At 74.2% G+C, this 49,390-nt stretch carries 44 protein-coding genes (1 of these 44 running past the window's edge); 10 read left to right on the top strand and 34 right to left on the bottom strand.

The annotated features are described in order from the left end of the window. The 27 genes from flhA to flgB form a co-directional block, all read right to left on the bottom strand. Positions 1-855, bottom strand: partial view of a flagellar biosynthesis protein FlhA gene (gene flhA / locus AB2L27_RS14825; protein WP_370442254.1) — the 5' end (the start) only. 1,200 nt of this gene lie to the left of the window's left edge; only the first 855 of its 2,055 coding nucleotides appear in the window; it begins with the start codon at positions 853-855; the stop codon falls past the left edge of the window. A gap of 278 nt (positions 856-1,133) precedes the next feature. Beyond that, positions 1,134-1,523, bottom strand: a complete 390-nt coding sequence (locus tag AB2L27_RS14830) for a response regulator (protein WP_370442255.1) — start codon at positions 1,521-1,523, stop codon at positions 1,134-1,136. Positions 1,524-1,621: 98 nt separating this feature from the next. Further along, on the bottom strand, positions 1,622-3,985 hold the full coding sequence (locus AB2L27_RS14835; RefSeq protein WP_370442256.1) for an ATP-binding protein: 2,364 nt from the start codon (positions 3,983-3,985) through the stop codon (positions 1,622-1,624). 63 nt (positions 3,986-4,048) lie between these two features. Then, the gene (locus AB2L27_RS14840) at positions 4,049-5,131 is read right to left on the bottom strand and encodes an EscU/YscU/HrcU family type III secretion system export apparatus switch protein (protein WP_370442257.1); all 1,083 of its coding nucleotides are present in this window, start codon (positions 5,129-5,131) and stop codon (positions 4,049-4,051) included. Beyond that, entirely contained in the window at positions 5,128-5,925 is a 798-nt protein-coding gene (locus AB2L27_RS14845) for a flagellar biosynthetic protein FliR (protein ID WP_370442258.1), read from the bottom strand. The genes AB2L27_RS14840 and AB2L27_RS14845 overlap by 4 nt, the downstream gene beginning before the upstream one ends. Positions 5,926-5,928: 3 nt before the next feature. Continuing rightward, complete coding sequence (gene fliQ, locus AB2L27_RS14850; RefSeq protein WP_366174412.1) at positions 5,929-6,207, bottom strand: flagellar biosynthesis protein FliQ; 279 nt, start codon at positions 6,205-6,207, stop codon at positions 5,929-5,931. A 205-nt stretch (positions 6,208-6,412) separates the two neighbouring features. Beyond that, positions 6,413-7,363 carry a flagellar type III secretion system pore protein FliP gene (fliP, locus tag AB2L27_RS14855; protein WP_370442259.1) on the bottom strand — a complete coding sequence of 317 codons (951 nt, stop codon included), beginning with the start codon at positions 7,361-7,363 and terminating at the stop codon, positions 6,413-6,415. Next, positions 7,360-7,938: a FliO/MopB family protein gene (locus AB2L27_RS14860; RefSeq protein ID WP_370442260.1), complete on the bottom strand. Its 579-nt coding sequence runs from the start codon at positions 7,936-7,938 to the stop codon at positions 7,360-7,362. Before AB2L27_RS14860 ends, fliP begins: the two co-directional genes overlap by 4 nt. Further along, the gene (fliN, locus tag AB2L27_RS14865) at positions 7,938-8,681 is read right to left on the bottom strand and encodes a flagellar motor switch protein FliN (RefSeq protein ID WP_370442261.1); all 744 of its coding nucleotides are present in this window, start codon (positions 8,679-8,681) and stop codon (positions 7,938-7,940) included. Before fliN ends, AB2L27_RS14860 begins: the two co-directional genes overlap by 1 nt. Beyond that, the gene (locus AB2L27_RS14870) at positions 8,678-9,652 is read right to left on the bottom strand and encodes a flagellar motor switch protein FliM (protein WP_370442262.1); all 975 of its coding nucleotides are present in this window, start codon (positions 9,650-9,652) and stop codon (positions 8,678-8,680) included. The genes fliN and AB2L27_RS14870 overlap by 4 nt, the downstream gene beginning before the upstream one ends. A gap of 224 nt (positions 9,653-9,876) precedes the next feature. Further along, positions 9,877-12,543 carry a bifunctional lysylphosphatidylglycerol flippase/synthetase MprF gene (mprF, locus tag AB2L27_RS14875; protein ID WP_370442263.1) on the bottom strand — a complete coding sequence of 889 codons (2,667 nt, stop codon included), beginning with the start codon at positions 12,541-12,543 and terminating at the stop codon, positions 9,877-9,879. A gap of 174 nt (positions 12,544-12,717) precedes the next feature. Beyond that, complete coding sequence (locus AB2L27_RS14880; RefSeq protein WP_370442264.1) at positions 12,718-13,230, bottom strand: flagellar basal body-associated FliL family protein; 513 nt, start codon at positions 13,228-13,230, stop codon at positions 12,718-12,720. 92 nt (positions 13,231-13,322) lie between these two features. After that, a complete protein-coding gene (locus tag AB2L27_RS14885) occupies positions 13,323-14,342 on the bottom strand; it encodes an OmpA/MotB family protein (RefSeq protein WP_370442265.1) in 1,020 nt (339 codons plus the stop codon). Further along, complete coding sequence (locus tag AB2L27_RS14890) at positions 14,342-15,115, bottom strand: motility protein A (protein WP_370442266.1); 774 nt, start codon at positions 15,113-15,115, stop codon at positions 14,342-14,344. Before AB2L27_RS14890 ends, AB2L27_RS14885 begins: the two co-directional genes overlap by 1 nt. Positions 15,116-15,118: 3 nt before the next feature. Further along, positions 15,119-15,436: a flagellar FlbD family protein gene (locus AB2L27_RS14895; protein ID WP_370442267.1), complete on the bottom strand. Its 318-nt coding sequence runs from the start codon at positions 15,434-15,436 to the stop codon at positions 15,119-15,121. A gap of 263 nt (positions 15,437-15,699) precedes the next feature. After that, entirely contained in the window at positions 15,700-16,959 is a 1,260-nt protein-coding gene (locus AB2L27_RS14900) for a flagellar hook protein FlgE (protein ID WP_370442268.1), read from the bottom strand. Between the two features lie 50 nt (positions 16,960-17,009). Next, entirely contained in the window at positions 17,010-17,786 is a 777-nt protein-coding gene (locus tag AB2L27_RS14905) for a flagellar hook capping FlgD N-terminal domain-containing protein (RefSeq protein WP_370442269.1), read from the bottom strand. Positions 17,787-17,876: 90 nt separating this feature from the next. After that, positions 17,877-19,835, bottom strand: a complete 1,959-nt coding sequence (locus AB2L27_RS14910; protein WP_370442270.1) for a flagellar hook-length control protein FliK — start codon at positions 19,833-19,835, stop codon at positions 17,877-17,879. Next, a complete protein-coding gene (locus tag AB2L27_RS14915) occupies positions 19,832-20,968 on the bottom strand; it encodes a transglycosylase SLT domain-containing protein (protein ID WP_370442271.1) in 1,137 nt (378 codons plus the stop codon). The genes AB2L27_RS14910 and AB2L27_RS14915 overlap by 4 nt, the downstream gene beginning before the upstream one ends. Then, positions 20,965-21,417, bottom strand: a complete 453-nt coding sequence (locus AB2L27_RS14920) for a hypothetical protein (RefSeq protein ID WP_370442272.1) — start codon at positions 21,415-21,417, stop codon at positions 20,965-20,967. Before AB2L27_RS14920 ends, AB2L27_RS14915 begins: the two co-directional genes overlap by 4 nt. Then, a complete protein-coding gene (locus AB2L27_RS14925; protein WP_370442299.1) occupies positions 21,414-22,742 on the bottom strand; it encodes a FliI/YscN family ATPase in 1,329 nt (442 codons plus the stop codon). Before AB2L27_RS14925 ends, AB2L27_RS14920 begins: the two co-directional genes overlap by 4 nt. Before the next feature lie 44 nt (positions 22,743-22,786). After that, positions 22,787-23,551 (bottom strand): FliH/SctL family protein, encoded by a 765-nt coding sequence (locus AB2L27_RS14930; RefSeq protein WP_370442273.1) that lies wholly within the window; start codon positions 23,549-23,551, stop codon positions 22,787-22,789. Beyond that, positions 23,535-24,560 (bottom strand): flagellar motor switch protein FliG, encoded by a 1,026-nt coding sequence (gene fliG / locus AB2L27_RS14935; RefSeq protein ID WP_370442274.1) that lies wholly within the window; start codon positions 24,558-24,560, stop codon positions 23,535-23,537. Before fliG ends, AB2L27_RS14930 begins: the two co-directional genes overlap by 17 nt. A gap of 3 nt (positions 24,561-24,563) precedes the next feature. Further along, the gene (gene fliF / locus AB2L27_RS14940) at positions 24,564-26,183 is read right to left on the bottom strand and encodes a flagellar basal-body MS-ring/collar protein FliF (protein WP_370442275.1); all 1,620 of its coding nucleotides are present in this window, start codon (positions 26,181-26,183) and stop codon (positions 24,564-24,566) included. Next, positions 26,183-26,632 (bottom strand): flagellar hook-basal body complex protein FliE, encoded by a 450-nt coding sequence (fliE, locus tag AB2L27_RS14945; protein ID WP_370442276.1) that lies wholly within the window; start codon positions 26,630-26,632, stop codon positions 26,183-26,185. Before fliE ends, fliF begins: the two co-directional genes overlap by 1 nt. 5 nt (positions 26,633-26,637) lie before the next feature. Continuing rightward, positions 26,638-27,033, bottom strand: coding sequence for a flagellar basal body rod protein FlgC (gene flgC, locus AB2L27_RS14950; protein WP_370442277.1), 396 nt, complete (start codon positions 27,031-27,033; stop codon positions 26,638-26,640). A gap of 63 nt (positions 27,034-27,096) precedes the next feature. Further along, positions 27,097-27,447 (bottom strand): flagellar basal body rod protein FlgB, encoded by a 351-nt coding sequence (gene flgB, locus AB2L27_RS14955; protein ID WP_370442278.1) that lies wholly within the window; start codon positions 27,445-27,447, stop codon positions 27,097-27,099. 542 nt (positions 27,448-27,989) lie between these two features. On the opposite strand from flgB, the gene AB2L27_RS14960 reads away from it, so the two are divergent. Further along, positions 27,990-30,065: a hypothetical protein gene (locus AB2L27_RS14960; protein ID WP_370442279.1), complete on the top strand. Its 2,076-nt coding sequence runs from the start codon at positions 27,990-27,992 to the stop codon at positions 30,063-30,065. Beyond that, positions 30,062-30,640 (top strand): hypothetical protein, encoded by a 579-nt coding sequence (locus AB2L27_RS14965; protein WP_370442280.1) that lies wholly within the window; start codon positions 30,062-30,064, stop codon positions 30,638-30,640. The genes AB2L27_RS14960 and AB2L27_RS14965 overlap by 4 nt, the downstream gene beginning before the upstream one ends. Before the next feature lie 11 nt (positions 30,641-30,651). Here the strand turns inward: AB2L27_RS14965 and AB2L27_RS14970 are convergent, their stop codons facing one another. The 4 genes from AB2L27_RS14970 to AB2L27_RS14985 all read right to left on the bottom strand — a co-directional run bounded on the left by AB2L27_RS14970 (position 30,652) and on the right by AB2L27_RS14985 (position 33,757). After that, on the bottom strand, positions 30,652-31,212 hold the full coding sequence (locus tag AB2L27_RS14970) for a hypothetical protein (RefSeq protein WP_370442281.1): 561 nt from the start codon (positions 31,210-31,212) through the stop codon (positions 30,652-30,654). After that, positions 31,209-32,264, bottom strand: a complete 1,056-nt coding sequence (locus tag AB2L27_RS14975) for an AAA family ATPase (protein WP_370442282.1) — start codon at positions 32,262-32,264, stop codon at positions 31,209-31,211. The genes AB2L27_RS14970 and AB2L27_RS14975 overlap by 4 nt, the downstream gene beginning before the upstream one ends. A gap of 131 nt (positions 32,265-32,395) precedes the next feature. Continuing rightward, on the bottom strand, positions 32,396-33,325 hold the full coding sequence (locus tag AB2L27_RS14980) for a M56 family metallopeptidase (protein WP_370442283.1): 930 nt from the start codon (positions 33,323-33,325) through the stop codon (positions 32,396-32,398). A gap of 42 nt (positions 33,326-33,367) precedes the next feature. Next, positions 33,368-33,757 carry a BlaI/MecI/CopY family transcriptional regulator gene (locus AB2L27_RS14985; RefSeq protein ID WP_370442284.1) on the bottom strand — a complete coding sequence of 130 codons (390 nt, stop codon included), beginning with the start codon at positions 33,755-33,757 and terminating at the stop codon, positions 33,368-33,370. A 119-nt stretch (positions 33,758-33,876) separates the two neighbouring features. Between AB2L27_RS14985 and AB2L27_RS14990 the strand changes: the two genes are divergently transcribed. The 5 genes from AB2L27_RS14990 (at position 33,877) to AB2L27_RS15010 (ending at position 41,386) form a co-directional block, all read left to right on the top strand. After that, positions 33,877-35,319: a cytochrome ubiquinol oxidase subunit I gene (locus AB2L27_RS14990; RefSeq protein WP_370442285.1), complete on the top strand. Its 1,443-nt coding sequence runs from the start codon at positions 33,877-33,879 to the stop codon at positions 35,317-35,319. 29 nt (positions 35,320-35,348) lie between these two features. Continuing rightward, positions 35,349-36,404, top strand: a complete 1,056-nt coding sequence (gene cydB / locus AB2L27_RS14995; protein ID WP_370442286.1) for a cytochrome d ubiquinol oxidase subunit II — start codon at positions 35,349-35,351, stop codon at positions 36,402-36,404. Continuing rightward, a complete protein-coding gene (cydD, locus tag AB2L27_RS15000; RefSeq protein ID WP_370442287.1) occupies positions 36,401-39,883 on the top strand; it encodes a thiol reductant ABC exporter subunit CydD in 3,483 nt (1,160 codons plus the stop codon). The genes cydB and cydD overlap by 4 nt, the downstream gene beginning before the upstream one ends. 103 nt (positions 39,884-39,986) lie before the next feature. Further along, positions 39,987-40,676 carry a hypothetical protein gene (locus tag AB2L27_RS15005; protein ID WP_370442288.1) on the top strand — a complete coding sequence of 230 codons (690 nt, stop codon included), beginning with the start codon at positions 39,987-39,989 and terminating at the stop codon, positions 40,674-40,676. Between the two features lie 17 nt (positions 40,677-40,693). After that, complete coding sequence (locus AB2L27_RS15010; RefSeq protein WP_370442289.1) at positions 40,694-41,386, top strand: M15 family metallopeptidase; 693 nt, start codon at positions 40,694-40,696, stop codon at positions 41,384-41,386. A gap of 4 nt (positions 41,387-41,390) precedes the next feature. Here the strand turns inward: AB2L27_RS15010 and AB2L27_RS15015 are convergent, their stop codons facing one another. From AB2L27_RS15015 to AB2L27_RS15025, 3 genes are all read right to left on the bottom strand, one after another. Then, positions 41,391-41,945 (bottom strand): Uma2 family endonuclease, encoded by a 555-nt coding sequence (locus AB2L27_RS15015; RefSeq protein WP_370442290.1) that lies wholly within the window; start codon positions 41,943-41,945, stop codon positions 41,391-41,393. Between the two features lie 58 nt (positions 41,946-42,003). Next, positions 42,004-43,182: a Fic family protein gene (locus AB2L27_RS15020; protein ID WP_370442291.1), complete on the bottom strand. Its 1,179-nt coding sequence runs from the start codon at positions 43,180-43,182 to the stop codon at positions 42,004-42,006. 147 nt (positions 43,183-43,329) lie between these two features. Further along, the gene (locus tag AB2L27_RS15025) at positions 43,330-43,890 is read right to left on the bottom strand and encodes a glycosyltransferase family protein (protein ID WP_370442292.1); all 561 of its coding nucleotides are present in this window, start codon (positions 43,888-43,890) and stop codon (positions 43,330-43,332) included. A 195-nt stretch (positions 43,891-44,085) separates the two neighbouring features. Between AB2L27_RS15025 and AB2L27_RS15030 the strand changes: the two genes are divergently transcribed. From AB2L27_RS15030 to AB2L27_RS15040, 3 genes are all read left to right on the top strand, one after another. Further along, a complete protein-coding gene (locus AB2L27_RS15030) occupies positions 44,086-46,233 on the top strand; it encodes an EAL domain-containing protein (protein WP_370442293.1) in 2,148 nt (715 codons plus the stop codon). A gap of 411 nt (positions 46,234-46,644) precedes the next feature. Further along, a complete protein-coding gene (locus AB2L27_RS15035; protein ID WP_370442294.1) occupies positions 46,645-47,940 on the top strand; it encodes a Fic family protein in 1,296 nt (431 codons plus the stop codon). A gap of 92 nt (positions 47,941-48,032) precedes the next feature. Further along, positions 48,033-49,229, top strand: coding sequence for a DUF6880 family protein (locus tag AB2L27_RS15040; RefSeq protein ID WP_370442295.1), 1,197 nt, complete (start codon positions 48,033-48,035; stop codon positions 49,227-49,229). Positions 49,230-49,390: the final 161 nt, after the last annotated feature.

A 49,390-nucleotide genomic window follows, 5' to 3' on the forward strand; every position in this document is an offset into this window, starting at 1 on the left:
GGCCAGGACGAGCATGGCGCCCCCGGCGATCTGGAAGGCCATCTTCTGCTGCCCGAGCTGCTTGATGGCCTCCCCGCCCATGTCCCCGGTCCCGGTGGAGCGGGTGACGATGAGGCCGGTGGCGACCGACAGCAGCAGGGCGGGCACCTGGGAGACCAGGCCGTCACCGATGCTCAGCAGCGCGTACTTGTTGATCGACTCCGCGGGGCCCAGGCCGTGCTGGAGCATCCCGATGGCGAACCCGCCGATGAGGTTGATCAGCACGATGACGATGCCGGCGATGGCGTCGCCCTTGACGAACTTCGAGCCACCGTCCATGGCGCCGTAGAAGTCGGCCTCGGCGGTGACGTCGGCCCGTCGGCGGCGGGCCTCGTCCTCGTCGATGAGGCCGGCGTTCAGGTCGGCGTCGATCGCCATCTGCTTGCCCGGCATCGCGTCCAGGGTGAAGCGGGCCCCGACCTCGGCCACGCGCTCGGCGCCCTTGGTGATGACGACGAACTGGATGACGACGAGGATGAGGAAGATCACCATCCCGATGACCAGCGAACCGGCGATGACGAAGTGCCCGAAGGCCTCGATGACCTTGCCCGCGTAGCCGTTGGACAGCACCAGACGGGTCGAGGCGACGTTCAGGCCGAGCCGGAACAGGGTCAGCACGAGGATCAGCGCCGGGAAGACCGAGAAGTCCAGCGGACGCTTGACGAACATCGTCACCAGCAGCGCGACGAGCGAGAGGGTGATGTTCAGCGCGATGAGGAAGTCCAGCAGCGCCGCCGGCATCGGCACGACGAGCAGCAGGACGATCCCGACGACGCCCACGGGCACCGCCAGCTGGGGAAGGTTGCGAAGTCGCACTGCACCGCCTGTCTCGCGCGGGGCACCCGTCCGGGTGTCCCTCGTCCAGCGGCCCGTCCGTGGCCTGCTGCGGCCGTCCTGGCCACTGCCTCCTTCGGCAGACCGGGCGCCGGCCTTGAGTCACCCGCTCGGGCGCACCCGCCCGCCTCCGGGACCCGGACCCGCCGGCCCGGACCCGCTGACCCGCTGGCCGCACGCGCAGAGCCCCGGGCGCCGGGAGGCGCACGGGGCTCTGGTGGTGCGGGGCGGGGGTGCGGGGACGGGGGTGCGGGCGGGGGTCACCAGCCGCCGGCGGTCTGGGCGGTGGGCTGCAGGGCCTTGTCGATGGCCCCGGCCAGGGCGCTGACCACGAAGGGCTTGGTCAGGTACACGGCCCCCAGCGCCTCTCCGGCGGCGATGTCCTCCGGCCGCACGCGGGCGGACAGGAAGATCGCCGGCAGGTCGGCGTGCTCGGGCTGGGCGCGCAGGGTGCGCAGGACCTCCAGGCCCGTCATGCCGGGCATGGCCACGTCCAGGACGATCACCTCCGGGGCGCCCCGGTCGGCGATGACGGCGAGCGCCTCGGCGCCGGAGGGGGCGGACACGACGCGGTGTCCCAGGCCGCGCAGGCGCAGCTCGACGAGCTGGCGGATGTCCGGGTCGTCCTCGACGACGAGCACTCGGGCCACGGGGGTCCTCCTGGGCTTGGCAGGGGCGGGGTTGTCCGGGCCCCATCGGTCGGGGCGGGGCCCTCCTGAGGGTGGCGGGGTGGTCCCACCCGGCCGGCTCAGTCGGTGGCGGGGGCGGCGCCGACCAGCGGTACGGCAGCCGCGGCGGCCGGGGCGGCTGCGGTGATCGGGGTGGCCGGGGCGGGGGGTGGGGCCAGCGGCAGCCGCACGGTGGCGGTGGTGCCCTGCCCCTCGACGGAGTCCAGGTGGACCGAGCCGCCGTGCAGGCGCAGGAGGTCGCGGGCGATGGTCAGGCCCAGGCCGGTGCCGGGGACCTGCTGCAGCGCGGCGTTGGAGGCGCGGGCGAAGCGGGCGAAGACCCCCTCGACCTCGGCGGCGGGGATGCCCATGCCGTTGTCCTGGACCACGACGTGCACGTCGTGGCGGTGGCGTTCGACGCGCACGTGCACGGCGGAGCCGGCGGGGGAGAACTTCACGGCGTTGTCCAGGACGGCCAGCAGCGCGCGGTGCAGGTGCTCGGTCTCCCCCGGCACGCGCAGCCCGGCCAGTTCCTCGGGGGTGCTGGTGCAGCGCGGGGTGCCGCCGCGGGTGGGGCCGGCGGCGGTGGCGGCCAGGACGCCGGTGAGCAGGTCGGTGACGGGGGTGGCGCCGCGGGCCTCGGTGGTGGGGGCGGACTCCACGCGGGACAGCAGCAGGAGGTCCTCGATGAGGGAGCGCAGCCGTTCGGTGTTGCGTTCCACGATGCCCAGGACGGCGGCCACGTCCTCGTCGACCTCGCCGACGGCCCCGTCGCGCAGCAGGTCCAGGTAGCCGGAGATGCTGGTCAGCGGGGTGCGCAGCTCGTGCGAGACGGTGGCCAGCAGGTCGGACTTGACCGCCTCGACGTCGCGCAGCTCCCCCAGCAGCCGTTCCTGGGCGCGGTACAGGCCGGCCAGGACCAGGGCGCGGGACAGGTCCACGGCCACCGAGCGGGCCAGGTCGACCTCCTGGGGGGTCCAGTCGCGCGGGCCGGTGCCGCACACGATGGTCAGCAGGCCCTGCGGGGCCTCCCCGACGCCGATGGGCACCAGCAGCAGGGCCCGGGCGTCGGTGCCGCGCAGGAACCCGTCCAGCAGCGGGGAGCGTCCGCGCAGGGTGCGGGTGTCGGGGACGGCGTGGACCTCGGCGGCGGCGTGCAGCTCGTGCAGCCAGCTGCGGGAGTCGTCCAGGCCGCGCAGCGCACCGGCCGGGTCCTGGGGGTCTCCGGGGTCCTGGGGGGTCCCCGCGCGGTGCAGGGGGGCCAGCCCGGGCGCGGCCCACTCCCCGGCGACCGGTCCCAGACCGGCGGCGGGTCCGGGGTCGGTGGCGGGTCCGGGGTCGGTGGCGGGTCCGGGGTCGGTGGGGGGGTCGGTGGGGGGGTCGGTGGGGGCACCGGAGGGGTCGGCGTCGGTGAGCATCCGCACCCACACCCGCGCCACCCGCAGCTCCTCCCCCAGCCGCGTCACGGCGACCTGCAGGGCGTCCTCGGCGAGGAGCTGGTCGCGGACCTGGCGGCCGATGTCCCCGGCGAGGCGGTGCAGCCGGGCGGAGCGCTCGGCGGCCTGGAGCAGGCGGGCGTTCTCACGGGCGAGGTCGTTGACGGCCAGGGCCAGGCTGCGCACCTCGGCCGGTCCGGCCGTGGGGTCGGCGTGGGCGCGCCGGTCCCCGCGGCCCAGGGCGTCCAGGACGTCGACGAGGGCGCGCAGGGGGTCCACGAGGGCGCGGCGGGTGCGGGTGCCGGTGCCGGTGACGACGGCGAGCGCCGCGGCCAGGGTGAGGGCGGTGACGGTCAGGGCGCCGTAGCGGACCCACGTCTCGGTGCCGGTGGCCTCGCGGCGTTGGGCCCGCACGAGGGTGTCCAGCCGGGTGTTGGCCTCGCGGGCCTCGGCGAAGGCCTGGGCCTGGGCGGTGGCGCCGGTCACGTCGGCGGCGCCGCGGTCGGGGTCGGTGCGGGCCAGCCAGGTGTCGATGAGCCGGGTCTGCTCGGTGAACAGGCTGCGTTGCAGGGGGTCGGTGAGCTGGGCCTGGACGTGGGCGCGCAGGGCGGGCAGGGCCTGCAGGGAGCGTTCGTAGCGGCGGCGGGACTGCGGCAGGTGGGTGTCGTGGTGTTCGCGGACGGCGGCGTCGGCGTCGGCGAGGGTGAGCTGCAGGGCGGCGTTGGCCGCTTCCAGGCCGCGCAGCTCGTTCTCGTGGGCGCGGGAGGAGCCGGTGACGAGGAGGCCGCCGGCGCCGCTGGCCCCCACGAGCAGGAGCAGGGCGAGGACCAGGCCGAGGGCGCGGGTCAGGCGCACGCCGACGGAGGTGCCGCCGGCGGCCGCGGCGCGCTCGTCGGCGCGGCGGCGGCGGGGGTCCGGGCCTGGAGGGGTGCTGGGGGTGTCGGGGGTGCTGGGGGTGCTGGGGGTGCTGGGCCCGGCGGTCTGCGCTGCCTCACCGTCTCGGCCCACGTCCTGGGCATCGGCCCGCGCGGTGCCGCACTTGACCCCCGGGGGGGTCTTCCCCGGGTGGGGTCAGGCGGGCACGGTGTGGGCCTCGCCGAAGGCCGTCAGGGAGCCGCGGGTGCGCAGGCTCATGACGAAGGCCAGGACTTTGGCGACGGTGGCGAAGAACTCCGGGGGGATCTCCTGGCCGACCTTGACGCTCTTGTACATGGCGCGGGCCAGGTCGATGTCCTTGACGAGGGGGACGTCGTTCTCCTTGGCCTTCTCGCGGATCTTGGTGGCGATGGCGCCGGCGCCCTTGGCGACGACCTTGGGGGCGCCGGTGCCCGGTTCGTAGCGCAGGGCCACGGCGATGTGGGTGGGGTTGACCAGGACGACGTCGGCCTTGGCGACGTCGGCCATCATGCGGTTGCGGGACATGGCCATCTGCTTGGAGCGGATGGCGCCCTTGAGCAGCGGGTCGCCCTCGGAGTTCTTGTGCTCCATCTTGATGTCCTGCTTGCTCATGCGCAGCTTCTTCATGATGCGCCGCCGGCTCATGGCGTAGTCGGCGACGGCGATGATCAGCCCGACGACGATGGTGACCAGGAGCATGCGCACGACGGCCGAGCCGGTCAGGGACAGCACCGCGGCGGTGGGCATGGCGCCCTGGGCGACCAGGCGGGGGGCCAGGTCCTTGGCCACGAGCCAGACGGCGCCGCCGATGACGATGGTCTTCAGCAGGGACTTGGTGCCCTCCCACACCGCCTGCGGGCCCCAGTGCTGCTTGAACCCGTTGACGGGGTTGAGGTTGGTGAACTTCGGTTTGAGCTTCTTGGGGGCGAAGTAGAGCGTGCCCTGCACGGCGCCGGCGACGACGACCGACAGGACGGTCGCGATCGCCAGGGGGCCCAGGACGGCGGGGACGCCGGCGAAGGTGTCGGTCAGGACGGCCAGGGCGCGGGCCGGTTCGGGGTCGGCGGCGACGTCGGTGATGCGGCCCATGGTGCGCTGCAGCAGGACGCGGCCGGCCTCGATGGTGTGCGGGACGGTGGCGGCGCCGGCTCCGGTGGACAGCCAGGCGGCCACGTCGCGGGAGAAGGGGACGTTGCCCTCTTCGCGGGCTTCCTTGAGCTTCTTCGGAGTCGGTTTCTCGGTCTTCTCCCCGCTCACCCCTCACCTCCGGCGTCGGCCGGGGCGGGGGTGACCATCCGCACGATGCTCTCGCGGGCGGTGTCGGCCAGGTCGCCGACGACGCCGGGCAGCAGGGAGAAGGTGAACCCGGCCAGGGTGAGGGTGATGAGGATCTTGACCGGGAAGCTCATGGCGAACACGTTCAGGGCCGGGGCCACGCGCGAGAGCAGGCCCAGGCCGATGTCGGTGAGGAACAGGACGGCGATGAGGGGGGCGGCGATCTGCAGGGCCGCGAGCATGAGCTCGGTGATGCCGGAGGTGAACACGCGCGCGACGGTGCCGGTGTCGAACCCGGCGTCCAGGGGCAGGACGTCGTAGGAGCGCAGGAACCCCTGCAGGATCAGCAGGTGCCCGCCGGAGACGACGAGGAGGGCGGTGCTGGTCCAGGTGTAGAGCTTGCCGAACACCGCGGCCTGGGACTGCATGAGCGGGTCGTAGGCGCTGGCGAGCTGGAAGCCCCCGAACAGGTCCAGGAGGTCCCCGGCGGCCTGCACGGCGGCGAACAGGAGGGCGACGAAGGCGCCCATCGCGGCGCCGACGACGGCCTGCTGCACGGCGGCGGTGATGAGGGCGCCCGGTTCGGCCGGCGGGACGGATTCGCGCAGGCGCGCGGCCACGGGCAGGGCGAGGGCGACCGCCAGCATCGCCTTGACGCGCCCGTTGACGGCCCGGTTGGCGAACGGGGGGGCCAGCAGGAGGAAGGTCGTGGCGCGGATGGCGGCCAGCAGCAGCGCCGTCAGCAGGTCCAGCGGGACCGAGGGGAGCCCCTGCACGGCTCAGCCCCCGTGGGTCAGCAGGGCGGGGATCTGCTCGTACAGGGCCGTGGTGAAGCTCGTCATCTCGTGCAGCATCCACTTGCCGCAGAAGACGATCGCGACGCCGACGGCGACGGCCTTGGGGACGAAGGAGATCGTCTGCTCCTGCAGCTGGGTGACGCTCTGGAACAGGGAGATGCCGAAACCGACCGCCAGGGCCGTCAGGAGCATGGGGGCGCAGAGCTTGGCGGCGAGGACGAGAGCGGTCATCCCGAGGTGGATGACGGTCACGTCGGTCATCTGGTCGCCTTCCTGGTCGCGGGGGTGGCACGAGGTGGTGCGGGTGTTCCGGTGAGTGCTTCGGCTGTCCGGGTGAATCCCTTGAGCCGGACGGGGTCCGGCGCTCCAGGGAGTGCTCCAGGAGGTACCCGGGGAGGTGCCCGGACGCGACCGTGCCCGGGCACCCGCGAGGGGTGCCCGGGCACGGGGTCGGCCAGGAGGGGTCTCAGCCGGCGTAGGAGGCGACGAGGGACTTGATGATGAGCCCCCAGCCGTCGACCATGACGAACAGCAGCAGCTTGAACGGCAGGGAGACCGTGACCGGCGGCAGCATCATCATGCCCAGGCTCATCAGGGCCCCGGAGACGACGATGTCGATCACCAGGAACGGGATGAAGATGACGAACCCGATGATGAAGGCGCTGCGCAGCTCCGAGAGGGCGAAGGCCGGCACCAGCGTCGTCAGCGGGGTCTCCTCGCGGGTGGCGGGCAGTTCGCGCTGGGCGGCCTTGGTCATGAGGGCCAGTTCCTCCGGGCGCGTCTGCTTGAGCATGAACTCCTTCAGCGGCTGCGAGCCCGCGTCGAAGGCCTGCGTCGCCGACATGCCCTGGTTCAGGTAGGGCTGCACGGCCACGTCGTTGATCTGGCTGAACGTCGGGGCCATGACGAACATCGTCAGGAACAGCGCCAGCCCGGCCAGGACCTGGTTGGGCGGGGTGCCCTGCAGGCCCAGGGCGTTGCGGGTCAGGCCCAGCACGATGAGGATCTTGGTGAAGCTGGTGGTGAGCAGCAGCAGCGCCGGCGCCACCGACAGGATCGTCAGGGCGATGATGATGGTGATCGACTGGCTGGGTTTGCCGTCGATGCCGTTGATGTCGACCGAGACCGAGCCGGTGCCCGCCGGGGCGGCCGGGTCCTGGGGGGCCTGGGGGGCCTGCACGCCGGTCGTGAACCCGGTCGAGAACCCGGTCGAGAACCCGGTCGAGAACCCGGCGGGGGCCGCGGCCAGGGTCACCGCGGAGACCGCGGGGGTGGCGGCGGGAGTGGTCGCGTGGGCGCTCAGCGCGCCGCCCACGACCAGTCCCCCGCTCAGCACCAGGGCCGCGGCGAGCCGGCGGGCGGCTCGGGTGGTCCGGGTCCCCTGGGTCGCCCGGGGCTGGGCTCGGGAGGTGCTCACCTGCGGGTCGTCCTCTCACGCAGCACGTCGACTGCCTTGGACCAGGTGGCCGGGGAGAGCGCCGAGCCCTGCACACCGGTGGCGGTGTGGCGGGCCGGGGCCTTCACGGCGATCGTCTCGCCGGCCTTGCGGAGGTAGCGCTCCCCGCTCACCGGTTCGGTGCGGGGCAGCGCCGCGACGGCGTCCGTGCCGGGGGGTGCGTCCGCCGGGTCCGTGGCGGAGCGGAGGGTGGAGGTGGTGACGTCCACCTCCTCGACACGTCCGGCCGAATCCTTGAGGCCGCCCTGGACGGGCAGGTGCTCACCGTCGGTGACGGGCAGGACGGCGGCGACGTCGGTCTCGCCGAGCAGGTTCACCCCGCCGTCGGAGATCCCGACGACCAGGGCCTTGTCGCCGACCTTGACCAGCGCGACGGCGGCCTTCGCCCCCAGGCTCTGCTTGGCCAGGACGGTGAAGTCCGCCCCGGCGGCCACGCCGCCCTGACGGCGGCGCAGCCAGCGGGAGATCAGGTAGAGCAGTCCGAGGACCGCCACGAGCGAGAAGCTCGTGCGCGCGATCGCGGCGACGGCGTCCATCAGGCGCCGGCCTCCGGGGTGACGATCTCGGTGATGCGGATGGCGTAGTCCTCGTCGACGACGACGACCTCGCCGCGGGCGATGAGCTGGCCGTTGACGAGGATGTCGGCCGGGGAGCCGGCCGCCCGGTCCAGCTCCACGACCGAGCCCGGGGTCAGGGCCAGCAGGTCCTGCACGGTCATGTGGGTGCGGCCCAGCTCCACGGTGACGTCCATCTGCACGTCGCGCAGCAGGTCCATCGTGCGGCGCGGGCCGCCTGCGGGCGAGGCCGAGGCGGTGGCCGTGGCGGCCGGGGCCGGGGTGTCGGGCTGGGCGGTGAGGGTCAGGCCGATGAGGGCCAGGGTCTCCCCGCCGGCGCCGACGAGGGCGACCGCCCCGCCGTCGAGCTGGCCCAGGGCCTGGGCGGGGTCGCCCTCCACCCCGGCCTCCAGGACGCACTGGCCCAGGGAGTGCACGACGGTCTCCAGGGCCGGGCGCAGCGCGTCGACCGGATCCAGGGCGCCCTCGGGGCTCATGAGGAGGGTGTTGAGGGTCTCCTCCCCCACCACGACGGTGACGCGGCCGCTGGCGGCGCCGGCGAAGTTCGCCGAGACCGCGGTGCCCTCGTCGCCGAGGTCGGGCGCCGCCGAGACCGGGACGATGTCGGTGATCGTGCCGGGCGCGGACAGCGGGAGGACGGCGAGCGCAGCCTGGGCGGCCTCACGCAGGGTCGCGGTCAGGTCGGTGGTGGTCATGGCGCTCATCGGACGTTCTCCTCGGGGGTCGGGACGATCAGGCAGGCGAGTTTGGCGCCGCGGCTACCGGCCACGGCGGAGGCGACGTGGGCCCCGGAGGCCACCACCTCCAGGGGTTCCTCGGCGCGGTGCGGCAGGCGCAGCACGTCACCGGGGATGAGGGAGAGGATCTCGTCGGGGCGCATCTGCGCGGCCTGCATCCGCACCGAGACCTCCACCGGGATGTTCTCCAGGTGGTCGTCGAGGCGGTCGCGCATGAGGCGCCGGATCCGCAGCTCCTCGGGGCTGGCCACCCGCAGCTCGGCCGCGGTCAGCGCCGCCGACAGCGGGTCCAGCGGCATGGCCAGGGTCGCGGTGCCCGTGGCGCCCTCGACCTGCAGGTGGAAGGAGGAGACGATCATGACGTCGGTGGCGGCGGCGGCCTGGGCGAAGGCGGGGTTCTGGTCGATCGCCGTCAGCTTCGGCTTCAGGTCGGTGACCGTGACCAGCGAGGACGCCAGCTCCACCAGGGTCCGCTCGACCATGCCGCGGGCCAGGACGGCCTCGATGTCGGTGAGCTGGCGCGCCGGCTGCTCGTTGGCCCCGGTCCCGCCGAGCATCCGCTCGATGCACGAGAGGACGAAGGCGATGTCCAGGTGCAGCACCGCCGCACCGACCAGCGGCTCGGGGTCGAAGACGGCCATCACCGTCGGCATCGGCAGCGAGGCGGCGTACTCGTCGTAGCTGTACTGCTGGATGCCGTCGAGCTCGACCTGCACGGTGGTGCGCAGGGTGGAGGACAGCAGGGTGGCCCACTGCCGGCAGAAGCCCTCGTAGGTGATCTCGAGCACGCGGGCGTGCTGACGCGACAGCTTGGTCGGCCGTCGGAAGTCGTACGGGACGGGGACACCGCGTCGCCGGGAGCGACGGGTGGCGGTCCGCTCTGCGGTGCTGGGGGTCTCGGCTGCCACGCGCTTCCTATCGGCACGTGCGGCCGTCACCCTTTAGCGCGAGCCCGAACGGGTGGTCCCCCCGCCCCCGGCTCAAGTCCGCCCGGGGCCGGGGCGGCCGGGGGGGGTGGGGTCGTTGACGCGAAGCGGCGGTATGTTCGTCGCTCCGCGTCAACGACCCGGGACCGCGGGGCGGGCCACCCGCTCACGCACGACGGCTCCCCCGCCACGGACGACGAGGGAGCCGGTGGGCCGGGGGACGACGATCGGGCGCCTCAGCCGCGCAGGACCCCGCGCACCCCGCCGCCGACGAGGGTGACGACGTCGACCATGGCGCCGGTCAGGGCCGGGCCCCCGGGGGAGGCGACGTAGCAGGGCTGCCAGCGGGGGTTGAAGCCCTGCTTGAAGGTGCGCAGGCCCTGGAAGTTGTAGAAGCGCTCGCCGTGGGTCCACACGAGGTGCCCGAGGGCGTCCCACACCGACTCCGGGCCCTGCTCCCCCTGCAGACCCGCCAGCGGGGCCATCCCGAGGTTGAAGGTGGCGCAGCCCTGCTCCTTGGCCCACAGGATGCACTCCACGAACAGGTACGTCATGACGGTGCGGGGGCCTTCGGGCAGCCGGCGCATGAGGTCGACCTGCACGTCGCGGCCGTCGGCGCTGCGCCACAGGGTCGCGAAGGCGGTGATGCGCCCGTCCTGGCGGACCACGGCCAGCGGGAAGCGGCGCACGTAGTCCTCGTCGAAGGCGCCCAGGGAGAACCGCTTCTCCCGGCCGTTGCGCTGGGTCAGCCAGGCCTGGGAGACCTCGCGCAGCTGCGGCAGCAGGGGGCCGACGTCGGCGGGGTCGAGGAACTGCACGCTCATGCCCAGGCGCTGGGACTTGTTGCGGCAGTTGCGCAGTCCCACGCGCGCCTTGCCGGCCAGGGTGAAGTCGGGCAGGTCGATGACGGCCTCCTCCCCCAGCTTGGCCAGGCTCAGCCCGCACGCGCGGTACAGCTGGGCGTGCTCGGGGGTGACGTTGTAGAAGACCGGGCGTCCGCCGTGGCGGTCGACGAGGGCGACGAAGTCGGCGACGAGGCCGCGGACCTGCTCGTCCTGCCCGACGGGGTCGCCCATGACGACCCAGCTGCGCCCGCGCACCTGGTACATGAGGAACGCCGCCCCGGTGGGGCTGAAGTGGAAGCGCTTGTCCCCGGTGAAGGCCAGGTGCGACAGGCAGCGCCCGAAGCGGGCGACGAGGTCGTCGACGCGGGCCAGCTCCACCGGGCACGTCCCGGCCCGGGTGCCCCGGTGGGGGCCGGCGGTGAGGGTGCGGGCCAGCCAGCGCCCGCCCAGCAGCATCCCGGCGGCCCCGGCCACCAGCAGCAGCCGGCCCCAGCGTCCGTCCGGGGCCCCGGACCCGAGCAGGGCCTCGTGCCACAGCACCGCCCCGGCGACCAGGGCGAGGGCCACCAGCGGGGCCACCAGCGTGCCCGGGCGCAGGGCCGCGGGCAGCAGCGGGGGCAGCAGCGCGCCGCGGTGGAAGGCGGCCCGGGTCCGGACCAGCACCACGGCCAGCGCGGCCGCGGCGAGCGCCCCGGGGGCGTCGGTGTGCACGAGCGCGGCGGCCGCGACGGCGACGGCGAGCACGAGGGTGCAGGCCCAGGCGCTGCGCAACCGGCGGTGCAGCCCCACGGCCAGCAGGACCGCGGCCAGGCCTCCCAGTCCCGTCGTGGCCCGGGACAGCTCCAGCGGCAGCGCGCCGGGCAGGTCATCGGCCGCCAGCGGGGCCAGCCCCGCCACCGCCACGACCAGGCCCACGGCGCTGGGCAGGACCGCCCGACGCCGGGCGGGCAGGACCCGGCGCGGGCGCAGCAGGTGCAGCCACCGCCCCTGGCGCGCCTCGTGGACGGCGAGCAGCACCGCGGCCGGCAGCACCGGCAGCAGGAAGTAGCAGACGCGGTAGACGACGAGGGCGGCCGCGACCTGCGCCGGGGACCCGATCGGGCCGGTGAGCAGGAGCAGGGAGGACTCGAAGACCCCGACCCCGCCGGGGGCGCTGCTGAGCAGGCCGGCGACGGTGGCGGTGGCGAAGGCGACGGCGAAGGGCCAGAACGCCGGGCGACCCTCGGCGGGCAGCAGGACGTACAGGACCGAGGCCATGGCCAGCCACTCCAGCGTGGACAGGACGACCTGGCCGCCGGCCACCGGCAGCGTCGGGCGGTGCAGCACGAGACGGCCCAGGCGGACCTCGCGGGGCCCGGCGAGCGCGAACGCCAGGTGGGCCACGACGAGGCCGGCGAGCACACCGGCGACGGTCAGCACGGCGGGCACGGGCACGCCCACGGCGGCGGCCACCGCGTGCGGGGCCACGAGCGCGCCCCCTCCGGCGAGGACGGCGGCGCCCAGGACGAGGGTGATGAGGTTGACCCCGACGACGCGCGCGACGTCACCGGCCGGGACGCCCCAGCGGGAGTAGAGCCGGGCCCGCACGGCCGCCCCCACGAGGGCCGAGGCGCCCAGGCCGTTGCCCAGGGCGGTGGCGGTGAAGGCGGCCAGGCCGTACCGGCGGTAGGGCAGGGAGCGGCCCACGTGCCGCAGGGCCAGGGCGTCGTAGCCGGTCATGAGCAGCAGCGACAGGGCGCTCAGCGCCAGTGCCGGCAGCAGCGCTCCCGGTCCCAGGCCGCTCAGCGCGGCACCGAACTCGGCGGCCGAGAGCCGTCCGAACGTGCGGTGCAGCATGACCGCGGCCAGGACGAGCAGGGCCAGCAGCCCCACCGTGCCGAGCACCGTCCGGCGCCGGCTGCGGCGGCGGGCCGGGACCGGGGGCTGGGCGGGGGGCTGGGCAGGGGTGCGGGCGCCGGGACCGCCGGCCCCGTTCGCGCCGGGCGCGGGGTCCGCGGCAGGTCCGGGACGGGGGGCGGGCACGGTGCTGCCGGCGGCGTGGGTCGTGGGGGAACTCACCTGGTGAGGGTCGGCATCCGCGCCCCCGGTCTTGACCCGGCCCTGGTCCGGTCTCGCCCCGGCCTCACCCCGGCGCAGGGCCCGCCGGCAGGCCCCGCGCGGGGCTGGGCCGTGAACGCGCAGGACCCCGGACGGGGCGTCCGGGGTCCTGCGCGGTGCGGGGTCTGCCCGACGTCACTGCATGACGAAGGAGGTCAGGTAGATGCCCATGACGGTCTTGGTCTTCGCCTTGGTCTTCTCGTCCTCGGTCTCGTAGGCCGTGACGATCTTCTCCTGCAGCTCGTTCTTGAGGCGGTCGCGCTGCTCGGCGTTCTCCAGCTCGTCCATCGGGAGGTTGGAGTACTGGGAGATGATGAGGTCGTAGGCCTTGGAGCCGTCGGGGCCGGTGGACCCGCCGTGGCCCTCCCCGCCGCCGGCGGCCGCCACCTGCTGCAGCGCGACGCCGATCTTGAGGTAGTGCCCGTCGGCGAGGTTGACGCTGATCGGGTCCAGGGCGGTGACGTCCCCGGGCACGAGGACCTCCTCGGCCTTCGTGTCCGCCGCCGAGGCGGAGTCGCCCTTGGTCAGGACGAACACGCCGGCGCCGGTGCCGCCGGCGAGCAGGACGGCCGCGGCCGCCCCGATGACGATGAGCTTCTTCGCGCCGCCGGGCTTGGCCTCGCCGTCGCCCTTGTCCTTCTTGGCCACGTCGGCCTCCTTCGGGTCTGCTGGGTCTGGGGTGTGCTGGGTGGGTGCGGCTGGGTGGGTGCGGCTGGGTGGGTCCGGCCCGGTGGTCGGCGTCAGCCGGCCGCGACGGGCGCGGACAGCTCCGGGGCGATGCCCGCGCTCAGGTCCCCCACCGCCTGCCCCGTGGTGGCGGTGTCGGTGGTCGCGGTGTCGGTGGTGCCGGTCAGTTCGGCCGGACCGTCGCCGGTGCCGGTCTGCTGGGCGACCTTCGGCAGCAGGGCCTTGACGGCGTCCGAGCTCGGGGAGGCCACCACCAGGTCCACCCGGCGGTTGCCGGCCAGGGCCCGGGGGTCGGTGTCGGGGTAGAGCGGACGGGAGTCCGCGTACCCGGTGCCGGCCAGGCGGGCCGGGGCCATCCCGGCGCCGGCGAAGCGCTGCACGACGGTCATGGCCCGCGCGGCGGACAGGTCCCAGTTGTCGCGGTAGCGGGTGCTGCCGGTCAGGGGCAGGGAGTTGGTGTGGCCCTGCACGGCGATGTCGTTGGGCAGCTGGCCCAGGATCGGGGCGATGGTGTCCAGGACCTCCCGGCCCTTGGGTTCGACGTCGGCGCTGGCGTTGGCGAAGAACACGTTGTCCGCCACCAGGCCCACGACGAGACCGTCGGAGGTGATGCGGTAGGTGACCTGGTCCTGGTCGCCCTTGGCCGTCAGGGCGTCGTCGAGCTGCTTGGCGATCGCCCGGAAGTCCTGGACCTCCTTGCGCGCGGCGTTGAGGTCCTGCTGCTGCTGGGCGGTCTGCGCCCGCTGCAGGACCTCGCGGTCCTGGCTGGAGATGCTCTGCTGCAATGGCTGGCCGGTGGAGTTGGGGCTGATGTCGATCGGCATGTCGCCGTTGACGGCCTCCAGCACCCCGGCGCTGCCGGACACGGCCTGGTTGGAGTTCGCGGTGCCCTTGGTGAGGCCGTCCTTGAACTGCGCGAACTTCATCTGGTCGATCTGGCTGAGGGCGAACAGGACGATGAACAGCGCCATGAGCACCGTCAGCATGTCGGCGTAGGAGACCAGCCACCGTTCGTGGTTGACGTGCGGCTCGTGCTCCTCGTGCTTGTGACGCCGCTTGTGCGCCGCGGACATCAGGCCGCCTTCTTGTCCGGGACCGCGGTGCCCGGGGGCAGCAGGCTCTCCAGCTTCTTGGCGACCGAGCGCGGGTTGGAGCCGGCCTGGATCGCCAGGATGCCCTCCACGACGAGCTCCATCTGCGCGGTCTCCAGGCCCGACAGGCGTGCCAGGCGGCTCTGGATGGGCAGGAAGAAGAAGTTCGCGCTGGCCACGCCCCACAGGGTCGCGACGAAGGCGCCGGCGATCATCGGGCCCAGGGCGGCGGCGTCGGACAGGTTCGCCAGGACGACGGTCAGGGAGACGACCGTCCCGCAGATGCCGACGGTGGGCGCGTAGGCGCCCATGTCGCCCCAGATCTTCCCGGCCTGCTTGTCGGCGGCCTTCTTGGCCTGGATCTGGGCGGTGAGGATCTCGTACAGCTCATCGGGGTCGGTCCCGTCGATGGCCGTCTGCAGGCCGTCGCGCAGGAACTCGTCGTCGACCTCCTTGATGGCGTCCTCCAGGGCCAGCAGTCCCTCGCGGCGGGCGCGCTCGGCCATCTTGACGATGACGCCGACGGTCTCCCCGGAGTTCTTCGGCTTGCCCAGGAACGCCTTCTTCAGGCTGGCGATGCTGGCCGTGGCGTCCTTGAGCGTGCCCCCCATGACGGCGACGCCGATGGTGCCGATGAACACCAGCACCAGCGGCCCGGGCAGCAGGATGTCGGTGATGGTCCCGCCCTCGTGGTTCTGCATCCACAGGACGGCGGCGGCGGCGATGATCAGACCGCCGATGGTTGCGAAGTCCATGGCTCACGGCCTCCTGCGGTGCAGCGGGACCGGGGCCGGCAGGTCGCCGTCCGCACCGCTGGTGGGGTCACTGGTCGGGTTCGGGTGGGTCGGCAGTTCGAGGACGGCGCCGGTCCCCGTCTCCTCCAGGGAGTGCGCGGTCGCGACGACCCGCGCGCGGAAGGCCATGACGCGCTCGACGATCTCGGCCAGGGGCTCGGTGACGACGAACTTGGCGCCGTCGACGAGGGTGATGACCGTGTCGGGGGTCGAGTCGACGCGCTGGATCAGATCGGGGTTCACGGCGAACACCGACCCGTTGAGGCGAGTCACGAGGATCACGTGGGGTCCGTCCTTGGCGGTGGAGGCGGGGTGCGCCCGTCCGTGGGCTGGGTGGTTCCACCCAGTTCATCGGCGTGCACTCATCGGACCTGAGAGGGGCTTGCACGGTGCACCCGTTCGTGCTAATGCCGCTGCCGCAGTCACTCTCGGTGGTGGCCGGCGGTGGGCGCCGGACAGCCGAACACCCTCCCGGAACGGGTCCCGGGAGGGTGCTCGGACGGTGGTTCAGACGATGGTTCAGGTGGTGGTGCGGGTGGTCAGCGTCAGCGCTTGAGGTTGACCAGGTCCTGCAGCAGCTCGTCGGAGGCCGTGATGACCTTCGAGTTCGCCTGGAACCCGCGCTGGGCGAGGATGAGGTTGGTGAACTCCGCCGACAGGTCGACGTTCGACATCTCCAGGGAGCCGGCGAGCAGGCCACCGCGGCCGGCCTGGCCGGCGATGCCGTACACGGGACCACCTGAGTTCGTCGAGACGCTGTAGAGGGAGTTGCCCTCCTTGCGCAGACCCGCGGCGTTGTTGAACGACGCGATCGCGACCTGACCCAGGGTCTGCTTGAACCCGTTCGAGTACGAACCGGTGATGACCCCGTCGGTGCCGAAGGAGTAGCTGGTGAGGGTGCCGATGGGCGCGCCGTTCTGCGCCGTCTGGATGGTGCTTGCCTTGGTGGTCCCCACGTACGAGGAAAGACTTTCGAGGTTGATCTTGATGTCGTTCTTGATGGGCCCTGCCGCAGTCAGCGTGAGCTCTTTGACGCTGGCCTTCTGACCGGTCACCGTGTTGGGCGTAACCGTGGTGTCAGCGTTGAAGTCGAACGTTCCTCCGAAGTCCGTCCAGACCGCAGGCGTCGCCTTCGGGTCGAGGGAGTAGGAGGCCTGCCATGTGTCGGGAGCCGTGTGCTTCAAACGGAGGTAAACGGTGGTGGCGACGCCCTGGTCGTCGTAGGCGACGAAGCTCGTCTCGACACCGGTCGTGTCTGCGACGGGCTGCGTCTTGTCCAGGTTGCCGCTCACCGTCGCGGTCTTCGTCGGCGTCGCCGCCATGACGGTGTCAGCGGGGATGACGAGCTTGTCGATCGGGCCGTTCGTGTTGACCGTACCGTCAGGACCCGGCTTCCAGCCCATGACGTAGGCACCGTCGTTGGTCACGATCGACCCCTGCGCATCGAGGGTGAAGGACCCGTTGCGGGTGTAGAACGTGCCGTCACCCTGCTGCACGGCGAACATCCCATCGCCCTGCAGCATGAGGTCGGTGGACTTGCCCGTGGCCTGCGCGGACCCCTGCGTCATGTTCTGCGTGATCGCCTGGACGCGGACGCCGAGGCCGACCTGCGAGGGGTTCGTCCCGCCGTTGGCGTCGGTGGGGGCGCCGGCGGCCTTGGTGAGCTGGGAGAGCGTGTCGGCGAAGACGACACCGGAGCTCTTGAACCCGGCGGTGTTGACGTTGGCGATGTTGTTGCCGACGACGTCCATCATCGTCTGGTGCGAACGGAGACCGCTGACACCGGAGAACATGGAGCGGAGCATGTTTCAGACCTTTCGAGGGGCTGACGGGGAACGGGAGGGGCGGGCGGGACTCAGGCGGACGGCGTGGTGCTCGACGTCGCCGTGGGGCTCGACGTCGCCGTGGTTCCGGACGGGCCGGTGGTCTGGGTGGAGGCGGTGGCACCGGACGTGCCCGTGGCACCGGCGGTGCCCGGGGTGCCGGTCGGCGTGGCGGACGAACCGGTGGTGGGCGAACCGGTGGTGGGCGAACCGGTGGTGGCGTTCGCGGCGGGGGTCTGCGGGCCCGTCGGGGCCTGGGTCTTCGCCCGGGCCTGCGCGGCCTCCTTCTCCGCCGCCGCGTTGAGCGCGGCCGCGTCGATGGTCCCGACCCCGGTCACCTTGGACAGCACGACGCTGACCCCGCCGACGTTCAGGACCGGTTCACCGGCGGTGCCGCCGGCGGACTGCTGGGTGAAGGACACCGACGTCACCTCGCCGGTCACCACCTTGCCGTCCTCGCCGGTGTAGGACACGTGCTGCCCGACGAGGGCGCTGGCCTGCAGCTTGTTCTGCGCCGCGACCATCGACGTCGACTGCTTGGCGACGTCCTGCATGGCCTCCAGCGCGGAGAACTGCGCGGTCTGGGCCATGAACTGCGTCGTGTCGGCCGGCTTGGACGGGTCCTGGTAGCGCAGCTGGGCGACCAGGAGCTTGAGGAACATGTCCTTGTCGTCCTTGGTCTTCTGCTGCGCGAGCGCGGAGGTGTCGGCCCGGCCCGCGTTCTTCGCCGCGTTCGTCTGCGTGAGCACGTCCGAGTTCGCGATCAAGGAGGCGTACGGGTTGGCCCCGCCGGCCGCATCGATGGTCATGGTTCCTCTTTCGGACGAACGGGTGAAGGTCTGTAGCCCGAGCGGGGCACCGGTGTCCTCCGACCGGGTGCCCCCGGCCCCTGCAACGCTTCAGACGCTCAGGTCGACCCGGCCGGCGGCCGCGGCGGCGGCCTCCCGGGCGGTGCGGCGCTCGGCCGCGGCGCTGGAGAAGGCCGAACGGGCGCTGGCCCCGGCCTCGGCGGCGGCCGACCGCGGCCCCGACCCCTGCTGCCCGCCGGCCGGGCCCTGCTGACCGCCGGAGGGGGCCTCACCGGAGCGGCCCTGCTGGGCCGAGCCGGTGTCGGAGCGCACGTCCACGGTCGTCTGGGTCCAGCTGCCGGTCGACAGTTCGCGCTGCAGGTCCCCCACGGCGGCCCGCAGGGCGTGGCGGGCGGCCTCGGAGGCCCCGCTGAGGGAGACGTGCAGCGCTCCCCCGCTGACCTCGGCGGTCACCTTCACCGGGCCCAGGCCCTGCGGGTTCACCTCCACCGACATGCGGTGCACGGCGTCGGCCGCGGGCAGGTCGTCCAGGCGGCCGGCGACCCCGTGCGCGAAGGCGGCCGGGTTGGTCAGCGGCAGCGGGGCCGGCGGGGTGGAGGCCACCGGAGCGGCCGGAGCGGTGACCGTCCCGGCCCCCGTCACCGACGGCGGCGCCGTCGGCAGCAGCCCTGCGGGCACGTCCGCGTCGGTGCTCACCGCAGCCGCGACCGGTTGCGCCGCACCGGTCACGGGCGGGGCGAGGGGCTGGGTGACGGCCGGGCTGCCGGCCAGGACGACGGGCGGGGCCTGCACGGGGGCCTGCCCGGCGGCGGCGCGGGGCGCGGTCGGCACCGGCGTCGCCGCGGCCTGCCGGGCCTCCTGGCCCTGCTGCTGCCCGTCCCCCGCACCGTCGCCGGTGCCCGGGCCGGCCTGATCCGCGGCCGGGGTGACCGGGGCGGTCGCGGCGGGGACCGCGTCGGGGGCCGGGGCCGTGGCCGTGGCCTGGGCGGGGGCGGGGGCGGCGGGCGCCTGGGCGGCCGCGGCCTGGGCCACCACCGGGGTCGCGGGCGTGCTCGCGGCCGGGCCGGTCGCGGGAACGGCCGTGGGAACGGCCCCGGCGGTGGTCGGCGCCTGCTCGGCGTCGGCGGGACGGACGTGCTGGGGCAGGCCCGTCACCGCGGTCTGGACCGGCGCAGGGGTCACGGCGCCGGGCGCCGGGGTGGAGGTGACGGTGGCCCCTGCGAGCGCCGTGGCGACGGCGTCCGCACCGTCGGCCGCGCCGGCCGGGGTGGCCGGGGTGGTGGGTGCGGTCGCGGTGCCGGTCGCGGGCGCCCCGGCGGCCTCGGGGGTCACGGACGCGCCGGTCGTCCCCGCGGGGACGACGGGAACGGCGACGGGAGCGGCAGCGGTGGTGGCGGCCGGCAGCTCCGCCACCGCGGTCGTGGTGGCGGTGGGGGCGGCGTCCACGAGCGGCTGCGTCGTCTGCACCCCCGTCGCGCCGGCCACACCCGTCACGGGCGTCCCGGCGGTCTCCCCCGACAGGCCCGGCGCGGTCTTGGGGGCCAGGACCGCGCGCAGGGCGGCGGGCAGGCCGAGCAGGGCGGGGTCCAGGGGGACGGCCGGCGCCGCGTCGGTGGTGGCGGTGGTGGCCTCGGCGGCGGTCTCGTCCGGCGCGTCCGTGGCCTCGGTGGTGGTCGTGGCGGTGGTCTTCGCACCGGCCGCGCGGGTCGTGGCGGGGCGGGTGGGTTCCTGCGCCTTCTCGGTGCCCCCGGCCGCCGGGCGCGCCTGGGGGCGCTCAGGACGGTCGGCGGGACGGTCCTCGCGGCGGCCCGCGACGCGGTCGGCGCTCTTGTCCACGGCCCGCTCGGTCGCCGCGGAGGCGTCGGGGCGGTCGTCGCGGACCGGGCGGTCGTCCCGGGTGTCGCGCGCGGGGGTGCGCAGGTCCTGCACGGCCTGGCCGAGGGTGTCGGCGAAACCGGACCCGGCGGAGCCGCCGGAGGCCGACGAGCGCGTCCCCTCGCGGGCGGAGACGGGGAACGGCAGCGTGGTGACGGACAGGTTGGCGCTCACGCGGCACTCCCGAGGTCGGCGGTGATCTTCTTGACGTAGTTCTGGGTCTCGGCGAAGGGCGGGATGCCGCCGTACTTCTTCACGTTGCCCGGCCCGGCGTTGTAGGCGGCCAGGGCCAGGGAGACCGACCCGAAGGTCTTCAGGTGCCCGGAGAGGTACTTGCCGGCGGCGTCGATGGAGGCGAACGGGTCGGTGGGGTCGATGCCCAGGCCGCGGGCGGTGGCGGGCATGAACTGCATGAGCCCGGTGGCGCCGGCGTGGCTGCGGGCGGCGGGGTTGAAGCCGGACTCCTGCTTGGCCACGGCGCGCAGCAGCCCGGCGGGCAGCCCGTACTTCGCCTCGGCGGCGCTGAAGGCGCTCTCGTAGGGGGCCGACGTCGAGGTGGCGCCGGCGGACAGGGCGGCCGGTCGCACGTAGGCGGAGGCGTCGGTGGCCGTCGCGCCGCCGAGGCCGGCCACCGCGGTGGCGGCCAGGCCGACGCCCGCGGCGGTGGTGGCGGCGGCCGCACCGAGGCGGCGGATGGTCACGGGGGTCTCCCAGACCTTGGAGATCTTCACGACGTCGCCCGTCTTCGGCGCGTGCAGCATCTGCCCGTTGCCGACGTAGATGCCGATGTGGTGGCCGTTCTCCAGCACGACGAGGTCGCCGGGGCGGGCCTTGTCCAGGGAGGGCACGGCGGTGCCGACGGTGGCCTGCTGGGCCGCGGTGCGCGGCAGGGACAGGCCGATCTGCTGGCCGGCGTACTGGATGAGCCCGGAGCAGTCGAAGCCGCTGGGGGTGGTGCCGCCCCACTGGTAGGGCACGCCCTTGAACCGGGAGGCGACGTCGAGCAGGCGCTGCCCGGTGGAGCCGGCCCCGGGGCCCAGGAGGGCCTCGTTGAGCACGCGCATCCCGCGGTCGACGGCGCCGGAGGCCTTGGCCCCGACGCCGGACCCGGTGCTGGACAGGACCTCGGCGAACCGCCCCGCCTCGGCGGACGAGGTGGCGGACGTCGTGGCGGACGTCGTGGCGGAGCCCTTCTGCAGGGTCGCGACCGGGATCGTGGCCAGGGCCCGGCCGGTGGCGCCGGTGAACTGGGCGATGCGGGCCTCGATGTCGGCGATGCGGGCCTGGACCTCGGCGATGCCGCTCACACGTCACCTCCTTCGAGCTGGGCCCGGCGGCGGGCGCGGGCGGCGAACTCGGCGACCGTGCGGTCGTCGAGGGCCTTCTGGTCGGCGCGCAGGGCGGCCTCCTCCTGGGCGCGTTCGTGGCGTTCGACGACGCGTTCCAGGGAGCGTTCGGCGCGGCGGGCGCGGGCCCAGGCGGCCTGCTTGTCCCCCAGGTCGACCTCGGCGCGGGCCACGAGGGCGCGGGCGCCCTCCAGGTCGGAGACGAGAGCGGCGCGGCGGGCGATGGAGGCCGTCCAGGCGGCCATGGTCTCGTCGCTCAGGTGGGCCTCGCCCAGTTCGTGGCGCACGCGGGCGGCGCGCCGCTGCTCGTTGCGCAGCACCGCGTTGGCGGCGGCGACGTCGACCTTGAACTGGTCGGACTGGACCTTGCGCAGCTTCAGCAGCGCCATGATGGCCCGGGTGGCGCTCACGGGTGACCTCCGAAGCCGGTGACCAGCTGCTGCAGCTGGGCCCACGCCTGGGCGGGCGGGGTGATGTCGTGGATGTCCTGGCGCAGGAAGGCGTTGATCGCCGGCAGGTGCGCCACGGCGGCGTCGACCTCGGCGTTGGCGCCGGGCTGGTAGGCGCCGACGTCGATGAGTTCCTTGGCGTCGCGGTGGGCGGCCAGGACGCGGCGCAGGGCGGTGGCGGCGGCCTTCTGGTCCGGGCCGGTGACGCGGCCGGCGACGCGCGAGACGGAGTCCAGGACGTCGATGGTCGGGAAGTGCCCGGCGGTGGCCAGGCGCCGGTCCAGCACGACGTGGCCGTCGAGGATGGAGCGGGCCGCGTCGGCGATGGGCTCGTTGTGGTCGTCCCCGTCGACCAGCACCGTGTAGATGCCGGTGATGGACCCGCTCACCCCGGGCCCGGCGCGTTCGAGCAGGCGGGGCATGAGGGCGAAGACGCTGGGCGGGTAGCCGCGGGTGGCGGGCGGTTCCCCGACGGACAGGCCGATCTCGCGCTGGGCCATGGACACCCGGGTCAGGGAGTCCATCATGAGGACCGCGTCGGCGCCCAGGTCGCGGAAGGACTCGGCGATGGCGGTGGCGGTCAGCGCGGCGCGCAGGCGCAGCACGGGGGCCTCGTCGGAGGTGGCGACGACGACGACGGAGCGGGCCAGGCCCTCGGGTCCGAGGTCGTCCTCGAGGAACTCGCGGACCTCCCGGCCACGTTCGCCGATGAGGGCGAGCACGGACACGTCGGCGGAGGTGCCGCGGGCGATCATCGACAGCAGCGAGGACTTCCCGACCCCGGAGCCGGCGAAGATGCCGAAGCGCTGGCCGCGCCCGGCGGGCACGAGGGTGTCCAGGGCGCGCACGCCCAGGCCCAGGGGGGTGTCGACGCGACCGCGCGACAGCGCCGGCGGGGGGTTGGCGTGCAGGGCGGCGCGGGGGGCGGCCGACAGGGCCGGGCCCCCGTCCAGGGGGTTGCCCAGGGCGTCGACGACGCGCCCGAGCAGGGCCGGGCCGACGGGGACGTCGGAGGGGCGGCCGGTGGCCACGGCGGGGGCGCCGGCGGCCAGGCCGGTGAGGTGACCCAGCGGCAGGCAGCGCAGGCGCGAGCCCTCCGCGGCGACGACCTCGGCGGGGACGCAGGCGGCCGAGCCGGGGTCACCGAGCAGGACGGTCTCCCCCACCGCCGCGCGCAGGCCGGCGACCTCGACGGACAACCCGACGATGGCGCTGACCCGCCCGCGCTGCAGGGGGCGGGCCGCGAGCGCGGCGCGGGCGACCTGGGGGGCCAGGACCTCGCGCACACCGGCGACGAGGCGCTCGGACAACAGGCCGGTCGCGAGCGCGCTCACGCCAGCGCTCCGGTCTCGCCCTCTCCGACGAGGGCGGCCAGGGCCCGGGCGACGCTGGCGCGCAGGCCGGCGTCCACCTCGGTGTCGCCCTGGCGGGCGATCGCGTCACCCGGGTGCACGGTGGGATCGGGGAGGAAGCTCACGAGTTCTGCATCGGACGACGCGTGCCGACCCTTGAGGGCGTCACCCGTCAGGGCGCTCAAGTCGGCCGGGTTGACGCGCACGGTGACGGGTTTCTCGGCGTCCAGGGGCGCCAGGGCGCGGCGCACGGCCTCCCCCACGGGGGAGTCCATGAGCTGCACCTCGCGGTCCAGGACGGCCCCGGCCAGTTCCAGGGCCAGTTCCAGGACGGTGTCGGCCAGGGCACCGATGGCGGGGTCGCGTTCGGCGCGCAGGGCGTCGGCGGCGGCCAGCAGGGCCTCCTCGGCCCGCCCGCGCGCCGCGCGGCGCTCGTCGCGGTCCAGGCGGGCGGCCACGAGCGCGGCCTCCTGCTGGGCCTCCAGCTCGGCCTGGGCCTTGACCGCGGCCTGGCGCATGCCGGCGGCCCAGCCGGCGGCGTAGCCCTCGGTGCGGGCCCGTTCGCGCAGCTGCGCCAGTTCGGCGGTGTCCTCGCGCGGGGCGAGGTCCAGGCCGACGAACCCCCGCGCCGACGTGCTCGCCGCCGCCGGGACGGCGACGAACACGCGCGGTTCGCGGGTGGTGGCCGGACGGGTGTCGGCGGGACGGAAAGCGGTGCGGGAGTAGTCAGGCGACGAAGTCATCGTCCCCACCGCGGGTCAGCACGATCTGGCCGGACTCCTCGAGCTGGCGGATGATCGCGACGACCTTCTGCTGGGACTCCTCGACCGCGGACATGCGGACCGGGCCCATGAGCTCGATCTCGTCGAGCAGGTTCTCCCGGGCCCGTTCGGAGACGTTCTTGAGGATCTTGTCCCGGACCGTCTCGGTGACGCCCTTGAGGGCGGTGGCCAGGTCGGCGGTCTCGACCCCGCGCAGGACGAGCTGGATCGCGCGGTCGTCGAGGGTGGTGATGTCCTCGAAGACGAACATGAGCCCGCGGATCTCCTCGGCCAGCGCGGCGTTCTTGGTCGCCAGGCCCTCCAGGATGGAGCGCTCGGTGCCGCGGTCGGCGCGGTTGATGATGTCGACCAGGGGCTGGACGCCGCCGACGGCGGTGTTCGTCTTGGCCTGCAGCACCGTGGAGGTGCGGCGCTGGACGACGTCCTCGACCAGGCGCACGTACTCGGAGCTGGTGGCCTCCATCGTGGCGATGCGCAGCGCGATGTCGGCCTGCATGTCGGCGGTCAGCCCCCCGAGGATCATCGAGGCCTGGTCCGGGCGCAGGTGCGCCACGACCAGGGCGATGGTCTGGGGGTGCTCGCCGGTGAGGAACGTGAGGATCTGCTGCGGGTCGGCCTGATGCAGGAACTGGAAGGGCTGCACGATCGCGGCCTCGGCCACCCGGCCCAGGACCTCCGCGGCCCCGTCGGCGCCCAGGGCCCCCTCCAGGAGGGACTGGGCGTAGTCCAGGCCACCGAGCCCGCCGCGCAGCGGCGAGGCGATCATCCCGTGGAACTCCTCCAGGACGACGCCGGCCACCTCGGGGGTGACCGCGCGCAGCCGCAGGATCTCGGTGGTCAGCTCCTCGATCTCCGCCGGCCGCAGGTGACCCAGCACCTTGGCGGCGTTCTCCTGACCGACCTGCAGGAGCAGGACGGCGGCCTTCTGCGCCCCCGTCAGGGGTGCGACCTCGAGCTCGGTGGACGGCACGGCTCAGGACCTCCGATCGGCGAGCCAGCCGCGGAGCAGTTCCGCGACTTCCTCGGGCTGGCGGGAGACGAGTTCGACGACCTCGGTGCGGCGGGCGGCCGCGGCCTCCAGGGCCGGGTCCACCGGTGCTGCTTCGAGCGCCACCTGCTTCTCGACCGCGGGGGCGATCTCCTTGAGCCCGTCGGCCGGGGCGGTGATGTCCCCGAGCTGGAGGGGGTCGACGTCCAGGACGTCGACCGTCTCCACCTTGCGGCGGCGGAAGGCGACGAGGATCACGATGAGCATGATCAGGACGAGCAGGGCCAGGGCCCCGGTCTTGGCGTAGCCGATGAGGGCGTCCTGCTTCTCGGCCTTGCCGGCCTCGGCGAGCTGGGCGGCCGCGTCGGTGGCGGCGGTGTCGTCGAAGGCGGTCTTGACCACCGAGACGGTGTCGTTGCGGGTGGGGTCGATCCCGGCCGCCTGGTTGACGATCTGGGTGACCTGGTTGACGTCCGCGGCACCCGCCGCCCCCTTGGCGCCGGCGTTCAGCACGACCGAGACGGTCTGCTTGACGACCTTGCCGGGAGCCTGCTTGATGACCGTCTGCGTCTCGTCGATCGAGTTGTCGTTCGTCTCCGACGTCTTGGAGTACCCGCCGTTGCCGGTGCCCGTGCCGCCGGGGACGGCGATGTTGTCCGGGCCCAGGACGCCGGTGGCCGCACCGGTGCCGGTGGTGCCGTTGTAGACCTCGGTGGTCTTCGACTGCGCCAGCGGGTCGATCTTCTGCGGCTGGGTGTACGTCTTGGACTGGACGGTCTTGTCGTCGAAGTCCAGCGTCGCCTTGACGGTGGCCTTGACGTTGCCCTTGCCGTAGATGCTCTCCAAGTAGTCCTGCAGCTCCGAGGACGCGGCGGCGTTGTAGTCGCTCGTCTTCTCGTTCTGCGCGCTGGACCCGGTGCCGTCGGTGGACAGCGTGTTGCCCTTGTCGTCGACCACGGACACGTTCTTGGGGTCCATGCCCGGCACGCCGCCGGCGACGAGGTTGACGATCGCGGTGACGTTGTCGTTGGACAGCTGCGCCCCCGGCTTGAGCTTGACCAGCACCGAGGCGGTGACCGGGTCCTGCTCGTTGAGGAAGACGTCCTTCTGCGGGATGGCGAGGTTCACCACCGCCGAGTCCACCCCGGCGAGGGCTTCGATGGTCTTGCCCAGCTCCCGCTTGAGGTCCTGCTGGTAGGCCTGCTGCTGCACGAACTCCGAGGCGGTGACGCCCACGGTGCTCATGAGCGTGCCGGAGCTGGAGCTGGTCTCGGCGGGCAGCCCCGCGCCGGCCATCGCCAGGCGCTCGGCGTCGACCTGTTCGGCCGGCACCAGGATCGACTTCCCGCCGTCGGCGATCTCGTACTTCACGCCGTCGGCGGTCAGCTTCTCGGCGATCGCGCTGGCGTCGGTGCCGGAGAGGTTGGAGAACAGCGGCGCGTACGACGGCTTGGCGGCCCACTGCGAGAACAGGACCGCCCCGCCCAGGAGGGCGACGACGACCGCGATGACGACGGCCTTCTGACCGCTCGAAAACGTCCGGAAACCGGAGACGAAGTTCTTGGCGTTCTCGACGATCGCCGCGCTTCCCTTGGCCTTGGCCATCAGACCTGCATCCTCATGATCTCGTTGAAGGCGTCGACGGCCTTGTTGCGGATGGCGACGGTGAGCTGGGTGGCCAGCTGGGCCTCGTTGCTGGCGATCATGTAGTCGTGGACGTTGGTCAGGTCACCGGTGGCGGCCTTGACCGCGAGGTCGTCGGAGGTGGACTGCAGGCCCTGCAGCCTGTCCACTCCCCCGCCCAGGCCCTGGGCCAGCAGGGAGGCGAACTCCGTACCGGAGCTGCCGTCCACCGAGGTGGAGGGCCCGGTGCCCGCGATGCCGGCGACCGCGGCCGGGTTCACGACCCCGCCGTAACCGATGCCGCTGCCGCCACCGAGGCCGGTGGTCATCTGCAGGTTGTCGGTGTCGGCGATGCCCTGGCCGTACCCGGTGGCCAGCGTGCCCAGCGTGCTGGCGACGTCCCCGACGCCGCCGATGGATTCGATGCTCACGCCACTCACGCCTTCCCGAGCTGCAGGGCGGCCTGGTAGGCCTCCTTGGACCGGTCGATGACCGACAGGTTCGCCTGGTAGGCGCGCTGGGCCATGATCAGGCTCATCATCTGCGTGCTCATGTCGATGTCGGGGTACTTCACGTAACCCTGCTCGTCGGCCAGCGGGTGCGCCGGGTCGTACACGAGGCGGCCTTCGGCGCTGCCGGTGACGATGCCGGCGACCTGCGTGCCCTTGCCGTCGGCGGCCTCGGCGGCCACGACGTACTTGGCCTCGTAGGCGGGGTCGGCGGTGCGGACGGCGGTGTTGATGTTCGCCAGGTTGTCGCTGACGGCGTCCATCCACTTGCGGTTCACGGTGACGCCGGTGCCGGCGATGCCGATCGCGTCGAAGATGCTCATGCGTTCGCTCCGGATGTCAGGTCAGGGGACGGGGACCGGTGGACGGGACCAGGGGATCCGACGTCATTGGCTGCTCATCGCGGTGCGCAGCAACGAGTACTTGGAGTTCAGCGCGCTCAGGACCGTCTGGTAGCTGAGGTTCGTCGAGATGTTCGAGATCGACTCCTCGTCGAGGTTCACGTTGTTGCCGTCCTCGCGGGTCGGCTCCAGCGACTTGCGCGTCGTGATGTCCGAGCGCAGGGCCGCGGCGGGGTCCCCGGCGGCGACCGCGCCGGCCAGCGCGTCCTCGAACTGCACCTTGTTGGCCAGGTAGCCCTTGGTGTTGATGTTGGAGATGTTGTCGGCGATGGCCCGCTGCCGCGCCTGCAGACCGTTCAACGCGGTGTGCAGCGCGACGCTGGTGAGATCGGACACGGGGCCACCCTCCGGGTTCACGAACTAGGGGATCGAGCTGAGCGGTGAGGACCGGCGGGTCCTGGAGGCTCAGACACTCCTTCGGCCCTGCGGCCGCGCGTCTTGAGCCCGGACGGGGCACCGATCCCCACATCCCCCCGGGCTGCCCGGCGGCTGCCCGGTGCGGGTCCGGCGGCCCAGCGCCCGACGGGGCTGGACGAGGGCCGGACTGGGCCGGACGGACCAGCGCAGACCACCCGGACGGCGGTACCGCCACCGGGCCGGACACGGTCGGTGGCCCCGCGGGTCCCCGCGGGAGCACCGGGACATCTAGACACCTGCCCCCCATCGGCGCAGTCCCGCCCGGCCGGGGCCGGACCCGGCGACCGACCCCGGCGAGCGGACCTGGCCTCGCCGGCCGGTCACGGTGCGTTCAGGCGCTGCGCCGGACGGGTGACGCACGTCCGGCGCCTCCAGCCGCTCAAGCTCGCGGCCGCACGTGCCGAGGAAGAGCCCAGCCCCACCCAGCCCGCCCCCGCCCCGAGGACAGGAACCCCCACTCCATGGACAGCGCAGAACGTCCCACCGACGCGCCCGCCGCGGGTCCGGCGGAACTGGCCCTCCTGGCCGAGGAGGCCGAGCAGCTCACCGCCACCGAACCCTCCACGCACCGCGCGCAGGTGCTCGGGCAGCTCGCGAGCGCCGTGCGCACCGAGGCCGGCGGCGGCGACGGCCGGCTGGGCCGCTGGGCCGACGCGGACCTGTTCGACGTCCTGGACGTCGACGCCGCGGTCGCCCCGGTCGAGCTGCGCCGCAGCGTCCTGCGCTCGGGTTCGCTGCGCACCATCCTCGTCTTCGCCCCCGTCATGGTCACCTGGGTCGGTCTGCTGTTCGCCGGCCGCGCCTACGGTCAGATGTCCAAGGCCGGGGAGGCCGGCGACGGGGAGTCCTTCCTGCAGCTGTGGCTCGACGGGTTCGGCGGGCGAACCTTCTTCTCCCTGGACCGCGTCGCGGAGTTCGCCGTCGTGCTCATCGCCGCGGCCATCGCGGTGGCCGTGGCCACCGACCGGCGCCAGCGCGCCGACGAGCTGAGCGCCGCGCACGCCGATGAGTCCCACCGCCAGCTCCTGCGCGGCTTCGCCGCCCGCGCCACCCTCGTCCTGGCCCCGCACCGCAGCAACGCCGCCGAGCAGCTCGGCGCCCACTTCGAGCGCGGCCTGACCGAGCTGGGCCGCCTGGTGGCCGAGACGATCCGCCTGCACGCCGACACCAGCGAGCTGGTCGCCACCGTGCGCTCCTCGGCCCAGCACGCCATCACCGCCGCCGAGGCCGCCAACACCGGCGGCGCGGACGTGGCCCGCGCGGCCACCGAGCTCGGCGCCGCCGTCACGCAGGCCGTCGCCACCCACGGCGCGCTGATCGCCGCCGACCGCGAGCAGCACACCGCCACCCTGGCCGACTCCACCCGCACCCTGACCGAGCACCTGGAGCAGGTCCGCGCCGGCACCGCCGAGGCGCTGCGCGAGGGCCTGCAGGGCCGCGACCGGGTCCTGTCCGCCGTCGAGGGCGTCTCGGCCGCCGTGGAGGCCCTGAGCACCCAGACCCGCGAGTCGATCACCGAGCTGTCCTCCTCGGCGCAGACGATGAGCAAGCACAGCGCCGACTTCGGCGAGGCCGTCACCGGTCACGTCGCGGCGCTGTCCACCACGGCCCGGGAGTCGGTGGAGACGATGCACGCCACCGTCGTGGACAGCGTCCAGCAGGTCACCCGGATGACCGGGGAGGCCTTCAGCGAGCACGTCGCCGCCTCCGCCGAGCACGCCGCCGCCACCATGGAGACGCTGCGCCGCGACGTGGAGCGCACGTCCGGGGCCGCCGAGTCCGCCCTGGGCACCGCGACGCGGGTCCTGGCCACGGCCGCCGAGGCCGCCGAGCGTCGCACCCGCCACGAGGAGCGCCTGGCTGACCTGCTCACCACCCAGAACGAGGTCCTGGACTCCTGGCGGGGCATCGAGAACCGCCTCGTGGAGGCCGCCCACGACATGCGCTCGGTGCCGCGCTGGCTGGAGAAGGTCCAGCACGAGCACGCCGACGCGACCGGCCGGGCGCTGCGCAGCATCGGCTCCACGCTGCGCGAGGACGTCTCGGCGGCGGTGACCCAGACCCTGGCCATGGCCGGGGAGGACCACGTGCGGCAGGTCAACCGCGCCTACCGCGACGCCAGCCGCACCCTGACCCAGGACCTCACCCAGACCCTGAGCCAGTCCCTGAACTCCGAGCTCGGTTCGGTCGTCGACGGCGTCATGGACCAGCTCACCCACCAGGTCGAGGCCCTGCCCGAGCGGATCGCCCTGGCCTCGGCCCGCCAGCAGCAGCAGCACCAGCAGCAGCGGCCCGCGGTGCCCGCCCGCCGGCCGGCGCCGCGCCCCGAACCCCGGGTCGAGGTCCGCCCCGAGGTCCGATCCGAAGTCCGGTCCGAGGTCCGTCCCGAGCCCCGGCTGGAGCCCCGTCCCGAACCGGTCGTGCGGCGCGCGGCCCGTCCCGAGCCCGAGCCCGAGGTCGAGGAGCAGTTCGTCGCCGTCGCCCCGCGCACCCTGCAGGACCTCGCGGCCCGCCGCTACGCGCGGGTGGGCCAGTGAGGCGCCCGGCCCTGCGGCCCTCGGCCCGCCTGCAGCGCACCGAGAACGGCACCGTCGGCCTGGCCGGCTGGGTCTTCGCCGACGCCCTGCTGGCCCTGACCATCATCGGCCTGGCCGCCGGCGGGGCCGTGCACGCCGGGGCCGACCCCGCGCCCGTGGCCGCCGCGGTCAGCACCCTCGCCCCGGCCCCCACCCCCACCGTCACGGTCACCGCACCGGCCCCGGACCCGGCCCCGGCCCCGGCCCCCTCGATGCCCGCCGGCGTCGCCCAGGCCCCCGTCGTGCTGGAACTGGTCGTGGACGGCACGAACGACGAGACGATCCGCACCTCGGTCGCCGCCGCCGTCGGGGACCTGGCCGCCCAGGGCCGGCGGGCCGCCTTCGTCCTGACCTTCGGCACCGCCGGGGACCCCGGCGCCGGGACGGCCCTGGCCCGCCGGGTCAACGCCCAGCTCGACGTCGCCGCCCCCGGGGTCTTCGCCGGGTCGGCCAAGCGCGACTTCTGGCGGGCGGTCAACGCCCAGTCCCCGCGCGCGGGGATCGTCCAGCTGGAGCTGTACCTGATCCAGCAGTGAGACGGCCGCACTCACCTGTCCCGGTGGCGGGAGCGGGTCGTCGGGTCTCGCCGGGCCGTCCACTCAACACCCCCGACCAGCAAGGTGCCGGTCACCACGGGACGGTCCAGGCGCAAGGATCTCGTGGCGCGTCTGAGCTGCTGTTGCAACGGGACGAGCACCGCCCGCACCTGCTTCTCTCCCCGGCCCCCGTCGGGGATCTCGACGTGCAGTGCGAGACGCACGCGCCGGGCACCGGCGCAGCGTCTCGCGAACTCGGTGGCCGGGCTGTCGGCGGTCGCTCGTTGCAGGGCGAAGAGCAGCGCCATGGTCCCGACCGCTTTCTGCCCCACCGTGCGCACGAGGTCAGGTGGCGGTACCGCGCCCGGGTAGGTGTAGTCCTTCATCTCGATCAGCCACAGCGTGTCGTGGTCCAACGCCACGACGTCGCATCCCTGCACCCCGAGGGCTCCTGCCGCCTCGTGGTAGACGGGCCACTCATCGAAGATCGAGACGATCCAGTCCGTCGGGAACCGGAAGAGGGTCCCGTCGACGTCGAACTCTGCCCCTCCGGGCTCGGACACCCCGCTCACCAAGCGAGGTAGCGGTTCGCCTGAGCCGCCTCTGCCTCGAGCGCGGCCAGATGGGGCAGATCGTCCAGGTTCTCGCTCGTGGCAGCGATCACCTCGGCGGCCGCCGACTCTTGGCCCGGTTCCCGGTGCCGGCTCAGGCCGATGTAGCGAGACGAGAAGTCGGCCTCGCGCATCTGCAGTTCTCGCAGGAGGAACATGCTGTGCGTGGCCACGAAGATCTGCGAACCACTACGCACCAGTTCGATCAGGGCGTCGGCGACGGCGCGCTGGGAAGCAGGGTTCAAGTTCGCCTCCGGCTCGTCCCAGAAGAGATAACCACCCTCCAGCAGCACCCCGTTGGAGATGAGCCTGACGATCATGGCGAGCTTCCGGTGCCCCTCGGCGAGCAGCGGTGCCTCGAGGATCCCGATCCCTGGTTGCTTGAGGTAGAACTGCCCAGGGTCGTCCCCCTCCACCACTGTCCCCCCCTGCAAGAGGTCGGTGAAGAGGTCGAGGACGGCTCTGGCCTGCTCCTGTCGCCGCCCCCGGAGCGCGGGGCGCAGCATGAGTGCGGTGGTGTCTCGCCACGTCTCCTCGAAGCCCGTCTCGTAGGCGTCGTAGAGCCCGAGGAACTGGGCTGCGTGCGACATGAGCTCGTGCGACGGCAGGAAGACCGGCTCATCGGCCAGCTCCCGGTTCGGGATTCGACTGACCACGACCTCGCGTTTGGCGTGCGAGGAGAAGGTGAACTGCAGCGGGTCCGCGATCCCCGAGTACTTGATCTCGATGCGGGCCCCGCCTCGCCCTCGAACGCGGCGGGTCAATCGTCCGAGAGTCACGGGACGGAAAGCGCCGTTCAACTTGGACGCGATCGACGGGTTCAGGTCCTTCCTGGTCAGCGCTTCGGCGTCTTTGAGCGACTTCGTGCACGAGTAGAGGAGTTTGAGGAGCTGCGACTTCCCCGTGGCGTTGTCCCCCACGATGACGTTGAGCCCGGGGGCCAGGTCGATGTCGACGTCACCGAAGGGACCGAACGACGTCACCTTGACCCGCGCGATGGAGTGCTCTGCCATGGCTGCACCCTAGAGGCCCACGATCGCGACGCCGATCACCGACATCGGGGCGACGGGCCTGGCCCTGCGTCGTCCAGACCTGGAGCCCGGGGGTGCTCGCCGGCGACCGGGGAGTCAGTGCAACCGGCGGCTCAGTGCGCCAGCGCGCGGTAGCTGGCCTGCAGCCAGGGCACGGCGATGGCCAGCGTGGGCCCGCCGAGGACGACGGCGGCCGCGGCGTAGGTGAGGGCGGACAACCCCCGCCGCGGCGGGCGCGCGGCCAGCCGCCGGACGCGGGCCAGGGCGGCGGAGCCGACGGGCATCTCCTGCCCGGGGTCACCGGACCCGGCCAGCGCCACCAGGGCCCGGGCCAGGGGCTGCGTGCCGGCCCGCCGGCGCGCGGCGTCGTCGGCGAGCATCTCCACCAGCAGGCGCACCGAGTCCAGCGCGGCCTGGCTGGACACCACGCGCGGGAAGGCGGCGTGCAGGGCGGTGAACCCCTCCAGGACCAGGTCGTGGCGGGCGCGCAGGTGGGCGCGCTCGTGGGCCAGGACGGCCCGCACCTCCTCGGGGGTCAGGGAGGCGAGCATGGCGTCGGAGACCACGACGCGGGAGCGGACGCCGGGCACGCAGTAGGCGACCCGACCCGGTCCGGCCAGGACCCGCACCCCCGTCCCGGACAGCAGGGCGGCGTTCACCTGGGACAAGGACTCGTTGCGGTGCAACAGGTCCACCAGGTCCCGGTGCCGGTTGCGGCGGCGGCGGGTGCGGACGCCGACGAAGGTGGCCACCACCCAGAACCGGACGGTGACCACGGCCACCAGCGCCGAGCCCAGGCCGATGAGGGTCGTCTGCACGGGCCCGTGCCGTTCCAGGAAGGGGAAGCCCGGCTCCTCGGTGACCAGCAGCGACAGCGAGGCCAGACCGGCGCCCAGGGTGGCCAGGACCGCGCCCAGGGCGATGGCCTGCCAGAGCACCAGGGCCGCGCGCGGGACCTGCCAGGTCCAGCGGGCCCGCGCCAGCAGCGCCGGGACGGGACCGGCCAGGAGCAGCGCCAGTGCTGCGAACCAGACGGCTGTCACGGTCCGAACCTACGACGTCCGGGGCCGGGGCGTGTCCACGGCTCAGGCCGGGGAGGTCGAGTTCCCCCGGTCGGGGGCCACGGCGTCCAGGGCCTCGCGCAGCGCGGCGGCCTCGGCGGGTGAGACGCCCCCGATGAAGTGCACGAGCGCGGCCTGGCGGTCGTCGACGCTCGGGACGCCGCCGAGGGCGTCGAGCATGAGCTCGGCGACCATCTGCTCGCGGGAGGCGACGGGGGTGTAGCGGAAGGCGCGCCCCTCGCGCTCCTGGCGCACGACGTGCTTCTTGGCCAGGCGGTCCAGGACGGTCATGACCGTCGTGTAGGCGATCTTGCGGTGCGCGGCGAGCTGCTCGTGGACCTCGCGCACGGTCAGCGGCTCACCGGCCGCCCACAGGCGGTCCATCACGTCGCGTTCGAGTTCCCCCAGGGCCACGAACGGATGTTACGTCAACCACACCGGCGAACGCGAGTCGTCGTACTACCCGTGCCAGTACTACAGTTGGTCGTAGTACGACAGGACGTCGTAGGAGGTGCCGCAGGAAGGCGGAGGACGTGACGATCGAGGACCTCACCCGGGTGCAGTTCGCGGTGACGACGCTCTACCACTACCTCTTCGTCCCCCTGTCGATCAGCCTGGCCCTGTTCACCGCGGTGCTGCAGACGGCGCACCTGCGCCGCACCCGCCGCGGGGGTGACGACACGTACGGGCGCCTTTCCCTGCTCGTCGGCAAGCTGCTCATGACGACCTTCGCCGTCGGCGTGGTCACCGGCCTGGTCCAGGAGTTCCAGTTCGGCCTGTCGTGGAGCTCCTTCGCCCGGTTCTACGGCGACGTCTTCGGCCCCACCCTGGCCGTGGAGGGGATGCTCGCGTTCTTCCTGGAGGCCACGTTCCTGGGCCTGTGGTGGTTCGGGCGCGACCGGCTGCCGGCCCTGGTGCACCTGGCGACCATCTGGATCGTCGCGGTCGGCACCGCGATCAGCGCCTTCGTCATCCTCGCGGCGAACTCCTTCATGCAGAACCCCGTCGCCTACACCATCGACGACGAGACCGGCCGGGCCCGCCTGGGCGACTTCTCCGACCTGCTGCTCAACGAGGTGAACCTCGCCGCGTTCCCGCACACCTACGCCGGGGCCGTCATGGCCGGGGGCGCCCTCGTCATGGCCGTCGGCGTGTGGCACCTGCTGCGCGGTCGGTACGCCGAGGACACCGCCGAGTTCGCGGCCTTCCGCACCCTGTCGCGGTTCGGCGCCTGGGCCACCCTGGCCGGCGGCGGGTTCGTCGCGGTCAGCGGCGACGTGCTGGGCAAGGTCATCACCCAGGTGCAGCCGATGAAGATGGCCGCCGCGGAGGCGCTGTACCGCACCACGACCGGCGCGCCGTTCTCGATCTTCTCCTACGCCCCCCTGGGCAGCGACCGGCCGACCTTCTCCCTGGAGGTCCCCGGGTTCCTGTCCTTCCTGGCCAAGGGGTCGTTCTCGGCGCAGGTGCTGGGGATCAAGGACCTGCAGGACGCCTACGCCGCCCGGTTCGGCCCCGGCGACTACGTGCCGCAGATCCCCGTGGCGTTCTGGAGCTTCCGCCTGATGATCGGGGTGGGCATGTTCGCCGTGCTCGTCGCCGCCGCCCACCTGTGGGTGAGCCGGAAGTCCCGTCCCCTGCGCCCGGACCACCGCCTGGCCCAGGGCCTGCTGTGGTCGGTCGGGCTGCTGCCGCTGCTGCCGCTGGCCGCGAACTCCTTCGGCTGGATCTTCACCGAGACCGCCCGCCAGCCGTGGCTGGTGTTCGGGTTGTTCCAGACCGCCGACGGGGTCTCCCCCGGCCTGACCTTCGCCGAGGTCGCCACCTCCCTGGCCGCGTTCACCGCCGTCTACGGCGCCCTGGCGGTCGTCTGGGTCAAGCTCGCGGTCCGGCTGGTGCACAAGGGGCTGCCCGAACTGCCCGCCCCCGCACCGGCCGCCGCCACCGCCGACGACGAGTTCGTCACCTCCTACTGACCACCCGCTGAGTCCGGAAGGGACACCAGATGGACCTGCCCGTCCTGTGGTTCGGGATCACCGTCCTGGCCTGGGTGCTGTTCTTCGTCCTGGAGGGTTTCGACTTCGGCGTCGGGTTCCTCGGCCCGGTGCTGGGACGGACCGAGGCCGAGCGCGGCGCCGCCGTGCGCACCGTCGGCCCCGTCTGGGACGGCAACGAGGTGTGGCTGGTGGCCGCCATCGGCGTCACCTTCGCCGCCTTCCCCGACTGGTACGCGGCCCTGCTCTCGGGCCTGTACCTGCCGATGATCGTGCTGCTGCTCCTGCTCGCCGTGCGCGGGGTGGCCATCGAGTTCCGCGGCAAGCACGACACCGCCCGCTGGCGCAACCGCTGCGACGGCGCCCTGGCCATCAGCTCGGTGCTGCTGGCCGGCACCTGGGGCGCCGTGCTCGGCGTCCTGGTCTCCGGCCTGGCCCTGTCCCCCGGCGGTGAGGTCCTCGGGAGCGGCTGGGCGGGCGGGCTGGGCCGGTCCCTGGACCCGCTGCTGGGGCCGTGGGCCGTCCTCGGCGGGTTCACCGGCGTCCTGCTGACCACGGTGCACGGGGCGACGTTCCTGGCCCTGCGCACCACCGGTGTCCTGCGCCGGCGGGCCCGCCGGCTGACGGTGGCCACCGCCCCGGCCCTGCTCGTGGTCGCCCTGGCCCTGTTCATCGCCGCCGGGCACGCCGTGGTCGCCGCCGCGGCCGCCCTGCTGGGCCTGGCCGCCGTCGCCGCCTGGCGCCGGGCCGAGGTGCTGGCCTTCGCCGCCACGACCGTGGCCGTGGCCGGTAGCGTCGTGGCGGTGTTCACCGCCCACCTGTCCACCGGCGCGGGCACCGGCGCCTGGGTCCTGCTGCGCAGCACCCTCACCCCGGCCGGGGACGTGACCCTGGGGGCGGCCGCGGCCTTCCCGGGGGCCCTGCACCTCATCACCGTCGCCGGGATCGTCGTCCTGCCCGGCGTGTTCGCCTACCAGGCGTGGTCGTACTGGGTGTTCCGCCGCCGGGTGGCCAGCGGCCCCGAGCCCGTCGGGCGCCCCGCCGCGGTGGGCCGGACCGCCCGGTGAGCACCACCCCCGCCCCCACCCCCGATCCGGCCGCCCCCCGGCGCCCGCGCGGACCGGTCGACCCCCGCCTGCTGCGGCACGCCCGCCCCGCCCGGGCCGGCATCGCGGCGATCGGGGTGGTCGAGGCCGCCGGCGCCGGGGCCCTGGTCCTGCAGGCCGTGGCCCTGGCCGACGTCGTGGTGTCCCTGTGGCAGCGCACGGACCCGACCGCGGGGCTGCGGCTGCTGCTGGTCGCCGTCGCCGTCCGCGTCCTCACCTCCTGGGCCGCGACCCGGCTGGCCCAGCGGACCGCGAGCGCCGTGCGCGAGGACCTGCGCCTGCGGGTGCTGGAGCGGGCGGTGCGCCTGGGCCCGGCGTGGTCCGAGCGCTTCGGGCGCGGGCGGCTGGCGGCGCTGCTGACCCAGGGGCTGCCGTCGCTGGACGGCTGGTTCACCCGGTACCTGCCCGCCCTCGTGCCGGGGGTGCTGCTGCCGCCGGTGGTGCTGCTGCTGCTGGCCCTGACCGACCTGGAGTCGGCGGTCACGGTGCTGCTGACGCTGCCGCTGGTGCCGGTGTTCGCGGTGCTGCTGGGCCGGGCGACCCAGGCGCGGGCGGACCGGCAGTGGCGCACGCAGCGGACGCTGGCCGCGCACTTCCTGGACACCGTGCGGGGGCTGCCGACGCTGCGCGCGCACCGCCGGGCCCAGCGGCAGGTGGCCGCCGTCGCCGCGGCCACGGACGCCCACCGGCGCGCGACGCTGGCGGTGCTGCGGGTGGCGTTCCTGTCCTCCACCGCCCTGGACCTGGTGGGGACCCTGTCGGTGGGTCTGGTGGCGGTGACGGCGGGGATGCGGCTGGCGGGCGGGAGCCTGGACCTGCACACCGCGGTCCTGGTGATCCTGCTGGCCCCGGAGGCCTACCGGCCGGTGCGGGAGGTCGGGGCCCGCTTCCACGACACCGCCGAGGCGACCGCCGTGGTCGACGACGTCGACGCGGTCCTCACCGCCCCGCTGCCGCAGCGCCCGACCGGGTCAGGGGCCGGGTCCGGGGCCGCCGGGGTGCACCTGCGCGGGGTGGGGGTGCACCGCGCGGACGGCACCGCCGTGGTCGCCGGGGTGGACCTGGACGTCGCCCCCGGGGAGCTGCACGCCCTGGCCGGGCCCAGCGGCGCCGGGAAGACGACGGTGGCGCGGGTGGCCGCCGGGGTCCTGGTCCCGGACGCCGGCTCCGTCGAGCACGACCCGGCCGCGGTGGCGCACCTGCCGCAGCGGCCGGAGTTCGCCCACGCCGTGACGGTCGCCGACGCGGTGCGCGCCGGGCGCGAGGCCACCGACGCCGACGTCCGGGACGCCCTGGCCGCCGCCGCGGCGGCCGACCTGGACCCCGCGACCCCGCTGGGGGAGCACGCGGCCGGGCTCTCGGCCGGGCAGCGGCAGCGGGTCGCGCTGGCCCGCACGCTGCTCTCGGCCCACCTGGGGGCGCGGACGCTGGTGCTGGACGAGCCCACCGCCCACCTGGACCCGGCCGCCGAGGCGGCCGTCGTGGCCACGCTGGCGGCGCTGGCCCACACCGACGGCCTGGCCGTCCTCGTCGTGGCGCACCGGCCCGCGCTGCTGGCCGCCGCCGACCGCACCACGACCCTGACCCGTCCCCCCGCCCCGGCACCGGCACCGGCACCGGCACCCACGCCCGGTCCCGCACCCGCTCCCGCCCCCGTGCCCGCCGGGGCCGGGGTCCGCACCGACGTCGTCCCGGCGGCCCCCGCCGGGCGGGGCCGGTGGGCGGGGGCGCCGGCGGTGGCGACGGGGGTGGCGGCGGTCCTGGCGGGGCTGACGCTCACGGCCGCCGCGACGTGGCTGCTGGTGACGGCCGCCGACCGGCCCCCGGTCCTGACGCTGTCGGTGGCGGCCGTGGTGGTGCGGGCCAGCGCCACCGCCCGGCCCCTGCTGGTCTACCTGGAACGGCTGCTCAGCCACGACAACGCGTTCGCCCGGCTCGCGCGCTGGCGCAGCGACGTCGTGGCCGCGCTGGTCCCCCGGTTGCCGGGGCCGTTGTCGCGCAAGCGGTCCGGCCGGGCCGGTGAACTGCTCGTCCAGCTCGCCGACGACGTCGACGCCCGCGTGGACGGCGTGCTGCGGGCCCGGCACCCCGCGACGGTGACCCTCGTGGCGGTCCTGCTCGCCCTGGCCGCGCTGGGCCTCCTGCACCCGGTGCTGGCCCTGGCGGTGCTGCCCGGTCTGCTCCTGGCGGCGCTCGCCGCCCCGGCGCTGGCCGGCGCCGCCGAACGCCGCGACGGCACCGCGGCGGGTTCCTACCGCGGCGGGGCCGGGGCGCTGAGCGCGGCGACCGTGGAGGTGCTGGACGCCGTCGAGGACCTGCAGCGGCTGCCCGCGCGACCGACGCTGGACACCGTGCGCGAGCGGCAGTCGGCGCTGGGGGCGGCCGAACGCCGCCGCGCCCGGGCCGCCGCGGGCACCGCCGCGCTGACCGCCGCCGGGGCCGGGCTCGTGGCCCTGGGCGCCGCGGCCGTCGCCGGGCCGCTGGTGGGCTCTCCCGCCGGGGCCGGGGCCGTGGCAGGCGCGCCGCCGGTGGCCTGGGTCGCGGCGGCGGTGCTGGCCGGGGTGGTCCTGGCCGACGCGACCCGCGCCCTGCCCGACGCGGCCCGCGCCGCCGTGCGCGCCCGCCGCGCCCGCGAGCGGGAGACCGCCCTGCTGGCCACGCCCGTGCCCGCCGCCGAACCGGCCGTCCCGGCGCCGCTGCCGGCCCCGACCACGACGGTCCTGCGGTTGCGGGGACTGGTCGCCGACTGGGACGGCTCGGCCGCCTCCCCGTGCCTGGACGGGGTGGACCTGGACCTGGCCGCCGGGGAGGTCGTCGCCGTGCGCGGGCGCTCGGGGTCGGGCAAGTCGACGCTGGCCGCGGTGCTGCAGCGCTTCCTGGACCCGGCCGGCGGGGTCGTCCTGCTCGACGGCGTGGACACCCGCACCCTGGCCGGTGACGACGTCCGCTCGGTCGTGGGCCGGGTCGGTGACGACGAGCACGTCTTCGCCACCTCGGTGCGGCAGAACCTGCTGCTGGCCGCGCCGGGCAGCACCGACGCGGACCTGCTGGCCGTCCTGGACCGGGTCCGCCTCGGCGGGTGGCTGCGGGCGCTGCCCCGCGGACTGGACTCCCCCGTCGGTGACGGCGGGGCGCCCCTGTCCGGCGGGGAGCGGCGCCGGCTGGCGATGGCCCGGGCCCTGCTGGCCGACGTGCGCGTGCTGGTCCTGGACGAGCCGTCTGAGGGGCTGGACGAGGAGACCGGGCGGCAGTTGGTGGCCGACCTGCTCCAGGCCCGGTCCGGGCGCGCGGTCCTGCTGCTGGCCCACCGCGAGGAGGGCGTGGACCGGGCCGACCGGGTGCTGGACCTGCACGCGGGGAAACTGTCCCCTGCGCCGGAACTCACCCGTTCAGCCCACCGTCGTGGGTTCACCGCCGGTTCAGCCGTGGTTAACCTGTGACCCCGCCCACCGCCCGGCCCTCCGGCACCGGGCTCGACCGGGGGTTCTCACGATGCTCGAAGTCACCGTCCGACCACGCCACCTGTTCCTCACCCTGCTGGGTGTGATCGCCGCCCTGTCGGCCATCAGCTACGCCTTCCTGCTGGTGACGGTGGGTCTCGGCGTCGAGGCCGGCCCCGTCGTCTCGGCGCGCAAGTTCTTCGACGTCAACGCCGAGACGAACTTGCCGTCGTGGTTCTCGGCCGTACTGCTCACCGTCACCGGCCTGGTGACGTTCGACGTCGGCCGCCGCGCGCACGTGCAGGGCCGGCGCTGGAGCCGGCACTGGATGGTCCTGGGCCTGGGGTTCTGCTACCTGTCCCTGGACGAGCTCGTCGGGCTGCACGAGAAGCTCGTCGAGCCGATGACGGCCGTCGTCGGCGACTCCGGGGTGTTCAAGTACGCGTGGGTCGCCGCGGCGCTGCCCGCCGTGACGGTCGTGGCCCTGTTCTACGTGCGGTTCCTGCTGGCCCTGCCCCGGCGCGCTGCGGCCCTGGCCCTGCTCGGCGGCGTCCTGTACGTCGGCGGTTCGGTCGGCCTGGAGATGGTGGCGAACGCGTTGTCCGACAGCGGGATCAGCGAAGAGGGCCTGCTGCTGGGGACGATGCAGGCGGTCGAGGAGGCCTGCGAGATGGTCGGCCCGGCGCTGTTCCTGTCCGTGGTGGCCGGTCTGTCCCAGCGGTCCCGAACCCTCGACGCGACCTCGTCGGCGTCCCCGGCGTCCTCCTCGGCGTCCGCGGTTCCCTCCGCCTGAGGTTGTAACGTGCGGTGATGAGCCGCCTCCGCACCGTCGTTGTCGCCGTCGTCGCGCTCGTTCCGCTGCTGGCCGCGTGCGCGGAACCCACCGCCCCGGGGGCGGCGGAGGTGGACCAGCGGGCGCGCGCGGTGCGGACACCGCTGGCCCCGTCCTTCACCTCCAGCGTCGCGCCCGTGACGGCTGCGGAACTGTCCGCGTCCTGGCGCCCCGGGTGCCCCGTCCCGCCCGAGCGGCTGCGCACCGTGACGGTCTCGTTCGTCGACTTCGCCGGGGCACCCTCGACCGGGCGGCTCGTCGTGCACGCCGACGTCGCCGATGCCGTGGTGGCGGTGTTCGCCCGGTTGTACTCCCAGCGGTTCCCGATCGCGCGGATGGAACCGGTGGAGGCGTTCGGCGGCTCCGACGACGCCTCGATGGCCGCGGACAACACCTCGGCGTTCAACTGCCGCTCCACCACCGGCGGCACCGGGTTCTCCGAGCACTCCTACGGCACCGCGATCGACCTGAACCCGGTCGAGAACCCCTACGTCAAGGGCACGACCGTCCTGCCCGCCGCGGGCCGGACGTTCGTCGAACGCCGTCCCGGCCGCGGTGTCGTCCTGGCCGGCGACCCCGTCGTGCAGGCCTTCGCCGACCACGGGTTCTCCTGGGGCGGGGACTGGACGTCGCTGAAGGACTACCAGCACTTCTCCGTCTCGGGCGACTGAACCGTCAGCCCAGAAGATCCGCCACGTCGACGCCGACCGTCGCGATCCCCAGGTCCAGGTCGGCGACGGCGCCGCGGCCGTGGACGGCGGTGGGGGCGTACAGGCCCTCGACGATCGCGTACGTCGTCAGCGTCTGCGCGCGCGGGTCGACGATCCAGTAGTGCGGCAGACCGGCCTCGGCGTACTTGGCCATCTTCCGGATGAGGTCGTCGCCACGGTTGGAGGACAGGACTTCGACCACCAGCGCCGGAGTGCCGGTGAAGCGGCCGTCGTCCCCGGCGCGTGCGGTGGCGACGTCGTAGACCATGACGTCGGGGATGAACTCATCCCGCCCGGGTTTCCACCCCCAGGACGGGATGACGCGGTGCGTCGCCGGGAGGACCGCCCCGATCGCGAACGCCAGGTCCAGGACGATGCCCTGGTGCTGCCGGTCGGGCGTCGGGCTCACGGCCAGACGCCCATCGATGTACTCGACCCTCGTGTCCTCCGGGAGGCTCAGGTACTCCTCCCAGGTGAGGGACCTCCCCACGGTGGGTGATGTGGACGGCGGCTCGGTCACGGGACACCTCCTCCGGGTCGGGGTCAGCCTAGCCGCGCGGCCGGGGCGCACGACCGGGTCAGCTCCGCCGGCCGGCGCGGCGGGCGAACTCGTCGAGGGCGCTGATGACCTCCGGCGCCTGCCAGCGACGGCCCAGGCGGCGGCCGGAGAACTCCACGACGATCCCGGCGTCGGTGAGCGTGGCCAGCGCCTCGGCCGCGTTGACCGGTGAGACCCCGACCTCGCGGGCGACCGTGTCGACGTCGAGGACGGGCTGGCGGAACAGCAGGTCCAGGACCGACCAGGCCGCGGCCCCCTCCCGGGCCCGCACGAGCGAGCGCCACCGCTCCCGCACGTCGAGGAGGTCGGCCAGCAGGTCCCGGCCGTGCTCGACCGCGTGCTCGGCGGCCGCCACGAAGCGTCGGACGATCGGTTCCACGTCACCGGCCCGGTAGGCGGTGAGCGCGTCGACGTACCGGTTCCCGTCGCGCAGCAGCCCCGCCGAGACCGGGACGACGGTGTGCCGCACGAGGCCGCGCCGGCGCAGCAGGACGTGGACGAGGGCCCGGCCGGTGCGGCCGTTGCCGTCGACGAAGGGGTGCACGGTCTCGAACTGGGCGTGGACGAGAGCCGCGTGGACCAGGGTCGGGACGTCCTGCCGGGCGGCGAAGGCCACGAGGTCCTCGACCGCGGCGGGAACGGCCTCGTGGTGCGGGGGGACGAACTCAGCCTGGTGCGGTCCGTACCCGCTGCCCCCGATCCAGACCTGCTCGCGCCGCCACCGGCCGGCCGGGCCGGGGGTGGAGTCGGGGGCGGACTCGGCGAGCAGGTCGTGGTGCATCGCCCGCACGGCCTCGCCGTCCAGCTCCCCGGTCGTGATGGCCCGCTCCACGGCCCGCACGTTCCCCAGCACCAGGCCGGCGCCACGCGTCGCGTCCTGGGCGTCGATGGCCGCCACGGCCAGGGCCCTGGCCCCGGAGGTGATGTTCTCGATCTGGGAACTGGACGCGGACTCCGACCGGAGCAGCAGCGCCGAGAACGGCACGGGGGTCCCCTCGCTCTCCGCGTCGAAGCGGGCGACGAGCCCGGCCGCCCTCTCGGCGTCTGCCAGGAGCGCCAGCGGCAGCACCGGTTCGAGGTGGGCGATCGGCGGCAGGACGGCGGCGCGGTAGACGCCCGTGTGGGACTCGCGCACGCGGCGGGAGACGAGGTCCGCGGGGATGCGCGACGTCCAGGTGCGGTCCTCGTCGCCGACCACCACCCAACCGTCCATCACCACGCACGGATCTCACCAACGGATGTCATGACATCCGTTGTCAGTGTCGCCGTTCACGAACGCTTCGGGGACTGATCACCTGCTGCGGCTGTGCGGGACCGGAACCGCAACGGGCCGGCCCGATTCTGGTCAGACCCGGTCGAACACCCCGCGCTGGCGCGGCAGGCGCGCGGTGGTGGCCACCGGCTGGCGCACGGTGAGCAACGCGCTGGGCACCTCCGGCAGCTCACCGCACGCGGCGGCGCCCGGGTCGGCACCCGGAGCGGTCGTGCGCAGCAGCCGCGCCGAGCGGTGCGTGCCGCGGACCACGTCGTCGACGCGCACCGACATCGCCGGGACGTCGGTGGCCCGCTGCAGCAGGTCGCGCAGCTCCTGCGCGGCGGCGGTGACCCGCTCGCCGGCCAGGACGCACAGCGCCCAGTCGGCGCCGACGTGGGCCAGGGCGGCCTGCTGGGCCCGGTCGCGGTCCACGGCCCAGGCCCCGGAGACGACGGTGACCGCCGGGTGCAGCGTGGCCGCGAACGCCGCGCTGCCGGGGGCCAGGTGGTCGGCGGTGTCGTAGACGACGACCTCGTCGGCCACGTCGGCCAGCTCGCGCAGGTCCTGCGCCAGGGCGGGGGCCAGGGCCCCGGTGTCCGCGGCGCCCTGCAGCACGAGGCAGGCGGCGAGCGTGGTGCGGGTCGTGGCCATGACGTCTCCTGGGGGCTGAGGGTTCTCGTCGGTCTCGTGCGAGCGTGCGTCGCGCTCTCCCCCACCATCGGCCGCCACGCCCGCAGTGTTTCGTCGGTCACAATCCTGTTACACAGCGTTGACATCGCGGGAGCGTTCCTCCACGCGGTGGACCAACGCTCAAGCACCCCGACAGGAGACCCGATCCTCGTGCACGTGTCCCGTCCCACCCCCGGCCCCGTGGTCGACTTCGTCGCCGTGGCGCACCGCGCCCTGCGCGACCTGTCCCAGCGCGCCGGCCTGGGCAGCTGGTGGATCGGGCGCACCGAGGGTCCGGACCAGGTGCTGCTGGCCGTCGTCGACCCCGTCCTGGGTCTGGCCGTGGGCGACGCGCTGCCGTGGGCGGACACGCACTGCCGCCGCGTCGTGGAGCAGGACGCGCACCCGGTGGCCCTGGGCCTGCCGCGGTGGCCGGACTCCCTGGCCGCCCGCGTCGGCGCGCGCGCCGACACCGCCGTCGACGTCATCTCCGTCCCCCTGACCGCCCCGGACGGGCGGGTGCTGGCCACGTTGTGCGGGGTGGGGACCGGGGATGGGACGCGGCTGCCGGAGCTGCTGGACAGCATCCGGGTCCAGGGTGACCTGCTCGGGGCCCTGCTGGCCGCCGAGCTGGAACTGGCCGACCGGACCCGCGCGGCCGCCCGCGCGGACCTGGCCGGGCGGGCCGACGAGGTCACCGGCGTGGCGACGGCGCAGTCCTGGCAGGAAGGGCTGGCGCAGGAGGAGGCGCACGCCGCCCGGCACGCCGTCCCCGTCTCCCTGGTCCTGCTGCAGGTGCTGGGGCTGGGCCAGGTCAACACCGAGCTGGGGATGCCCGCCGGCGACGCCCTGCTGCACCGCGCGGCCACCGCCATCGGGGCCCGGCTGCGCGAGGGCGACCTGCTGGCCCGCACCGGCCCGGACCGGTTCGGCCTGCTGCTGCCCGGGACCGGGGACGGCGGGGCCGCGGCCCTCACCGAGCGGTTGCGCACCGCCCTGGCCGCCGAGGGGGTGACCGTGCGCACCGGCCGGGCCACGCGCTCGCACACCACCACGCTGTTCGCGGCCTGGTCGGCCGCCGAGGACCGCCTGGCCACTGACACCCCGACGAGCCCGGGACGGACGGGCGTCGGGCAGACGGGCGGCGGGCGGGCGGGCCTCGCGCGCCCCCCGGCTCCCCGGCCCGCCGGCGGCAGCGCCCTGGACGCCCTGCTGGACCTGGCCCGCCGCCAGGTCGGCGCCGACATCGCCTTCATCACCACGGTCGAGGGCGAACGCCGCGTCATCCGCAACGTGGCCTGCCCCGAGGTCGTCCCCGTCGCCCCGGGGATGCCCGTGGTCCGCGGCGACGGCCTGTGCGACCGGGTCCTGGCCACCGGGGAGGCGTTCGTCGTGCCCGACCTCGCCGTGACGCACGCGACGTCCACCGTGCACCGGCAGGGCCTGCGGACCTACGTGGGGGTCCCGCTGCGCCGGCGCGACGGGTCGCTGTACGGGACGTTGTGCGCCCTCTCGCGCGAGGCCGACCCGGACCTGCGTCCCCGCGACGCCGACGTGCTGGAGGCCGTGGCCGGCGCCGTCATGGAACTCGTCGAGGAGGAGGACGGGGCCCGCCGGGTGCGGCGGGCCCGGCTGGCCCGGCTCGCCGACCTCGACGCCACCGGCGGCCCGGCCGTCGTCTACCAGCCCGTCGTGGACCTCGCCTCCGGCGCCACCGTCGGCGCCGAGGCCCTCAGCCGCTTCCCGGCCGGGACCCCGGCCCCGGACCGCTGGTTCGCCGACGCCACCGAGGTCGGCGCCGGGCAGGACCTGGAACTGGCCGCCCTGGACAACGCCGTGCGCGGCCTGCCGCACCTGCCCGGTTTCCTGGCCCTGAACGTCTCCCCCGCGACCATCACGACCCCGGCGTTCCTGCGCCGCCTGGGGTCCCTGCCGCCCGAACGCATCGTGGTGGAGATCACCGAGCACTCCGCCGTCGCCGACTACGCCACCCTGCTGCGCACACTGGAACCGTTGCGCCGCAACGGTCTGCGCATCGCGGTGGACGACACCGGCGCGGGGTACGCCTCCCTGTCGCACGTGCTGGCGGTGCTGCCGGACTTCATCAAGCTCGACATCTCCCTCGTGCGCAGCATCGACGCCGACACCTCCCGCCGCGCCCTGACCGCCGGCCTGGTGACGTTCGCGCAGGCCACCGGCGCGGGCATCATCGCCGAGGGGATCGAGACCGCCGCCGAACTCGCGGTGCTGCGCGACCTCGGGGTGGGGTTGGGGCAGGGGTACCACCTGGCGCGGCCGGCGCCGTTGCGGATCACGGCGGCCTGAACGCAACTCCCACGGCGCTCCTGACCCGCGGCTGGAGCCTTCGGCGGCTGCCGCGCCCGGTGGCGGTGGGCAGGACCCACCGACGGGGAGCACCGCTGAGGACACTGACAGCCTCGGAGAGCGGGGTCCGAACGCCTTCCGCGTCAGGAGCCGGAGCATCCAGGATCCGGCACCGCTCATCGGGACTGACCCACCCGATCCGCCGATCCAGCGTCGCTGCCGCCGCCGGACCGTTCGCCGGACTCGCACTGAGGCCCTCGGAGTTCCTCCGGCACGAGGTGCGGGTCGTCGCCCCGAGCGCTCCCCGCCGTCCTCATCCCTTCATGTCCGAATCCCTTCATGTCCGATCCTCATACGGGAGGATGAAGTCTTATCCTTGTAGATCCTGGTGCGATGCGAAAGGATGACCGGATGGCCGACTGGTCGAACGCGCACTGGGAGGGCCAGCCCGACGCCGCCTCGCGCGTCGGACGCCGCGGTGGCCCCTATCGCACCTACACCCCCGACTCACTCACGCGCCGCCCCCTGGTCCTGCCCCCGGACGTGGATGCTCTGGCCGCCCGCACCGAAGCCAGCGTTCGTCAGCTCGTCGACCACCCGGGCTCACGCGGTCTCGAAGGACTCTCACGCTTCCTGCTGCGCTCCGAAGCGATCGCCTCCTCCCGCATCGAGGGCTTGGAGGTCTCCCCCCAGCAGGTCGGGATCGCCGAACTCCTGGCCGCCGAGGGGCTGCACCGCAAAGCATCGGCCACAGCCAGGCGCGTCGCGGCCAACATCACCGCCGTCCAGCGAGCCGCCACGAGCGTGGCGGGGATGGACGCCATCGACCTCGCCGCGATCGACGACGTCCAGCGCACCCTGCTCGAGGGCGAGCCGACGATGCACGGGGTGCGCACGACGCAGAACTGGATCGGGGGCAACGGGTACAACCCCGTCGGGGCTGACTTCGTGCCCCCCGCGCCGCACCTGGTCCCCGATCTCATGAGCGACCTCGTCGCCTACCTCAACGGCGGTACGCACGCACCTCTGGTCCAGGCCGGCATCGCGCACGCGCAGTTCGAGACGATCCATCCTTTCCCCGACGGCAACGGCCGCGTCGGACGCGCGGTGATCCACGCCGTCCTGGTGCGCCGGGGCCTGACCAGGACGGCCGTGCTGCCCATCAGCCAGGTGCTGTTCACCCGCTCCCAGGAATACGTCGCAGCACTGACTGCCTACCGCTACGACGGTGCACCCGACAGCGCCGAGGCATCCGGAGGCGTGGCGCAGTGGCTGCGCACGTTCTTGACCGCCACCGGCATCGCGGTCCAGCAAGCAGCGACCTTCGCGGCCGAACTCGACGACCTCCGTCAGGACTGGAGCGCGGCGCTGGCGGCCAGCCGCACCTCCAAGGACCTGCGCCCGCAGCCTCGGGCCGGCTCCGCGACCGCCCGGCTCCTGCTGGGCCTCCAGGAGACGCCGGTGCTCACGACTCGGACCGTGATCGAGAACTACGGGGCCTCAGCACCCGCAGCCAAGGACGCCCTGGACGAACTCACCGACGCGGGCGTCCTGACCCGCAGGAAGTACGACCAGAAGACGAACTTCTACCTGGCCATGGACGTGTTCGAGCTGATCACCAACGCCGAACGTCAGCTCGCCAGCACGCAGTGGGACACCGCTCAGCAGCGCCCCAGCCGAGCGACGCCTCACCGCGTGCGCACCTGATCACCCCCGACGGGGATCGACGACGAGCGCCACCGGCCTTCACGCCGGGACGTGCCAGAACCGCGTCTGCGGTCGTCGGGGAGGATGTGACCGTGAGCGAGCTGTCCCGCACCGTCCTGTCCGGCATCCGCACCCGGGCCGACCTGCACCGCTGGGCGAGCGCGAACGCGCACGGCCGGCAGATGCACGAGGCCGTGGACCAGCTCGAGCGGGCCCTGTCCAGCCTGGCCCCGGACGAGGCGTGGGACGTCACCCACCGCGCCCTGGACGCCGCGGTGAAGGTCATCGCCCACGCCGACGACTCCAGCGGGATCATCGGGGACGCCTGCCGCCGGCTGCTGGACCTGCACCCGCGCGCCGCCCGCGCCGCGCAGGTCCCGCCCGCGACGCTGGTGCCGTGGATGGTGCGGTTCCAGTTCGACGGGGTCGTGGACTTCTTCGACCTCGACCCGGTCGCCTACGCCCCCGCCCTGGGCGCAGCGGGCCTCGCCCGGTACCGCCGGGAACTGGACCGGTTCCGGGCCGGGACTGGAGGTTCGCACACCGAGTGGGTCCTGGCGTGGAACGACCGGCGCCTGGCCGTGCTGGATCGGGACGTGGAGGCAATCGTGCGCACCCACGCCCGCGACCAGCGCGTCGCGAAGTGGCTGCAGGACACCTCCGAGGCGATGGTGGAGATCGGCCGCATCGACCTCGCCCTGGACTGGGCCCGGCGGGCCGTCGACCACGAACCCCGTCACCAGGCGCTGCGCGCGGCCGACCATCTGCGGAAACTGGTGGCCGAGCACCGGCCGCAGGAGGCGCTGGCCACCGCCGAGTTCGTGTTCCGCCGCTGGCCCACCGCGAGCACCGCCGCGGATCTCGTCCGCGCCGCTGGGACGGCGGGCGACACGTACCGCGAGGAGATCCTCACCACCCTGGGCCGTGACCCGCAGGGCACGGTGGACTTCTGCCTCACCACACTGAGGGAGCCTGCACTGGCGTGGCGGCTGGCCGCCGGGTTCGACCACCTCGACGAGTTCACCTGGTCCCGGCTGGCCGCCGCCCACGAGGCCGTCGACCCCCTCGCCACCCTGCCGGTGCACCGGCGCCTGGTCACCGACTCGCTCGTGCGGGCCGACGCCCGCGCCTACCGGCAGGCCGCCGTGCGGCTGGCGAGGATGCGGGACCTCGCGGCCGGGACACCCGCCGCCGGGGACGTGGAGGAGTTCGTCGCCGAACTGCGTCACGAGCACCGGCGGCGGCCGCGGTTGCAGCAGGAGTTCGACCGGGTGGGACTACCCCGCTGAACCGTGGCACAGGTGCGGTTCAGAGACTATTTCAGGCTCTCCTGACTGATGTGTGAGCCTTCAGCGGCCCCCGCGACCCGGTAGTGGCGGACAGAACCCACCCAGCGCCAGCATCGCCAACCCCACCAACGGCGCCGCCGAATGGAACCCGAACGCCACCC

Source organism: Kineococcus halophytocola (genome assembly GCF_041276425.1).
Classification (GTDB): domain Bacteria; phylum Actinomycetota; class Actinomycetes; order Actinomycetales; family Kineococcaceae; genus Kineococcus; species Kineococcus halophytocola.

Bases quoted from the DNA above. Each gene is read 5' to 3' on its own strand.
- fliQ (WP_366174412.1), bottom strand. From the start codon at position 6,207: ATGACCGACGTGACCGTCATCCACCTCGGGATGACCGCTCTCGTCCTC.
- AB2L27_RS14860 (WP_370442260.1), bottom strand. From the start codon at position 7,938: ATGGACGCCGTCGCCGCGATCGCGCGCACGAGCTTCTCGCTCGTGGCG.
- fliN (WP_370442261.1), bottom strand. From the start codon at position 8,681: ATGAGCGCCATGACCACCACCGACCTGACCGCGACCCTGCGTGAGGCC.
- AB2L27_RS14885 (WP_370442265.1), bottom strand. From the start codon at position 14,342: ATGTCCGCGGCGCACAAGCGGCGTCACAAGCACGAGGAGCACGAGCCG.
- AB2L27_RS14890 (WP_370442266.1), bottom strand. From the start codon at position 15,115: ATGGACTTCGCAACCATCGGCGGTCTGATCATCGCCGCCGCCGCCGTC.
- AB2L27_RS14900 (WP_370442268.1), bottom strand. From the start codon at position 16,959: ATGCTCCGCTCCATGTTCTCCGGTGTCAGCGGTCTCCGTTCGCACCAG.
- AB2L27_RS14905 (WP_370442269.1), bottom strand. From the start codon at position 17,786: ATGACCATCGATGCGGCCGGCGGGGCCAACCCGTACGCCTCCTTGATC.
- AB2L27_RS14930 (WP_370442273.1), bottom strand. From the start codon at position 23,551: ATGACTTCGTCGCCTGACTACTCCCGCACCGCTTTCCGTCCCGCCGAC.
- fliF (WP_370442275.1), bottom strand. From the start codon at position 26,183: ATGGCCAAGGCCAAGGGAAGCGCGGCGATCGTCGAGAACGCCAAGAAC.
- flgC (WP_370442277.1), bottom strand. From the start codon at position 27,033: ATGAGCATCTTCGACGCGATCGGCATCGCCGGCACCGGCGTCACCGTG.
- AB2L27_RS14960 (WP_370442279.1), top strand. From the start codon at position 27,990: ATGGACAGCGCAGAACGTCCCACCGACGCGCCCGCCGCGGGTCCGGCG.
- AB2L27_RS14975 (WP_370442282.1), bottom strand. From the start codon at position 32,264: ATGGCAGAGCACTCCATCGCGCGGGTCAAGGTGACGTCGTTCGGTCCC.
- cydB (WP_370442286.1), top strand. From the start codon at position 35,349: ATGGACCTGCCCGTCCTGTGGTTCGGGATCACCGTCCTGGCCTGGGTG.
- AB2L27_RS15010 (WP_370442289.1), top strand. From the start codon at position 40,694: ATGAGCCGCCTCCGCACCGTCGTTGTCGCCGTCGTCGCGCTCGTTCCG.
- AB2L27_RS15025 (WP_370442292.1), bottom strand. From the start codon at position 43,890: ATGGCCACGACCCGCACCACGCTCGCCGCCTGCCTCGTGCTGCAGGGC.
- AB2L27_RS15035 (WP_370442294.1), top strand. From the start codon at position 46,645: ATGGCCGACTGGTCGAACGCGCACTGGGAGGGCCAGCCCGACGCCGCC.